This is a genomic window from Treponema sp. Marseille-Q4523, assembly GCF_016901105.1.
Lineage (GTDB): Bacteria > Spirochaetota > Spirochaetia > Treponematales > Treponemataceae > Treponema_D.
On sequence record NZ_JAFEVM010000011.1, the window covers coordinates 1 to 57671 of the forward strand.

48 protein-coding genes and 3 pseudogenes (1 of these 51 running past the window's edge) are annotated in these 57671 nt (G+C 49.3%); 29 read left to right on the top strand and 22 right to left on the bottom strand.

Features of this window, described 5'->3' with window-relative positions:
- Window positions 1–214: 214 nt before the first annotated feature.
- Window positions 215–670, bottom strand: a pseudogene (locus JSQ97_RS04875) (Rpn family recombination-promoting nuclease/putative transposase); the annotation flags it as partial.
- Between the two features lie 348 nt (window positions 671–1018).
- On the opposite strand from JSQ97_RS04875, the gene JSQ97_RS04880 reads away from it, so the two are divergent.
- The 4 genes from JSQ97_RS04880 to JSQ97_RS04895 all read left to right on the top strand — a co-directional run bounded on the left by JSQ97_RS04880 (window position 1019) and on the right by JSQ97_RS04895 (window position 6316).
- Window positions 1019–1870 (top strand): sulfide/dihydroorotate dehydrogenase-like FAD/NAD-binding protein, encoded by an 852-nt coding sequence (locus tag JSQ97_RS04880; protein ID WP_205075025.1) that lies wholly within the window; start codon window positions 1019–1021, stop codon window positions 1868–1870.
- A 50-nt stretch (window positions 1871–1920) separates the two neighbouring features.
- Window positions 1921–3438, top strand: coding sequence for an NADPH-dependent glutamate synthase (gene gltA, locus JSQ97_RS04885; RefSeq protein WP_205075026.1), 1518 nt, complete (start codon window positions 1921–1923; stop codon window positions 3436–3438).
- Window positions 3439–3581: 143 nt separating this feature from the next.
- Window positions 3582–4508 carry a GerMN domain-containing protein gene (locus tag JSQ97_RS04890; protein ID WP_205075027.1) on the top strand — a complete coding sequence of 309 codons (927 nt, stop codon included), beginning with the start codon at window positions 3582–3584 and terminating at the stop codon, window positions 4506–4508.
- 482 nt (window positions 4509–4990) lie between these two features.
- Window positions 4991–6316: an ArsB/NhaD family transporter gene (locus JSQ97_RS04895; RefSeq protein WP_205075028.1), complete on the top strand. Its 1326-nt coding sequence runs from the start codon at window positions 4991–4993 to the stop codon at window positions 6314–6316.
- 198 nt (window positions 6317–6514) lie between these two features.
- Here the strand turns inward: JSQ97_RS04895 and mscL are convergent, their stop codons facing one another.
- A complete protein-coding gene (gene mscL / locus JSQ97_RS04900; protein ID WP_205075029.1) occupies window positions 6515–6952 on the bottom strand; it encodes a large-conductance mechanosensitive channel protein MscL in 438 nt (145 codons plus the stop codon).
- A gap of 206 nt (window positions 6953–7158) precedes the next feature.
- Between mscL and JSQ97_RS04905 the strand changes: the two genes are divergently transcribed.
- The 10 genes from JSQ97_RS04905 to JSQ97_RS04950 all read left to right on the top strand — a co-directional run bounded on the left by JSQ97_RS04905 (window position 7159) and on the right by JSQ97_RS04950 (window position 18912).
- Window positions 7159–7800 (top strand): Crp/Fnr family transcriptional regulator, encoded by a 642-nt coding sequence (locus JSQ97_RS04905; RefSeq protein ID WP_239446944.1) that lies wholly within the window; start codon window positions 7159–7161, stop codon window positions 7798–7800.
- A 232-nt stretch (window positions 7801–8032) separates the two neighbouring features.
- Window positions 8033–8950 carry a dihydrodipicolinate synthase family protein gene (locus tag JSQ97_RS04910; protein ID WP_205075031.1) on the top strand — a complete coding sequence of 306 codons (918 nt, stop codon included), beginning with the start codon at window positions 8033–8035 and terminating at the stop codon, window positions 8948–8950.
- 16 nt (window positions 8951–8966) lie between these two features.
- The gene (locus tag JSQ97_RS13125; protein ID WP_205075032.1) at window positions 8967–10328 is read left to right on the top strand and encodes an FAD-dependent oxidoreductase; all 1362 of its coding nucleotides are present in this window, start codon (window positions 8967–8969) and stop codon (window positions 10326–10328) included.
- 1 nt (window position 10329) lies between these two features.
- A complete protein-coding gene (locus JSQ97_RS04920; RefSeq protein ID WP_205075033.1) occupies window positions 10330–10728 on the top strand; it encodes a PPC domain-containing DNA-binding protein in 399 nt (132 codons plus the stop codon).
- A gap of 30 nt (window positions 10729–10758) precedes the next feature.
- The gene (locus JSQ97_RS04925) at window positions 10759–12186 is read left to right on the top strand and encodes a YfcC family protein (RefSeq protein ID WP_205075034.1); all 1428 of its coding nucleotides are present in this window, start codon (window positions 10759–10761) and stop codon (window positions 12184–12186) included.
- Window positions 12187–12245: 59 nt separating this feature from the next.
- Window positions 12246–13436 (top strand): M20 metallopeptidase family protein, encoded by a 1191-nt coding sequence (locus JSQ97_RS04930; RefSeq protein ID WP_205075035.1) that lies wholly within the window; start codon window positions 12246–12248, stop codon window positions 13434–13436.
- 28 nt (window positions 13437–13464) lie between these two features.
- Window positions 13465–14454, top strand: a complete 990-nt coding sequence (locus tag JSQ97_RS04935; RefSeq protein ID WP_205075036.1) for a TAXI family TRAP transporter solute-binding subunit — start codon at window positions 13465–13467, stop codon at window positions 14452–14454.
- Window positions 14455–14532: 78 nt separating this feature from the next.
- Window positions 14533–16428 (top strand): TRAP transporter permease, encoded by a 1896-nt coding sequence (locus JSQ97_RS04940; RefSeq protein WP_205075037.1) that lies wholly within the window; start codon window positions 14533–14535, stop codon window positions 16426–16428.
- Window positions 16429–16629: 201 nt separating this feature from the next.
- Window positions 16630–18108: a S41 family peptidase gene (locus JSQ97_RS04945; RefSeq protein ID WP_370590038.1), complete on the top strand. Its 1479-nt coding sequence runs from the start codon at window positions 16630–16632 to the stop codon at window positions 18106–18108.
- Between the two features lie 3 nt (window positions 18109–18111).
- On the top strand, window positions 18112–18912 hold the full coding sequence (locus tag JSQ97_RS04950) for an RsmE family RNA methyltransferase (protein ID WP_205075038.1): 801 nt from the start codon (window positions 18112–18114) through the stop codon (window positions 18910–18912).
- A gap of 124 nt (window positions 18913–19036) precedes the next feature.
- Here JSQ97_RS04950 and aat read toward each other — a convergent pair whose 3' ends face one another.
- From aat to JSQ97_RS04965, 3 genes are all read right to left on the bottom strand, one after another.
- Window positions 19037–19822: a leucyl/phenylalanyl-tRNA--protein transferase gene (aat, locus tag JSQ97_RS04955; RefSeq protein WP_205075039.1), complete on the bottom strand. Its 786-nt coding sequence runs from the start codon at window positions 19820–19822 to the stop codon at window positions 19037–19039.
- Window positions 19809–22208 (bottom strand): AAA family ATPase, encoded by a 2400-nt coding sequence (locus JSQ97_RS04960; RefSeq protein WP_205075040.1) that lies wholly within the window; start codon window positions 22206–22208, stop codon window positions 19809–19811. The genes aat and JSQ97_RS04960 overlap by 14 nt, the downstream gene beginning before the upstream one ends.
- 131 nt (window positions 22209–22339) lie before the next feature.
- Window positions 22340–22660 (bottom strand): ATP-dependent Clp protease adaptor ClpS, encoded by a 321-nt coding sequence (locus tag JSQ97_RS04965; protein WP_021330363.1) that lies wholly within the window; start codon window positions 22658–22660, stop codon window positions 22340–22342.
- A gap of 178 nt (window positions 22661–22838) precedes the next feature.
- Between JSQ97_RS04965 and JSQ97_RS04970 the strand changes: the two genes are divergently transcribed.
- On the top strand, window positions 22839–23612 hold the full coding sequence (locus JSQ97_RS04970; RefSeq protein ID WP_205075041.1) for a rhomboid family intramembrane serine protease: 774 nt from the start codon (window positions 22839–22841) through the stop codon (window positions 23610–23612).
- Window positions 23613–23739: 127 nt separating this feature from the next.
- On the opposite strand, the gene JSQ97_RS04975 is transcribed toward JSQ97_RS04970, so the two are convergent.
- From JSQ97_RS04975 to JSQ97_RS04995, 5 genes are all read right to left on the bottom strand, one after another.
- Entirely contained in the window at window positions 23740–24765 is a 1026-nt protein-coding gene (locus JSQ97_RS04975; RefSeq protein ID WP_205075042.1) for a carbohydrate kinase family protein, read from the bottom strand.
- Between the two features lie 11 nt (window positions 24766–24776).
- Window positions 24777–25661, bottom strand: a complete 885-nt coding sequence (locus JSQ97_RS04980) for a class II fructose-bisphosphate aldolase (RefSeq protein WP_205075043.1) — start codon at window positions 25659–25661, stop codon at window positions 24777–24779.
- 28 nt (window positions 25662–25689) lie between these two features.
- Complete coding sequence (locus JSQ97_RS04985; protein WP_205075044.1) at window positions 25690–26676, bottom strand: ABC transporter permease; 987 nt, start codon at window positions 26674–26676, stop codon at window positions 25690–25692.
- A gap of 17 nt (window positions 26677–26693) precedes the next feature.
- Window positions 26694–28154, bottom strand: coding sequence for a sugar ABC transporter ATP-binding protein (locus JSQ97_RS04990; RefSeq protein ID WP_239446945.1), 1461 nt, complete (start codon window positions 28152–28154; stop codon window positions 26694–26696).
- A gap of 322 nt (window positions 28155–28476) precedes the next feature.
- The gene (locus JSQ97_RS04995) at window positions 28477–29430 is read right to left on the bottom strand and encodes a sugar ABC transporter substrate-binding protein (RefSeq protein ID WP_187385344.1); all 954 of its coding nucleotides are present in this window, start codon (window positions 29428–29430) and stop codon (window positions 28477–28479) included.
- A 594-nt stretch (window positions 29431–30024) separates the two neighbouring features.
- Between JSQ97_RS04995 and JSQ97_RS05000 the strand changes: the two genes are divergently transcribed.
- Entirely contained in the window at window positions 30025–30324 is a 300-nt protein-coding gene (locus JSQ97_RS05000) for a hypothetical protein (protein WP_205075045.1), read from the top strand.
- 12 nt (window positions 30325–30336) lie between these two features.
- On the opposite strand, the gene JSQ97_RS05005 is transcribed toward JSQ97_RS05000, so the two are convergent.
- The 6 genes from JSQ97_RS05005 to JSQ97_RS05030 form a co-directional block, all read right to left on the bottom strand.
- Complete coding sequence (locus JSQ97_RS05005) at window positions 30337–31584, bottom strand: MFS transporter (protein WP_205075046.1); 1248 nt, start codon at window positions 31582–31584, stop codon at window positions 30337–30339.
- Between the two features lie 4 nt (window positions 31585–31588).
- The gene (locus tag JSQ97_RS05010; RefSeq protein WP_021495667.1) at window positions 31589–32128 is read right to left on the bottom strand and encodes an NUDIX hydrolase; all 540 of its coding nucleotides are present in this window, start codon (window positions 32126–32128) and stop codon (window positions 31589–31591) included.
- Between the two features lie 70 nt (window positions 32129–32198).
- A complete protein-coding gene (locus JSQ97_RS05015) occupies window positions 32199–32459 on the bottom strand; it encodes a hypothetical protein (RefSeq protein WP_205075047.1) in 261 nt (86 codons plus the stop codon).
- Window positions 32460–32464: 5 nt separating this feature from the next.
- Window positions 32465–33370 carry an ABC transporter substrate-binding protein gene (locus JSQ97_RS05020; protein ID WP_205075048.1) on the bottom strand — a complete coding sequence of 302 codons (906 nt, stop codon included), beginning with the start codon at window positions 33368–33370 and terminating at the stop codon, window positions 32465–32467.
- Between the two features lie 257 nt (window positions 33371–33627).
- Window positions 33628–34752, bottom strand: a complete 1125-nt coding sequence (locus JSQ97_RS05025; RefSeq protein WP_205075049.1) for an ABC transporter ATP-binding protein — start codon at window positions 34750–34752, stop codon at window positions 33628–33630.
- Window positions 34753–34767: 15 nt separating this feature from the next.
- Window positions 34768–36621: an ABC transporter permease gene (locus JSQ97_RS05030; RefSeq protein WP_205075050.1), complete on the bottom strand. Its 1854-nt coding sequence runs from the start codon at window positions 36619–36621 to the stop codon at window positions 34768–34770.
- Between the two features lie 502 nt (window positions 36622–37123).
- Between JSQ97_RS05030 and JSQ97_RS05035 the strand changes: the two are divergent.
- Window positions 37124–38668, top strand: a pseudogene (locus tag JSQ97_RS05035) (methyl-accepting chemotaxis protein); the annotation flags it as partial.
- Between the two features lie 221 nt (window positions 38669–38889).
- On the opposite strand, the gene ppdK reads toward JSQ97_RS05035, so the two are convergent.
- The 3 genes from ppdK to JSQ97_RS05050 form a co-directional block, all read right to left on the bottom strand.
- The gene (ppdK, locus tag JSQ97_RS05040; RefSeq protein WP_205075052.1) at window positions 38890–41760 is read right to left on the bottom strand and encodes a pyruvate, phosphate dikinase; all 2871 of its coding nucleotides are present in this window, start codon (window positions 41758–41760) and stop codon (window positions 38890–38892) included.
- A 205-nt stretch (window positions 41761–41965) separates the two neighbouring features.
- The gene (rlmB, locus tag JSQ97_RS05045) at window positions 41966–42898 is read right to left on the bottom strand and encodes a 23S rRNA (guanosine(2251)-2'-O)-methyltransferase RlmB (protein ID WP_205075053.1); all 933 of its coding nucleotides are present in this window, start codon (window positions 42896–42898) and stop codon (window positions 41966–41968) included.
- A 12-nt stretch (window positions 42899–42910) separates the two neighbouring features.
- A complete protein-coding gene (locus tag JSQ97_RS05050; RefSeq protein WP_205075054.1) occupies window positions 42911–43414 on the bottom strand; it encodes a YchJ family protein in 504 nt (167 codons plus the stop codon).
- Window positions 43415–43847: 433 nt separating this feature from the next.
- Between JSQ97_RS05050 and JSQ97_RS05055 the strand changes: the two genes are divergently transcribed.
- The 12 genes and pseudogenes from JSQ97_RS05055 (at window position 43848) to JSQ97_RS05110 (ending at window position 55755) form a co-directional block, all read left to right on the top strand.
- Window positions 43848–44708 (top strand): flagellin N-terminal helical domain-containing protein, encoded by an 861-nt coding sequence (locus tag JSQ97_RS05055; RefSeq protein ID WP_205075055.1) that lies wholly within the window; start codon window positions 43848–43850, stop codon window positions 44706–44708.
- A gap of 148 nt (window positions 44709–44856) precedes the next feature.
- Window positions 44857–46944: a DNA polymerase III subunit gamma/tau gene (dnaX, locus tag JSQ97_RS05060; RefSeq protein ID WP_205075056.1), complete on the top strand. Its 2088-nt coding sequence runs from the start codon at window positions 44857–44859 to the stop codon at window positions 46942–46944.
- Window positions 46945–47256 (top strand): YbaB/EbfC family nucleoid-associated protein, encoded by a 312-nt coding sequence (locus JSQ97_RS05065; RefSeq protein ID WP_205075057.1) that lies wholly within the window; start codon window positions 46945–46947, stop codon window positions 47254–47256. It abuts the gene before it with no gap.
- A complete protein-coding gene (gene recR / locus JSQ97_RS05070; RefSeq protein ID WP_205075058.1) occupies window positions 47253–47843 on the top strand; it encodes a recombination mediator RecR in 591 nt (196 codons plus the stop codon). The genes JSQ97_RS05065 and recR overlap by 4 nt, the downstream gene beginning before the upstream one ends.
- 434 nt (window positions 47844–48277) lie before the next feature.
- On the top strand, window positions 48278–50071 hold the full coding sequence (locus tag JSQ97_RS05075; protein ID WP_205075086.1) for a leucine-rich repeat domain-containing protein: 1794 nt from the start codon (window positions 48278–48280) through the stop codon (window positions 50069–50071).
- 287 nt (window positions 50072–50358) lie between these two features.
- Window positions 50359–50589 (top strand): hypothetical protein, encoded by a 231-nt coding sequence (locus tag JSQ97_RS05080; protein ID WP_205075059.1) that lies wholly within the window; start codon window positions 50359–50361, stop codon window positions 50587–50589.
- Window positions 50590–50594: 5 nt separating this feature from the next.
- Entirely contained in the window at window positions 50595–50852 is a 258-nt protein-coding gene (locus tag JSQ97_RS05085; RefSeq protein ID WP_205075060.1) for a type II toxin-antitoxin system RelE family toxin, read from the top strand.
- Between the two features lie 204 nt (window positions 50853–51056).
- A pseudogene (locus JSQ97_RS05090) lies at window positions 51057–51278 on the top strand (hypothetical protein); the annotation flags it as partial.
- A 145-nt stretch (window positions 51279–51423) separates the two neighbouring features.
- Complete coding sequence (locus JSQ97_RS05095; RefSeq protein ID WP_205075061.1) at window positions 51424–51618, top strand: hypothetical protein; 195 nt, start codon at window positions 51424–51426, stop codon at window positions 51616–51618.
- A 495-nt stretch (window positions 51619–52113) separates the two neighbouring features.
- Window positions 52114–53643: an ABC transporter ATP-binding protein gene (locus JSQ97_RS05100; protein ID WP_205075062.1), complete on the top strand. Its 1530-nt coding sequence runs from the start codon at window positions 52114–52116 to the stop codon at window positions 53641–53643.
- Window positions 53640–54818 (top strand): ABC transporter permease, encoded by a 1179-nt coding sequence (locus JSQ97_RS05105; protein ID WP_239446946.1) that lies wholly within the window; start codon window positions 53640–53642, stop codon window positions 54816–54818. The genes JSQ97_RS05100 and JSQ97_RS05105 overlap by 4 nt, the downstream gene beginning before the upstream one ends.
- Before the next feature lies 1 nt (window position 54819).
- Complete coding sequence (locus JSQ97_RS05110) at window positions 54820–55755, top strand: ABC transporter permease (protein ID WP_205075063.1); 936 nt, start codon at window positions 54820–54822, stop codon at window positions 55753–55755.
- Window positions 55756–55798: 43 nt separating this feature from the next.
- Here JSQ97_RS05110 and JSQ97_RS05115 read toward each other — a convergent pair whose 3' ends face one another.
- The 3 genes from JSQ97_RS05115 to JSQ97_RS05125 all read right to left on the bottom strand — a co-directional run.
- Window positions 55799–56452: a GntR family transcriptional regulator gene (locus JSQ97_RS05115; RefSeq protein WP_255519628.1), complete on the bottom strand. Its 654-nt coding sequence runs from the start codon at window positions 56450–56452 to the stop codon at window positions 55799–55801.
- A gap of 260 nt (window positions 56453–56712) precedes the next feature.
- Entirely contained in the window at window positions 56713–57330 is a 618-nt protein-coding gene (locus tag JSQ97_RS05120) for a carbohydrate ABC transporter permease (protein ID WP_205075065.1), read from the bottom strand.
- A gap of 265 nt (window positions 57331–57595) precedes the next feature.
- Window positions 57596–57671: the end of a carbohydrate ABC transporter permease gene (locus JSQ97_RS05125; RefSeq protein ID WP_205075066.1), read on the bottom strand. Its footprint extends 806 nt past the window's final position; only the last 76 of its 882 coding nucleotides appear in the window; its start codon lies off the right edge, out of view — the gene reads right to left on this strand; its stop codon occupies window positions 57596–57598.

Consider the following 57671-nt stretch of genomic DNA (forward strand, 5'->3'; position numbering starts at 1 on the left):
GGGAAGAAGGTATCGATAACGGCGATAGCGCGGAAGATGGCAAAATTATTGTATTTAATAATGAAAAATAAGGGGATGGAATATAAACAACTGCCTGCCCGTGTCTTACAAGCGGGCTAGAGCAAACGTGTAAAACAAGGGATTACAGGGACGGGGAGCGGTCAAGTGTGGAAGAAAATCTAAAAAGTTTTACTTTTCCGCTTGACAAAAAACATAGGAGTTCGAGGCTCGGTTTTTCGGGTATCGTCATAAAGGCATCGGAAAGACGGAGAGTCGTGCTTTCAGGATAATCTTCTTCGCCGTTATAGAACACGTAAAACTCAGGTGTAGGGATTTTTTTCAGGTACTTGAGATAACGGTCTCGAGGATTTTGAATGCGCTCGTAGAGGCGAGCGGCGTACTGCAGAAATCGCAACGGCATATTCGCGTTGATTGTAGATTGGTGTTCTACGAGGGCGATGATTTTGCCGTCTATGAGATAAGCGACGTCGTTCCGAAAAGCCATATACATAACCTGTTCAAGGCGGAGCGCCTTGAGCTCCGTAGGCGCGTCAAGGTGAGTATCGTGGAGCGCGTTGTAGAGCGAGAGAAAGTTCGCTTTTGCATTTTTATCTTCGCCGAAAAAGTCGACGAAAACCGAATCTTTGTACCGACGATTGTGTTTTGCCATAAGACCTTCCTTAAAATGCGGCATTGCAGGAAGTATCAACTTCCGAAGATGCCGCATTCGTGCGCGTAAGCGCACATGCCTGCTATATAAATCGCGGAAATGTTACGATTTCGGAGTTTTTTCGGAGAAATTTTTGTGACGGCATACAGCCGTACGGCGGACGGGGCGTTGCGGGGTGTCCCCGCCGGAAGGGGCAGCGCGCAACGGAGTGCGCGCGAGGGGAAGGCTTTCCCCCTTAAATCCCGAAAAGATCTTATTCGATAAATAATTTTTAAAAACTTTAATTCGATTTACTTTTTTTCCCCTTTCCTATACAATAACGGATATCTATTCTATCGAAGGTATGCTATGTTCAAAATTCTTGAAAAGAGAGAAATTTCCGCCGGCGTCTACTACATGAAATTCGAAGCTCCCGAAATTGCGCGCAACCGCAAAGCGGGGCAATTCGTCATCGTGCAGCTCGACACGGATTACGGAGAACGCGTTCCGCTGACGATCGCGGATGCGAATGCGGAAGAAGGCTGGGTCGTGCTCGTCTTTCAGGCGGTCGGAGCGACGACGTATAAACTCGCGCAAAAAAAGACGGGGGATTCCATCGCTGCGGTGCTCGGGCCGCTCGGAAATCCGTCGGTTATCGAAAAGCGCGACGGGCCGGTCGTCGTCGTAGGCGGCGGTTTCGGAGTTGCGCCGTGTTATCCGATCGTGCAAGCACTTAAAGCTGCCGGCAATAAAGTGATTATGATCATCGGCGCGAGAAACAAGGATTTGCTTATCTTCGTCGATGAGATGAAAAAGGTTGCGGACGAAGTTATCGTCATGACCGACGACGGAAGCGCGGGCAGGCAGGGGCTTGTCACGGTACCGCTCGATGAGCTCTGCAAATCCCAGACGCCGCCTGCGGAAGTCATCGCGATCGGACCTCCCATTATGATGAAGTTCGCCGCAAAGACGACGGAAAAATACAATATCCCGACGGTGGTGTCGCTCAACACGATTATGATCGACGGTACCGGTATGTGCGGCGGCTGCCGCGTTACGGTCGGCGACGAAACGAAATTCGTGTGCGTGGACGGGCCTGATTTCGACGCGCATAAAGTCGATTGGGACAATATGATGATGCGCATGGGCACGTTCAAAGCGCAGGAACAGGAAGATTTCCACAAATGCAAATTGGAAAGCGTGATCGAGCAAAAAGCTTAATCGTAAATTTTTAATAATTTCCTGCAGAAGTTTTATAGAGGACGATAATCATGACGGAATATATTTCAGCAAATGAATTGGAAGCGCAGGCGAAAAAGGAATTCGATGAAATCGAACAGAAGATAAAAGCGGCACCTCTTTCTCCGAAAGACCGCATGGCGATCCCGCTTCAGGAAATGCCTGTCGCGGAGCCGAAAAAACGCGCGCGCGAAATGGGCGAAGTAGCGCTCGGCTATACGAAAGAGATGGCGATCAACGAAGCGAACCGCTGTCTCCAGTGTAAAAACGAACCCTGTGTCGCAGGCTGCCCCGTCGGCATCGCGATCCCGCAATTTATCGCGGAAATCCAAAAGGGAGATTTCAAATCCGCAGTCGATACGATTAAATTGACGAACCTTTTGCCGGCTATCTGCGGCCGCGTGTGTCCGCAGGAAAAGCAGTGCCAAAAAGAATGCACGGTCGGAAAGATTCATAAAACGGTCGACAAAGCGGTTTCGATCGGACGGCTCGAACGGTTCGTCGCGGATTGGGAACGCACGCACAATAAGACGACGCTGCCGGCGGTCGCAAAAGCGACGGGCAAAAAAGTCGCTGTCGTCGGATCGGGTCCCGCGGGGCTTACGGTCGCGGCCGACTGCGCGAGAGCGGGTCACGACGTTACCGTATTCGACGCGTTCCACAAAGCCGGCGGCGTCATGCTTTACGGCATTCCCGAATTCCGTCTTCCGAAAGACATCGTCGCAAAGGAAGTCGAAAATCTGAAAAAGATGGGCGTCAAATTCGAAATGAACTTTCTCGTCGGACGCACCGACACGCTCGATCAGCTTTTGACGGAAAAGGGTTTCGACGCCGCCTTTATCGGCACGGGCGCGGGGCTTCCGAAATTTCTCAATATTCCGGGAGAAAATCTCATCGGCGTATTCAGCGCAAACGAATACCTTTCGCGTGCCAATTTGATGAAAGCGTATATGAAGGGTACTGCCGATACGCCGTATTACGAAGCGAAAAACGTCATCGTCGTGGGCGGCGGAAACGTCGCTATGGACGCTGCACGTATGGCGCTCAGGCTCGGCGCGGAACACGTCAGCATCGTGTACCGCAGAACGCGCGATGAAATGCCCGCTCGAAAAGAAGAAGTCGGTCACGCGGAAGAAGAGGGCGTCGAATTCCGCTTCCTCGAAAACCCGATCGAAGTGCTCGGAATCGAAAGCGAAGACAAAGCGCTGAACGGTCGCGTGCGCGGTATCAAAGCGCTGCGATACGAACTCGGCGAACCCGACGCATCGGGCAGACGGAGCCCCGTCGCGATTCCGGGAAGCGAACACGAAATCCCGTGCGATGCGGTCATCGTCGCCCTCGGCAACGGCAGCAATCCCCTGCTCGTTCGCACGACGCCCGGCCTCGATGCGGATAAACACGGTCACATCGTCGTCGACGACAAACAGGCGACGAGCAAAACGAAAGTGTGGGCGGGCGGCGACATCGTGCTCGGAGCGGCAACGGTCATCCTCGCCATGGGCGAAGGCAGAAAAGCGGCTGCGAGCATAAACGAATATTTGGCCGGCTGACGAATCACACGAAACGGCAGGGCTGCTGCCGGGAAGGCTGCCGATTTTTTACGTTATATGTTATTTTTTAGAGAATATAGTTTCGGTGCGGCTGCCCTGCATTCGCTCTAATAGTGCGGGCATCCGCTGCCGATACTATAGATATGGCTGAACGGAATACAAAAAAGAAGAATACGGGATTTGCATTTGCGTGCTGGCTGCTCGTCGCGCTTATTCTGCTCGTATTCTTTTTTGTTAAAAAAGATACCATACTTTCAAATCTGCAAAACACCGATTTTTTCGGCCGCGTGTTCGGAAAGACACCGGAGTTCGTTCAAAACCACGAACAAAAACAAAATCCGAAAAGCGGCGGCGACGCATTTCAAATAGATATTTTACCTGAAGCGAATTCGACCGAACCGTCCGTCATTGAAAATAACCGCTCGAACCTTGCAAAGCAAAACGAAAGCACTGTACAAAAACCGACATCGGCACCCGACGCACAAAAACCTGCCGATCGGTCGAATGCCGAAAAAAGCGGTGAAACAAAGGCGGATGAAAAGCCGAAAACCGAAAAAGGCGATGAAGCGAGGACTGCGGAAAAACCGAAAGCGGATACACGGAACGCCGACAAAACGCAAAGTCCGAAAAACACACCTCAACCTGCAGCAACGATAGACGTGCCGCTCTGCTTCGTCGTCATCGGATCCGACGGGTCGGTAAGCCGTCAAATCGTAACGCGCAAATTGCCGAAGTCGGATTCTCCGCTCACCGATACGCTGAACTCACTTTTAGCCGGCCCCAGCGCGGAAGAAAAATCGCGCAATACGATGACGCTGATCCCTTCGGGCACAAAGCTGCTCGGCGCTTCGGTAAAAAACGGCATCGCAACGCTCAATTTCAGCGAAGCTTTTTCATTCAACAGCGTCGGCGTGCAGGGCTACCTCGCACAGCTCATGCAGATCGTCTACACGGCGACTTCGTTCAGCACCGTCAACAGCGTGCAGTTTATCATCGAAGGGCAGCGCGAAGATTATCTCGGAAGCGAAGGTACGTGGATAGGCTCACCGCTTTCGCGTTCGAGTTTTTAGAAGGTTTAAATTGAACGTCTGAGATAGCGCCGTTCAATTTAACTTCGAGTTTCGGACGAAGCCGAAACATCGCTTATTAACTGTGCGCTCTCGCGCACGAATTGCACGGCTCCTAAATCCGAAGATTTACTCGCCGTATAATTTTAAGGAAGGTTTAAACGAGCCGCTAAAATAGCGCGTCTCGTTTAACTTCGAGTTTGCCTTTCGGCAAACGTCGCTTATTAACTGTGCGCTTTCGCGCACTAATTGTACAGCTCCCAAATCTGAAGATTTACTCGCTGTGCAATTTTAAGGAAGGTTTAAATTGAACGTCTGAAACGGATCGGCCGCCGAAACCCCGCCTTAGGTATAATGAACTAATTATACCTCTACATAGGTTTTCGGCGCTGCCCCCCTGTATTACACCGGTAGCACGCATCAGAGATTGACATATCAGACATCGCATTTACCTGCGGCTTTTTTTTCTGTATACTTTTTTAACTATGGAAATGAAATGGGTCGTGCTCACGCTTGCCGTTATGATGTATGCGCTCGTCATCATCGTGCAGCATAAAAAAATCGTATTTACCTCGGCGTCGGCGCTCGTCATCCTGCTGCTGGGTGCGATATTTCCGGAAAGCATTTTTTCTTCCGGCGGAGTTCCGCTTCGCGCGTATCCTTTCATACACGCGTTCACATCGCTCGTCAACTGGAACGTGCTCATGATCTATGTGGGGAGCATGATAATAGCCGCGCTCTTTATCTATTCGCGGATGCCCGCGTATATTGCGGACATCATAGTGGAAAAAGCGCCGAACACCGGAATCGCAATCGTGCTCATCCTCGCGATGACCGGCGTTATTTCGATCTTCGTCGAAAACGTTGCGACAGTACTCGTCATGGCGCCGATAGCGCTTGCACTGTGCAAAAAGCTTAAAATCGATCCGACGTATTTTATGATAGGGCTTGCCGTCATGTCGAATCTTGAAGGGACAGCGACACTCGTCGGAGATCCGCCGTCGATGATCTTTGCAAGTTACGCGGGCTATACGTTCAACGATTTTTTCGTGCACGCGGCAAAGCCGTCGATTTTTTTCTTTATCCAAACGGGTATGATCACCGGCTGCCTGTATTTTTATCTGTTCTTTGCAAAGCAAAAAGAAAAACCCGATTTGGATAAAAGCGAAGTGATTTCGCCTCTTCCGTTCTTTCTCCTGCTTGCGATGATCTTCGGTCTGGCTGCGATTTCGTTTTTGCATTTCGATTGTGAATTTTTGTCGGGACTGTACGTGCTTACACTCGGCATTGCGGGTGTGCTGTGGTTCCGATTTGTACAGCGTCGACCGCCGCGAGAAACGTGGCTGCTTATCAAAGGACTCGATTGGGAAACGATCGCGTTTTTGATCGGCATATTTATCGTCGTCGGTGCAATTTCGGAAACGGGTCTGCTCTCCGATTTTGCGCATATCCTTGCACGCATTACCGGCGGCAATGTCTTCGTCGGCTTTATGCTGATCCTCGTCGTATCAGTCGTCATTTCCGGCTTTGTCGATAACGTGCCGTATATCATCGTCATGCTGCCGGTCGCCCAGACGCTCGCTTCACGGATGGATCTCGCCGCCGAATTGTATATGTTTGCGCTCCTCATCGGTTCCTGTCTCGGCGGCAATTTGACACCGTTCGGAGCGAGTGCAAATGTCGTTGCGATGGGTATTCTCAAAAGAGAAGGGTATCCGGTCAATTTTGCCGGTTGGCTTAAAACAGGAGCGCCCTTTACGATTTTAACGACTGCCGCCGCCGCTGCTGCGCTGTGGTTTGTGTGGGCGTAACATACGATAGAATATTTGCGGGTTGTGTAAACTTTGCGCCGTCGAAAGCGCAGACGCCGGTCTCCGCTTGTGCGCACCGATAAAAAACCCCGATACGGGGCATCGGAGCGCAGCGAACGGCGTGAGCGCAGTAAACGAAGTCCTCGCCGAAAGTACAGCTTTATCAGCTTATACTTTCGACACTCACCATTCGACCGATTAATTTTTATTTTTTAATATATCGCGGATTTCTTCCAGCAGCACGATATCGGCGGGTTTGGCTGCGGGCGCTTCTTCTTTTTCTTCCTTTTTCTTAAAGCGCTCGAAAATTCTGACGACGGCAAAGATACAGATCGCGACGATTAAAAAATCGACGACGGTTTGAATGAAATTGCCGTATGCGACCGTCGCTTCGCCGATCTTTACGCTTAAACTCGTGAAATCGATGCCTCCGATCAACAGACCGATAAGCGGCATGATCATATCGTTGACGAGGCTCGAAATGATTTTGCCGAACGCACCGCCGATGATGACGCCGACCGCCATATCGACGACATTGCCGCGCGAAATGAATTTTTTAAAAGCCGTCGCTTCTTTTGACGCTGCGGAAAAACCGCCTTTCAAATTGAACTTGTTTTCCGAATTGTTTTCACTCATGAGATACTCCTCTTGCTTGCTTAATACGATAGCATCAGAATATGCTTTGTCGGGTGTTCTGTCAATGAGGGGAATTCATTGCTCGACGTACAAATATGATGTTTTACTGAACTTTAATAGCACGATTTTGAATTTCAGTGTACAATACAGATAATCACAGGAGGAGTGCTGTGCAGGAATTTTTAAATTCGAGTTATACTGCGCCGATGATAAAAAACGATGAGATGGAATCTATAATGAAAGTCTTTTGTAAAACCGTTACGGTACCGGCAAAAAAGCAATTTCTCGAACTTGGAGATATGCTCGACGGCGTCTATTATATAGCGTCGGGAAGGACAAAACACTATATTCTTGAAGAAGGCGGGGCGGAAAAAATATTATATTCTCTGAGCGCCGGCTGGTTTTTCGGTGAAACACCCGTATTTCTCGGCGAACCGACGGGACTTATTTCGGAAGCAATGGAGCCGTCGATATTGTGGAAAATACCGTACAGCGCTTTTAATCGTTTGGTTGATGACAGTAAACCCTTTCGAGCCGCCGTTATAAATTGTATGTCGCGAAAAATGCTTATTTTGCGCCATGAAATTGAGCATCTTGTTTTTACGCCTTGTAAGCAGCGTATTTTACGCTTGCTCTGTTCTACGGCCGACACAAATTCGTGTGAAGATGACGGGTGGTATAATCTTTTGACTCATTACACGCAATATGAAATAAGCACTATCGTAGGAAGTGCCCGTGTAACGACAAGTAAACTTATTAATGAATTGTGTAACGAAGGCTTTATTCGTATCCTCAATCGTCAAATGCAGATTTCAAAACGTGCATATAAAGAATTCTTAAATCAATAAAAAATACTACAGCAATACCGATTATCCCAGATTCGAAGTTACAGTGTCGGCGACGTTCGCATATCTATAACGCAGTGAGCAGCGGCAGAATTCTCTCCAAATATATGATTTTTATATAATATGTAATGTAGCTTACACCTTATAGAAAGGACTTGCATCTGTAAAAATCGGATTTATCATTATTAATGATCAAAGACTATTTTCGCAAGCTTGATCTATGTAGGAGGAAATTATGATAAAACCAAGCGGATCGTTTGTTGCAATGCCGACGCCGTTCACGGAGGACGACCGGATTGACTTTAACGGATTTTCTACGCTCATCGATCGTCAAATTGCATACGGAACTTCAATGCTGTTTATTCTCGGCTCGGCAGGAGAGGTGACACTGCTCACCGTCGAAGAAAAAAAGAAGATCGTTCACGAAGTTATTAAAATGACGCAAGGTCGTATTCCCGTCTTTTTCAGCGCGGCATCCTTTACGACGGCGCAGAGCGTCGAATTTGCAAAGTATTGCGAAAAAGAAGGCGCCGATGGAGTTATCTTTACGGTTCCGCCCTATGTGCTTATTCCGCAAACTGCAGTCTTCGCGCACTTTGACGAATGCATGAGTGCGATCGGCATTCCGTGCGGTATTTACAACAATCCCTCCCGTCTCGGCGTGCTCGTCGAACCGGAGACTATAAAAAGACTTTCCGATTTACATCCGAATTTCGTTATCGATAAAGAGGCGATGCCATCCGTCGAACAGCTGGTACAAGTGCAGCGCTTATGCGAAGGAAAAGTAAAAATCATGTGCTGTGATTTCCCGAAATATTCGATCGTTATTCCGACGCTTGCGGTCGGCGGTACGGGTACTGCGAATATCGGCGGAAATATCATTCCCGAAGAAGCGGCTTTGTATTCGCGTCCTTGGACCGATATGGATATCATCGAATCGTCGCGGAAAGAATATTTCAAATGGTTCCCGTTGCTTCAGCAGCTGTATACGTTTTCGAATCCCATCGTTATCAAAGCGGCGCTGCGTATACTCGGTTTGCCCGGAGGGCATTTACGGAAGCCCTATCAAGAGTATACCGGACATCGTCTCGAAGAGCTTGAAAAGATGATGGACGAGATGGGCGTTATCGCAAAATACGGTGCAAAAAAATAAGCGGGAGTAATCGACAGTGGGTGAGAAAAAACGGCTTGTCGTAATCGGCGGAACAGCTGCGGGATTGAGCGCTGCGTCAAAAGCGAAGCGTTTAAATCCCGACTTGGACTGTACGGTTTTCGAAAAAACGGGATATATCAGTTACGGTGCGTGCGGTTTGCCGTATTTCGTGGGCGATATGATACGTGAGGTCGATGCTCTCATTTCCGTTTCCGCTTCGGATATGAGAGAAAAACGAGGTATCGAAGTGTTGATGCGGCACGACGTCGTATCGATAGACCGTGCGAAAAAGGAAGTTACGGTACACAATCTCGAAACGGGTGAGCGATCTGTATACGGTTACGATTACCTCGTGATCGCTACCGGTGCCGTTCCGATCAGACCCGATTTTGAAGGCGCCGACGCGGACGGCGTGTGTGTACTTCGTACCGTAGAAGACGGGATATTGTTAAAGCGGCGTGCGCAGCAATCCGAATCCGCATGTATCATCGGCGGCGGATTTATAGGACTCGAAATTTCCGAGCAGCTTGCATTGTTGGGATTGCACGTAACGGTATTCGAAACGTTGCCGCGTTTGCTTCCCTTTCTCCCCGAAGCGTTTTCCCGTATTGTGGCGGATGAACTGGCTGCGCACGGTATCGAAGTGCTGCTCGGTACATCGGTATCGCGCGTTGCGACGGAAAACGGAAAGGCGAAAGCGGTATGTACGGCGAACGGTCGCTCCGTTCCTTGCGATACAGCCGTCTTGGCTGTCGGCGTTCGGCCTGCCGTTGTACTTGCAAAAGAAGCAGGGCTTGCACTCGGCGTTAAAGGCAGCATTGTCGTGGATGCACAGCAGCGTACGAACGATCCTGCGATTTTCGCGTGCGGCGACTGTGCGCAGACGAAACATATCGTCACCGGCAAGGCTGCGTACGTTCCGCTCGGTACGGTAGCGAATAAAACGGGACGTACGGCAGGCAGTGTCATCGGCGGAGAAAAAGCATCCTTTCCCGGCGTACTCGGATCCATGGCGACGAAAGTATTTAATTGTTTTATTGCTGCGACAGGGCTTTCATTCGCAGATGCGAAAGCGTTTGGGTTTGACGCTGCGGAAACGGCGATCGAGAAATCGGACAAAGCGTCGTATTATCCGGGCGGAACGCCGTGCCGTATCAATCTCGTGTACGACAGAAAGAGCGGTCGCTTGCTCGGAGCTCAGGGAATCGGCAGCGAGTCGATTGCCGGAAAAATCGATACACTTGCGGCGTGTATAAGCGCGGAAATGACTGTCATGCAAGTGAATGATTTGGACCTCGTGTATACACCGTCGCTCGCGCCGGTGTACGATCCTGTTTTGATCGCAGCGAGTCAGGCGGTAAAACACGTAGGAGCGTGATATGCGAACTGTTGTAGATGTGGAGATCACTGCGGGAAAGGAAATCAAACGGGCGATTATCGATTTTCTGCTTGAAAATAACATAACGAATGCATATATCGTCGGGGCGATCGGTTCGGTTGTCGATGTGCGTATCGCTGCGCCCGTTACTCATGAGCTGCCGCTGCAGACGGTCGAAGTGCCGTACGGCGTTTCGGCGGAAGTCGTCGGTTTTACCGGAGAAGTATTGCCGTGGGATAAGGTCGATTCGCGCCTTGCCGCCGTGTACCCCGATAAATCGGATCCGGTTTTTGTTCACATTCATATAGCCGCTGCGATGGCCGGCGGACAGGTTTTCGGCGGCGGATTGCGCGACGGAAAAGCGTTTCGCGCTTTGCGCGTGTTTTTGCTTCCGCTGTAAATCGGCGGTTTGTATAAGGAGCAGGAAAAGATGAGTGAAAATCTGAAAAGGAAAAAAGGGATCGGAGAATTTCCCGATGTGTATGCATTGTTGTTTATTCTTTGTATAGCGGCGATGGTTTTGACATGGGTAATCCCTGCAGGTGCCTTTGACAGAGTAAAGGAGGGCAATCTCAATAAGGTTGTAGCCGACAGCTTCCGATTCATAGAACCGGCACGGCAAACGCCGTGGGACGTACTGCAGTGTATTTTTCAAGGATTTTTAAATTCTTCCCGTATTATCTTTATGATCTTTTTTTGCGGTGCCGCGGTCAGCATGGTTGAAGAGACAAAATCGCTTTCAACGATTTTCGGCATTATAGCACGGAGACTCCGCGGCAAAGAGATGATCGCTATTGCGCTGATTATGTATGCGCTCGCGCTCGGCAATACGGCGGGCGCATTTGGCAATATAGGCGTCGCGCTTATGCCGATCGGTCTCGTTATGGCGCATGCCATCGGCGGCGATGACTTTCTCGGATTTCTCATAATCTATTTCGGTCTCATGTCCGGATTCTCTATCGGGTTTGCCAATCCCGGTATTCTCGGCGTCGCTCAGACATTTGCGGAAGTTCCGATTTTTTCCGGGATGCCGCCTCGTTTGATTGCTTGTTTGGCGAATATCACATTTTTATATTTCGTGACTCTTTCGTATTACAGAACAATTAAACGAGATCCGACTAAAAGTTTGAAATATGAATATGGTCTTTCGACGGATCAATTTATGGGAAATAAAGAGACAAATGAGAACAGCGCGGCACCGCTTACCCTGACAAAACGACAAATTATTATCATCCTGTTTTTCTTTGCCGCGGTTATTTCGTGTGTAGCGCTTACGATTACATTAAAATGGGCGCCGTTACAGATCGGTTCTTGGTTTTTAGGGATTGCCGTCGCCGTGGGGATCATCTCCGGTTTCAGCATGAATGACATAGCGGCAAAATTTATTAAGGGATGTAAACCGATGGTTTACGCTTCGTTTGTTACAGGAATCGCGACCGCCATTTCGCTTATCCTCTCGCAAGGTCGCGTGATGGATACAATCGTGTATGCGCTCAGTTTACCGCTCAATAAGGCGGGTGCTGTCATCGGTGCGGGGTTGATGGTTGCAGTAAATGCGCTCATTAATATTATGATCCCGTCGGGTTCCGGTCAAGCGGCTGTCGTAATGCCGATCATGGTTCCTATTGCAGATATTGTCGGCATTACACGGCAAGTTGCGGTTCAGGCGTTTCAGTTCGGTGACGGACTTACAAATCTTGCAACGCCGATTAACGGACCGATGATGGGGTGTCTTGCCATCGCGGGGGTAGGATTTCCTCGATATATCAAATGGGCAATAAAATACATCCTTATCGAACTGGTCGTTGCAATAGTTATTACGATGCTTTTACAGGCGGTCGGATACAGGGGATATTAACAATAAAGCACCTCTAAAATCCGAGGAGCATTCCTAAAATGCATTGCCCGGAGGATACTATGATTGACTTTCATAAGGCAGTAGCCGATATAACGCCGGAAATTACTGCGATGCGCAATCACATACATGAAAATCCTGAACTGAGCATGAAAGAATATAAAACGTGCGCTTTACTCAGAGATTATATTGAAAAAAATGTTGCATACGACAGTTTGAAACCGATCGGAGAAACGGGGCTGTATTTTGAATTACGCGGAACAAAGCATGGAGCGGGAAAGACACTTTTATTTCGGGGTGATATAGACGCCCTGCCGATTCAGGAAGATCCGAATATGAAGCCCTGCAGTAAAATTCCCGGTGTCATGCATGCATGCGGTCATGACGTTCACGGAACGATCAATGTCGGAGCGGCAAGCATTTTGAGCAAGCATAAAGATTTGTTTTCCGGTACTGTAAGTTTTTATATTCAGCCGGCGGAAGAAATACTGTGCGGCGCAAAAATGCTTTTAGAAGATGCGGATATCGATTTGGACGGCGTTGATGATTTTGCCGCGCTTCACTGTTCACCGGAAATTCCTGCCGGTACGATCGGAACACGTTACGGTCCGATCCTGGCGAGTGCCGATGAAATAAAAATAACGGTACGCGGCAAGGGAGGACATGCAGCACATTGTCATACTGTTCGGGATCCTGTCGTGGCGGCGAGCGCTATCATTACTGCGCTGCAAACGCTTGTATCGCGAGAGACCAATCCTGCAAATTCCGTTGTCGTATCTATTTGCATACTCAAAGCGGGCGATGCTACGAATATCATCCCCGATTTTGTCGAACTGGGAGGCACGTTCCGTACACTCGATCCCGAAGACCGCGAACGTACGGCACAGGGTATAAAGCGCGTTGCAGAGTCTGTCGCTGAAGCATATCGTACGGAAGCCGAAGTGGAAATCAAATCCGGTGTACCTCCGTTTGTCAATACCGACGAATGGGTGGATAAAGTTTTTCGTGCGGGAGAAAAAATGCTCGGTAAAGGAAACACCCTAATGATGCCGTACGCGGCGATGGGGGGAGACGATGCTGCTATAATTAAGGGGAACCGGCCCGGAGTGTTTATTCGGCTCGGTTCTCGTACTCCCGGCGGTCTGTACGGTTCGTTGCACTCATCATCATTTTACAGCGATCCGAAATCGATTCCGACGGGGATGCTTACGATAATCGGTTTGGTCTCGGAATATTTCGGTTTTGAAGCATAGATAATTATATACACAGGAGGTTGTCTTTATGAAAAAGATCTTGGTCGGATTAAGCGTATTCTGTCTTGCCGTATCGTTTATCGCCGGTGCAGGAAACAATGACGGATCGTCGGGCGGATTTCCGAAACGGTATTCGCTCGGAACCAGTTCAAGCGGCGGTAATTTTTATCTGGTCGGCGGGGGATTGGCGACGATTATTAATAATGCATTGCCCTCTAAATTCGTTATCACGGCAGAAGAGACCGGCGGCTCGACTGCAAACCTCGCAATGATCGAAAGCGGTCAGGCGGAAATCGGGATTGCTATGACTTCCGCCCTTTATGAAGGCGCAAAGGGAACTGCAAAATGGACGAACGGAAAGCCGATGATGAAAGTACGCGGACTGGTTCCGTTGTATCCTTCATATATGACGATGTATACGCTTTCGACGAACAGTATTCGAAAGCTTACCGATTACAGCGGTAAAATCGTCGGGCTCGGATCGAAGGGAGCTGCGATGGACAGCGTGTTGCGTGCTGCGTTTGAATTGCTTAATATCAAACCCGCGGCGATTTTTAACGACGGACACGGTGCGACGGCAACCGCCGTTTCGCAAGGGCAAGTTGACGTTGCCGTTTTATTTTCATATCCGCCGTTTGCCGCAATCAGTGAACTTGAAGCGACAAAGAGTCTTCGCTTTATCGGATTAACTCCGGATGAACAGAAATTTTTTACAACTACGTATCCGTTTTACAGATCTGCAACGATGCCGAAAGGTTCCTACGCCGGCGTCACAGCAGACATTCCGACTGTTTCCGAGTGGAACATGCTTGTGTGCTCGGCGGACATCCCCGACGAAGAAGCTTATCTTTTGGCGAAAACGCTTTTTGAAAAAAATGCCGCATTGCTTACCGTTCATAAAAGCTTACAGTATTGCACGCCGCAAAATGTGCTCAATTTTAATATTCCTCTGCATCCGGGCGTCGTTGCGTATTTGCAGGAAAAAGGTATTTCCGTTCCTGTCGACTTGAAAAAATAAACCGGAAATAATGCGTCGCTGCGCCGGCCGATAACAGTGCAGCGACATTTATAGCAAGCCGATAACGAGGTCTTTTTTATGGAGCAAAAACGTTCTATCTATCACCGTGTGACGACGATTGGTATTCTTTGCGTTTCTTTGTTTGCCGTATTGCTTCATGTCGGCAATTTTACCGTCTTTACGCTTCCGAGTATTAAATTTTATGCATTTCATGTGATGCTCGGATTGGTGCTCGTCTTTTTGTATTATCCGCTTGAGCGTTCATTTCCCCGATCTCGTGCCGCAGTGTGCCGGCTTTGCAGAATCGTTGACCGGCTCATTATCGGTTTTATTATCACTATCAGTTTATATGTGATTATTAATTTTGAATCCTATTCTCAGGATATGCAAAATAATATCATCAGCGGAAAGATTTTTGTCTTCGGCCTTTTCTTAACAATTTTTGTAATGGAAGCCGCTCGCCGCGTTCTGGGATGGGTGCTTCCGTTGATCGGTATCGCCGCAATTATTTATGCGCTCATAGGTAATCGTATCCCCGGTTTGTTCGGAAATCGCGGGTATTCATTGCATCGCATTGTATTGGCATTGTTCAGCGACCGAGGTATATACGGTGTTCCGACGGGGACAAGCGCTTCAAACGTATATTTGTTTTTGATGTTTGCGGCGTATTTGAATGTGTCGGGAGCCGATGTCATTTTCCAAAATATTGCGATATCGCTCGCCGGAAAAAAACGCGGCGGACCGGCAAAGATTTCGATTATTGCAAGCGCATTTTTCGGGACGATTTCCGGAAGCTGCGTCGCAAATGTCGTTAGTACCGGCGCGTTTACGATTCCGCTCATGAAACGAAGCGGTTATTCGAACGCGACGGCCGGTGCCGTTGAAGCGGTTGCTTCTACCGGCGGGCAGATTATGCCTCCTGTTATGGGAGCGGCGGCTTTCATCCTTGCAGATATCGCAGGCGTTTCCTATGCTTCGGTTTGCATCGCGGCGATCATTCCGGCGCTCATGTACTATCTCTGTCTTTTTAAAATGGTTGATCTTGAAGCTGTCCGTTATCGGATACGCGGCATTGAGAATGAAAACGTGCCCGCATTAAAACATATCCTTGCACAGAGCGTAAAGTTGGCCGTTCCTGTTGCCGTATTATTGATTTTACTGCTCGGATTCCAAACGACGCCCATGAAAGCGGCAATCTATTCGACATCGGCTATAATTGTATGCGGATTGCTTGACCGTGCGGACAGGCTCACGTTTAATAAAATTATTCAAGGTGCCGTTTTTGCAGGTAAATCGCTTTGTTCCGTACTGAGTGCGTGTGCCGCATCCGGTATTATCGTTGGCATATTTTCGCTTACCGGACTCGGTTTGAAATTTTCCAATTTTATCGTACAGCTCGGAACAAACTCGCTCGTCTTGTCGCTCGTGCTTTCCATGGTTGTTTGTGCTATCCTTGGGATGGGACTTCCGACTACCGCTGCATACATAGTCTGTGCGACCGCGATCGCTCCGGCGCTGATCAATCTCGGCATCCCCATTTTGGCTGCTCATCTGTTTTTGCTGTACTTCGCATGTATTTCCGCTATTACACCTCCCGTTGCCGTAGCATCATATGCAGCGGCGGGAATAGCCGAAGAAAATCCGATGAGGGTGGGATTTACGGCGGTTAAGATCGGTATAACCGGCTTTATTTTGCCGTTTGCGTTTGTATTCAATACCGATTATCTCGTATGGCAGTTCAATATTACAATGCTCGTAATGATTATCTCCGCAATTGTCGTATGCTATTCGATTGCAATTTTTTTGCAGGGATATGTCGAGCAAAAGATTACGATTTTAGAACGCATCGCATACGGTATTATCGCCGCCGTAGCGATTACGCCGAATATCGTATTCTCACTTATCGCAGCTGCAATGTTTATGTGTCTGTATTGGTTTAGAAAATTACAGGTGAAAAGCGAGCATCGGATCTAAAGTTCGGGAATGGCGTGTCAGAGCGGTATTTACGTTATATTCCAATAAAAGCACATGATATCGTGGACGTTTCAATTGCCGATTCGGATAATAAAATTTCTTTCCGTATTTGTTTGCCGAAACTAAAAAATGCGTAATTGAAAAACAGTTATGCAATTCGGTATGTTGCAATTTTCAGCTTCCCGTCATACAATGATACTCATGGCTGTCATTAAAATACGCAATAAAGCAATCCGTTACGCCGTTTCCGTTATATGCGCCTTTATCGTTTCCGCTGCGGCATCCCAGTGTTTTGCCGAGTCGCCCGCTGCCGGCGAATCCGTTTCGAATTTTCAATACATGAAAAAAATCTCTGCGGTATTCGATTTTGTGCAGCAGAATTATGTCGACGAGATCGATCCGAAAGTGCTCTACGAAGGAGCGCTCAAAGGCATGCTCGACTCGTTGAAAGATCCGTATACGCAGTACCTCGATCAAAATACGATGCGCCCGCTCTCCGATACGACGGCCGGCAATTTCGGCGGTGTCGGACTTTCCATCAGCAAGCCTATCGAATCGTCTTCCGAAAAGCCCGCTTACGTTGAAGTCGCTTCTCCGATCGAAGATACGCCGGGCGCCAAAGCGGGCATCCTGTCGGGCGATTATATCACGGCGATCGACGGGGAAGCTACGGCTCCTATGACGATGGAAGAAGTGCTCAATCATTTGCGCGGTAAAGCGGGCACACCGGTCACCGTTTCGATTTTGCGGGGCAAAGACATCAGATTCGACGTAACGCTCGTCAGAGCGCTCATCGAAGTGCCGACGGTAAAGTACGGCATGATAGGCGCTGCGGGCTATCTCCGCATAATCGAATTTACGCCCGATACGCCCAAGCGCGTGCAGGAAGCGCTCGATTCGTTCGCAAAAGCGAATTATAAAAATTTAATAATCGATCTGCGCGACAACCCCGGAGGGCTTATCACGAGTGTCGCAGACGTTGCGGATAAATTCATCGATTCGGGAACGCTCGTTTCGACGAAGAGCCGCCTTTCGTTTGAAAATAAAGTCTTTACCGCGAACGCAAAAAAAACGACTGTTTCGGCAGGTCTTCCGATTGTCGTGCTCATAAATCGCGGTTCGGCGTCCGCATCGGAGATTTTGGCGGGAGCGCTCAAAGACAATCACCTCGCATACCTCGTCGGTCAGCGTACTTACGGTAAGGGTTCCGTTCAGCAGGTGATCCCGCTCAGCGCTTCCGACGGTTTTAAAATTACAATGGCGCGCTACTATACGCCGAGCGATACGAATATCGACAAAGTCGGTATTCCTCCCGACAGAGAAGTGCTCTATCCCGAATTGAGCGAGGCGGAAGAAAAAACGTATGCGGAATTGATCAAATCGAATGCGATCGCATCCTACGTCGATTCTCACAGCGGTATGACCGAACGCGATATCGCCTCTTACGCGCTCGTATTGCAAAAAAAATATCCGCTTGGCGCGGCTTTGCTTCGGCGTCTTATTCGTGTCCGCGTAAACCGTTTAAAGCCCGCGATGCTCTACGATTCGGATTATGACATTCAGCTGAACGCTGCGATCGAAATTTTAAAATCGAGCGATTTTAAAAATCTTGTCAAATCCGCGAAAACGCTCAAAGAGCTGCAGGATGAAGCCGAAGCGAAAAAAAAGTCGGGAACTTAAAGCGTGCGGCAGTTTCTCTCCGCTGTAGCTCCCGATGAAAAGGGGCTGCTCTCCGTTTCGGGAAAAGATTTTACACATCTGTGCCGCGTCCTCCGCGCAAAGCAGGGCGATATGTTCGACGTGCGGATCCCCGGAGGCTCTCTTTTTTCCATGACCGTCGCACGCATCGACGACGTTCGGGGTATTGCCGTATTGCAAAAGTGCGGACAGGGAGAGGCCTCTGTCTCGCGCGGTGTCGGCGCCGCCGATATCGATAAGGATCGCCGTGCCGTCGAATATACGCTTTTTCAATTTATCGCGAAGCCGCAAAAGATGGAACTCATTGTCCGACAGGCTTGCGAGTGCGGAGTGAAAACGATAGTTCCCGTCGCAGGTGAGTATTCGCAAAAGGGCAGCATCGCTTCTCTGGCAGGGAAAGCCGAACGCTTTGCGCGGATCATCAAAGAAGCGCGAGAGCAGAGCGGCTCACCGGTGGAAACCGCCGTCATCGAAACCGCGGATGTTCGAGGAGCATGCGAAGTGTGGAGACGGATGAGCGAAAAAGCGCGAAACACGTCGGCAGCCGTCGTTCTCTCGGAGCGGAATGATTTTTGCGTGCCGTTTTCGGATGCCCTTTTTGCAGGCGTTACGCACGCGGCGATCGCCGTCGGATGCGAAGGCGGTATAAGCCCTGATGAAATGGCGGCGCTTCGAAATGCGGGATTTGCATCCGTTCACTTTGCGGGAAATATTTTGCGATGCGAAACCGCCGCTCTCTACGGCATCGCAGCCCTTCAAACCGCACTTGTGGAATTAAAGAGATAGGCGGCATAGCGAAAAAATGCGTTTACAGCTGCCCGACTTCTTTCTCGGTGAGACCGGTTATTTTGCAATTTGTGCACAGGAGCGCACGCGTACATTAAGCGTGAAGTTTTCAGCGCGGTCTCACTCAGCGATTCGAAGCGCTTTCCGCATGAAGCCGGGATGTACGTACGGTTTCCGCGGCTATTTCGCCGAAAACCGTGTGCAAGTCGTCTGAAAGTTTTTGCGGCAAGAGTTCGCTTTCCATGCGCAAAAACGCCGCTCGGCTTATGTTGCGGCCGCCGTATCGCGCGATGTTTTCCGTATATACTTGCGAATCGATCAAAACGCCGCCGCATCTTTCAAACGCTTTTGCAAATAGCATAAACGCGCTTTTGCCCGCGTTCGATTCAAGCGTAAACATCGACTCGCCGCAAAATACTTTTCCGATGAGCACTCCGTAAAGTCCGCCCGCAAGTTCGTTTCCGTGCCACGCTTCGACCGAATGTGCAATGCCGCGTTCGTGCAGCGCGCAGTAGATATCGATCATGCGATTTCCTATCCACGTGCCGTCCTGACCGGCGCGATGTACGTGCGCACAATTTTCGATCACGCGGGAAAAGGCGGCATCGATGGTATACGTATACGGGCTGTGTTTTAAAAATTTTACGGCGCTGCGGGGAAAGCGGATTTCGTTTACGAAAAGCACGAAGCGCGGATCGGGACTCCACCACAAAACGGGATCGCCCGAATCTTCGTCGTACCACGGGAAAATCCCCTGCAGATATGCCGAAAACACAAGCTCGGGTGTCAGGGTTTCCGTATAGCCGAGCAAACCGTTGCGTCCTGCGTCGCGTACGAAAAAATGCGTGTATTCAAAATCGCTTCCGAAACGTTCGGCACCGAGCTTTTTCTGCCAATCAATGCTTTCCATAATCGAAGGTCAATGTTTCCGTGCCGTCGCTTCCGGACGATACGTCGACGTGCACTTCGCCGCCTGCGGAAAGTTTTCCGAAGAGCACTTCATCGGTAAGCGGTGATGCGATTTCTTCTTCGACGGTGCGCGCCATATTTCTCGCTCCGAATTCGCGCGAATAGCCTTTTTCCGAAAGGTAGGCGATCGCGTGCGCGGTCGTTTCCAGCTTGACTTTTTTTTGCGTGAGGCGGGCGGCGAGTTTTGCGACTTCTTTTTTCGCGATGTCGTCGACGATCTCCTTTCCCAAATGAGAAAATGCGATAACCCCGTCGAGCCTGTTGCGGAATTCCGGCGAAAAAGTTTTTTCGACCGCTTCGCTGAGAGCGTCTCCCTCGTCCGAAGCGTTTTCGGCGCCGAATCCGACTTTGCTTTTTTCCATTTCGCGCGCGCCGGCATTGCTCGTCATGATGATGATGCAGTTTCGGAAATCGGCTTTGCGTCCCTGATTGTCGGTGAGAAATCCGTAGTCCATAACTTGAAGCAGCACATTGTAAATTTTCGGATGCGCCTTTTCGATTTCATCGAAGAGCACGATCGAATGCGGATTTTTGCGCACGTCTTCGGTAAGCTGACCGCCCTCTTCATAGCCGACGTAACCGGGTGCCGAACCGATGAGACGACTCACCGTATACTCTTCCTGATATTCGCTCATATCGTAACGCAAGAGCGTTTCGCCGAGCGTACGGGAAAGCGATCGGGCGAGTTCCGTTTTACCGACGCCCGTCGGTCCGACGAACAAAAAACTCGCTTCCGGCCGTTCGGGATCGTTGAATCCCGCGCGCGCCCTTTTTACCGCCTTCGTTACCGCAGCGACCGCTTCATCCTGTCCGAAGATTTCCGAGCGCATCGTGTCGGCGAGGTCGCGGAGCTTTTCTTTTTCTCCGCTCGTCACCGATTCAAGCGGTACGCGCGCCATCTTCGCCGTCACCGCTTTAATAACGGAAGTCGATACGACTGGCTTTTTCGAAAGCGCGTTCGTATGCGAAACTTCCTGCGTATATGCAGCATCGCTTTCGGGCGCGGGTGCTTTGCGCATGCGGGCGGATCCGCCCTTCGCTTTGATCTTCAGGTATGAACCCGCTTCGTCGATGATGTCGATGGCTTTATCGGGAAGCCGTCTGTCCGGCAAATACTGCACCGACAAGTCGACCGCAAGTTTCAGTGCCGTATCGCTGTACGTAACTCCGTGGTAAGTTTCGTATTTATCGCGAAGCCCTTTTAAAATCGCCAGCGTGTCTTCCGGCGACGGTTCTTTGATATCGATCTTTTGGAAGCGGCGCGCGAGCGCCCTGTCTTTTTCGAAATTTTTCGCATACTCTTCGTGTGTCGTCGAACCGATGCAGCGGATCTTTCCCGACGACAGCACCGGTTTTAACAAATTCGCCGCATCCATCGTACTGTTGCCGCTCGTACCGGCGCCCATGATCATGTGGATCTCATCGATAAATAAAATCGCGTGCTTTTTTTTCATCAGTTCGTCGGTGATCTTTCTGAGACGGTCTTCAAAATCGCCGCGGAATTTCGTACCGGCAAGCAGCAAGCCCATATCGAGGCTGTAGATGGAAAAATCGTTGATCGCATCCGGCACGTCGTTTTGCGCGATCCTGAGCGCGAGCCCGTTTGCGATCGCCGTCTTTCCGACGCCCGCGTCTCCGACGTAAAGCGGATTGTTTTTCGTGCGGCGGCACAAGATCTGGATCGTGCGGTCGATTTCATCCGTCCGCCCGATGAGCGCATCGATTTTACCCTGTTTTGCCTCAGCCGTCAAATCGACGCAAAATTTTTCGAGCGCCGTCGGTTTTGTTCCGCGTGGATTTTCATGGCGCGCATCGTCTCCCGTCTGCATGCCGGGCATGAATTTTTGCTGCCCATCGCCGCCGTCCAAAAAAAATTGATTTTCATCCGTCAACTTTTGGGCGCCGATCGCTTCGATGAGACGGAGCTTGTCGACGCCGCCCATACGCAACGAATACGCACAATAATTGCGTTTTTCTTCCGTCATGCTGACGAGCACGTCGGTGATGTCGAGTATCTGCCTGTCGCTCGACGCACAGTGGAACACGGCGCGATTCATCACTTCCTGAAAGCCCTGCGTTTCAACGGGTTCGGCGATCTGCCCGTTTCCCTGCACTGCGGACACGGGTACGTTTTTTTTTATGTATTCGTTTACATAATCGCGAATAGTCGCCACATCCGCGCCGCACGATTCGAGCAGATCGCGTACCGAATCGAACGCGAGCGCAGAACTGAGCAGATGCTCCGGCGTAAAAAATTCGTGTCGTGCGTATTTCGCATCGGAAAACGAAACCGATAATATCTTTCGCAGCTGCGGACTTATTTCCATATTTTATTACTCCTGCTCACCGCAGTAGGCGGTACAATTCGGAGCCGAACAAAAATCGCACGCGAGTGCAATTCCCATCGATTATTATAAGGCAGCTATCGATTAATTTTTATTTCGATCAATCGATACGCCTACACTTCCTGCACTTCAACTTTCAGCGGAAAGCCCTCTTCTCGCGCACGGTGCACCGTTATCGAAGCCCGCGTCGCCGCTATATCGAAGGCGTACACGCCGACAATACCGGAACCCGTTTTGTGTACGGATTCCATGATGATGCACGCGTCGTGTTCCGATTTATGAAAAACGGACATAAGCACGTCGACGACAAAATCCTTCGTCGTATAGTCGTCGTTAAAAAAAACGACGCGACCGTTCGGCGGAATATCGTAATCGACGGCATCGACCGCTTCGATCGAAAACTCGCCGTTTCCGAACGTATCGCTGTCAGCCATGCTTATAATATACAGAATTTTTGCCGTTATTCCAATAGCTTTTGTCCAATATCTTTAGAAACTTTAAAAAATCAATACTGTGGAAACGGATATGTGCAAATCCGAAAATTTTCGCTTAATGGCCGCAAATACGCAAAAATCGCTTGAGGCGCGGCGTCCGTTTTATTATACTGTCGCCATGCAGGAACATATCGAAGTGAGTCGAAAAATCCGCGTAACCTACAACGCGCCCGTTACGCTCACCTTTGTCGTCATCTGTACGGTAATTATGCTGCTCGACAGTTACGTGTTCGACCGGCACCTTGCGCCGGCGCTTTTTATCATACCGGGCGGAAAGCACAGCAGCCATCCGTTCGATTGGAAAGCGCCGCTCGACTATTTCCGCCTCTTTTCGCACGTGTTCGGGCATGCCGATTGGCAGCACCTCATTTCGAATATGTCGCTCGTTATATTGCTCGGCCCGATCATCGAAAGCCGCTACGGTTCCCGCGTCCTCGCGCTCGTCATAACGATAACCGCGTTCGTCACCGGTGTCATCAACGCGTGCTTGATCACACATCCGGAAATGGGTGCAAGCGACGTCGTATTTATGATGATCATGCTCGCGTCATTTACGTCGTTTGCAAAAAACGAAATACCGCTGTCGTTTATCCTCGTGTTTATTTTATACATCGGCGGACAGTTTTTTAATTTCGACACGCTGCAACATAACGGTATTTCGGTCGCCGCTCACATAGCCGGTGGATTGTGCGGAAGCCTCTTCGCGTTTTTGCTCACGCCGCGAAAATTTCCCGCTCCCGCAGAAGGCGTAAAAGAGGTAAAGCAAAACGATACGGCGGCAAAGCAAAAGAGCGGCGACAACACGCAGACGAACGGTAAAAGCGATAGGCGGACCGAAACAAAAAAAGCGAAAAAAAACACGAAGAGCGCGAAAACCGCAAAGAACCGGTAAGCGAATTCGGCGTGCCGCACGGGGCGTTGCGGGGTGTCCCCGCAGAGGGGGCAGCGCGCAACGAAGTGCGCGCGAGGGGGAGACTTCCCCCTCTTAATAATTTTTTTTGCAAAAAGCCGGCAACGGCTTACAGTTTTTCAAATTCGACGGGGCCTTTGTACGCATCGTATAAGGCAAGCGCTTCGCCGTATGCGCGCATGCCGTCGGTACCGTTTATTTCGGAAAGCGAACACGTCGCGCAGGCGGTACCGAGCTTCATCGCATCGATGATCGATTGCCCGCGGTACGCCGCATATAAAACGCCGGAGCAATAGGCGTCACCGGCGCCCGTTTTGCCTTTGATCTTTTCGTGCGGAAACCGAAGGCTCGGCACTTCAAAGCATTCGCCCGTCGTTCGATCCATACCGAAGCTGCACGAAGCGGCATGGATGATGATCCATCGGGACACACCGTATTCGGCAATCTTTTCCAAAACGGGACGCATGGCATCTTTAATGATTTTTCCGTCCGATTCAAGCGGGATACCCGTCACTTCCTGCGCTTCAAGCTCGTTGATCGTGCAGTAGTCGGTATATTTGAGCGATGGACAAACGATATCTTTGACGTACGCGCCTTTTTTGGAAACGATATCGATGGAAGTTTTCATGCCGCACCGGCGCGCTTGCGCGAGGATCCGCGCCGCATGCGTGCCGTATTCGTCGTCGGGCGCATCAATACCCTTTGTAAGCAAAAGATATTCGAGCTGAAAGATATCGCCTTCAAGCGAATCCCAGTCGATATGCCGTTCGCCGTAAGTGTCGGATACGCCCGCATAATAGAAGAACGTGCGCTGATGCGTATCGTCCGCATCGATGACGATCGTCAGCGGCGTATGCCCTTCATCGCTTTTTACGATGCCGCTTTTGTCGATGTTCGGATATGCGTCGAGCGCTTTAATAATGCTGCGTCCCGCGCTGCCGCGGCCGAGAACCGTGCTCACCCGTACCGGAAGCGCCGCGTCGATTTTTGCCAAATCGATTATTAAATTGCCCGTACCGCCGACGTCCTCATGGATGTCGTGTACGCTTACGAGCCGGCCTTCATCGGGAAACATATCGACCGCATAATGCCGATCGAGGATGAGCGGCCCCGCAACGATGATACCCTTTTGCATAGTGCACCCGTTTATAAGGTATTGTTGAAAATACGTATCGCCTGCTTTACGTCTTCTTTCATCGCTTGTGTCGCAATACCGGGGATGTCATGAAAAAAGACGTGATCATCGGCTTTGATCCTATCCGTTTGCGCTTTGACCGCTTTTCCGCCGCTCATCGTCATATACGTATAATAATTGATCTTTCTGATGCCGTTGCGTATTGCAGTTTGGAATTCTTCTTTGCTCAAACCGGATCCGCCGTGCATGACAAAGGGCATATCGACCGCTTTTTTTATTGCGGTGATTCTGTCAAGATCGAGCACCGGCTTTGCAACATAAATACCGTGTGAAGTGCCGAACGCTATCGCGAGTGCATCGACGTTCGTTTTTTCTTTAAAATCTTTTGCGGTTTCGGGACGCGTATATACATCGTCTACGTCGGCAAACGAATCTTTCGTTTCGATTTTTGCAGGCCCCTCGACGCTCCCCGTAACGGATGTGAAAATATGACCGACTTCCGCTTCTACGGAAACGCCGACTGCATGAGATGCCCGTACGACTTCTGCAGTCGTTGCGACGTTTTCTTCGTAGGGACGGGCCGACGCGTCTATCATAACCGATGTAAAGCCGAGCCGGATCGCCTGCATGCAGCGTTCAAAACTGTCGCCGTGATCGAGATGTACGCATACGGGAACTTTTGTTTTTTTCGCAAAGTACAGCATGATCTCCGCAGCGTCTTCCATACTCAAAAACTGCGCATGAACGGGCGCATATTGCAAAACGACCGGCATATCCGTCTCTTCCGCCGCTCCGATAATCGCGGCAGCGGATTCCCAGTTCGGAACGTTGAAGGCGCCGATCGCAATTTTATCGCGTTCGGCGATTTTCATAACATCATGCAGCGATACAAGCATACAACCCCCATCATCTTAAAATTAATAATTAGCGTTTGTTTCTGTTGCGGATAAAGTCGAGGAACACGGCGAGCAAAATGACCAAACCCTTTACGACATACTGCCAAAACGAATTGACATTCATCAAATTCAAACCGTTGTTCAAAAATCCGATAATCAGCGCACCGATTATCGTACCGCCGATTTTACCGGAACCGCCGGCCATGGAAGTTCCGCCGACAACAACGGCCGCGATCGCATCCATTTCCGCCCCGTCGCCGGCCGTCGGCTGTCCGGAATACATACGGGATGCGAGCACAATACCCGCAATACCCGCCATTAAACCGGAATATGCGTACACCCAAAATTTTACGCGGGTTACGGAAATGCCGGAAAAAACGGCGGCTTGTACGTTTCCGCCTACCGCATAGATGTGCCGGCCGAGCTTTGCATTATTCATAAGCAATCCGGTTATGATAAGCACGACGATCATTATGATAACGGGAACGGGAAATATGCCGATATATCCCGCGCCGATAAACTGCCACGCCTTTGTCACAACGCGCACGGGCGAACCGCCGGTATACACATAAGCAAAACCGCGCGCGATATTCATCGTGGCGAGCGTGACGATAAACGGCGGGATCGTCGTATTTGAAATGACAAAACCGTTAAACATTCCGAATACGACACCGATAACGGTTCCGATGATAAGTGCAACGGGGATCGCCAATCCGTAGCGCGCGACACATGCAGCCGCGACGCAGCCCGAAAGCGCGATGATCGATCCGACGGACAGATCGATGCCGCCGAGGATGATGACCATCGTCATGCCGCACGCCAAATACATATTCGTTGAAATTTGACGAAGCACATTGAACATATTCTGCCGCGTCACAAAGGCGCGGGATGTGCTCGGATTCAGCGACAAAAACAAAAATAAAACGATGAATGCCGCGATAATCCCCATGTTCTCTTTGAAATATCGTACGAATCCCTGCTTCATCACCAGTTGCTTTGCCGTATCGTTATTCATTGTAATCCCCCAATCCCTTATTCTGCAGCAAACCGCATAATCGATTCCTGCGATACTTCAGCATGCGGCAAACACGCTTTTACTCTGCCGTTCGCCATGACATATACGCGGTCGCTCATATTGATGATTTCCGGCAGTTCCGAAGAAATCATGATGATCGATATGCCCTCTTTGACGAGCTCGTTCATTATGGCATAAATTTCCGCTTTCGCTCCGACATCGACGCCTCTCGTCGGCTCGTCGAGTATGAGGATCGACGGATTTACCGCAAGCCAGCGTCCGATCATTACCTTTTGCTGATTTCCGCCGGAAAGATTTCCGATCCGCTGTTCGAGCGACGGCGTCTTTGTTTTCATCATCGCCGTATATTTATCCGCAATGTCGATCTCCTTTTTTTTATTAAAAACAAATCCTTTAATAAATTCTTTTAATACTTCGATCGTCGCATTGTATTTTACACTTTGCACGTGATACAAGCCTTCGAGCTTTCTGTCTTCGGGAACAAAGGCCATACCGCTGTCAAGCGCGTCTACTGCAGAAGTAAAATGGACGTCTTTTCCGAACAGCGTTATTTTGCCGCCGTATTTTTTCTTCAAGCCGAATATAGCCTGCATCGCTTCGCTTCGCCCCGCACCGATAAGCCCTGCAAAACCGAGGATTTCGCCCTTTCGAAGCTCGAACGAAACGTCCTGTACCATATCGTTATCGCACAGATGTTCGACGCGCAAAACCGTTTCACCGGCGGCTTGAAAATCGCGCGTATAATACTGTTCCAGCGTCCGTCCAACCATCATCGCGATGAGTTCGTCGCGCGTTATTTTGTCAACGTCCGAAATTCCGGCGAAACAGCCGTCGCGGAGTACCGTGACCCTGTCGCAGATTTCCCACAACTCACTCATCTTATGAGAAATATAGATGATCCCGACACCGCGCTTTACGAGCGTCCGCATGATATCGAACAAAAATTCGACTTCTCTGTCGGATATGGAAGAAGTCGGTTCGTCCATAACGAGAATTTTAGAGTTATATGAAATCGCTTTTATTATTTCCACCATCTGCTGCTGCGCGATCGTTAAATTGACGATGAGCGTCTGCGCGGAAAAATTGGCATTGTATTGGCGCAGCAGTTTATCGGTTTCCGAATTCATCGCCGCTTTGTCGATGAATTTACCTTTCATCGGTTCTCTGCCGAGATAGATGTTTTCCGCGACGGTCATGTGCGGTACAAGCACGAGCTCTTGGTGGATAATCGCTACGCCGTTTTTTTGAGAATCGAACACGCTGCCGATATCGACTTTCTTACCGTCGATGTAAATCTCGCCTTCATCCGCTTTGATGATTCCTCCCAAAACTTTTATAAGCGTAGATTTACCGGCGCCGTTTTCGCCGATCAGCGCGTGCACTTCTCCCGCGCGTAATTCGAAATTGACATCATTCAACGCATAAACGCCAGGAAAGCGTTTATGGATGTTTTTCATTTGAAGCAATAAATTTTCATCCATAAGAAACGGGACCCGTTTGATCAGAGAGAACCTCTAAAAACCGAGCTTTTTGAAGCACTCTGACGTATAACTTTGAAAGCGACTGTCCGAAACAGTATCATACCGCACGCGATACGGCTGCTATAACCGTACCGCCGCCGCATTACCACGCAGTAACAAATGATTTTCAGACAGCTTCCTTGATTTTAGATGCACTGTTTAAAATTAAGTCAGTACAATACAAAGACTTGATTTTAAACTCGACGGGCTGTCGAAAAAGTAACCGACTTTTGAGGCAGCCCCCTTTGCGTTTATCCGATCACTGCCAGCCTGTCGTACCGTATTTCGCTACGTTGTCGCTTGTAATCAAGAATGTCGGAACGGGATAACGCGCGTCGACTTTTTCGCCGGCCATGATTTTATACATAAGTTCGACCGATTTTTTTGCGATGTTGACGGGAGACTGAGCACCCGATCCCTCGATCAGCGAACCTTTCGTCGCTATCTCTTTTTTTATGTCGGGAGAACCGTCGACACCGTAAATCAACGCTTTTTTAATGCCTGCTGCGTTTGCCGCCGCGAGAGCACCGAGCGCGGTAGGATCATTACCGCCGAAGATGGCGACGACTTCCGGATGCGCTTGCAGCAAATCTTCCGCAATACCCATTGAAACCTGCAAATTGCCCTTTGCATCCTGTTGACCGACGATTTTAAATCCGTGCCCTTTGATCGCGTCGAGGAAACCGTTTGTACGATCGACGACGGAATTCATCGTCGGAGAATCCAAAATGATGATATTACCGCCATTCGGACATTTTTTTACGAGATCGTCGCCGCACACTTTACCGGCATTGTAATTATCGGAACCGGTATATGTCGCAACATAGCTCATATCCGCAACTTCCGTATCGAAATTGACGATCGGAATACCGGCCGCTTTGAGCTGATCGAGCGCAGGGATGATCCCTTCGGCTTCTGCGGGATTTAAAAATATGCCGTCGATTTTTTGCGCGATGACATCTTCCACCTGCTGGATCTGACGGGTAACGTTATTCGCAGGGTCGACGGAGATAAGCTGATCGCCGCGAGCTTCGACCTCCTGCCGGATCGTCTTTTCAATGAGCACAAAAAACGGATTTGACTGATCCATACAGGTAAAGCCGAATTTGTAATGCTTCTTTCCGTCTGCAGAGCTTGAATCACCTGAACCCATCGCAAAAATACCTGCTGCCGCAAAAAATAAAATCATTATTGCACTTAGTGTTTTTTTCATGTGCGCCTCCTTTACCGCATTATACATCGGTTTTTTCAAAAGTCAAGAAATTTTCTTGCCGTCGAGCGTACGGGGCATTGCGGGGTGTCCCCGCAGAGGGGGAAGCGAACGGCCGTATGAACGGAGCAAGGGGAAAACGACAGTTTTACACTTGTGGAGCGAAAAGGACGGGAGCGAGGGGGAGACTTCCCCCCTTGAATCGTTTTCGATAAAACAGCACACATTTTTATGGAAACAAAGCTGTTATTCCGTTAAAAACTCTTCTATCGTATCTACAAGTTCGTTGAAATTGTTACGAAGACGATTCATCAACGCTTTTGTCCGTTTACCGTTGTAGGCTTGTACAGTGCCTGATTTCAGGAAAAGTTCATAAGGTTCAACTTCAAGTGCCGCCGCAAGCGAAGCAATCGTTTCGAATTTACCGACTTTTTTTTGATTTTCAATTTCACTTACATATGCGCTCGGTTATGTCGGCACGTTCGGCAAACCGCTACGGAAAAGAGCATATCGTTACGGAACGCAAATGTGTCCGGATGCAAGCGGTGCAAATGCATCCCTGTGGTACTGCCGCCGAAAATACGGTATAGTCGAACTATGATCATAACGCACACAAAACTGCTCCTGCTCTTCGTGCTCTTTATCGGAGCGGGCTCGGCGTTTACCGTAACCGGAGCCTATATGCTTTCGAAAAAATACCTCGCGTCCCTCGGCGACAAAAAGCGGCTCGGAAAAGCTGCCGGGAGCGCATCGTTCGCACTCGGCGTTCTCACGCTTACAACGGGCATCATGTTTTTTGTCGCACCCGATGCGGCGGCATACATCGTCGTCATCTATCTTGCGCTTTTATTCGTACTCGCATGCGGTGCGATGATCGCCGCAAAAGTAAAGAAATAAAATTATTAAATTTTATTTTACACGCTTTGTCAGCCGTACGAGCCGCTCGTGAGACGCGATCATGAGAACACAAAAGAGCAGCACGTATGCGGGCAAAAGCGAGATGCCGAATCTGTCGGCGATAAAACCGAAGAGCGGCGGCAGAGCGCAAGTGCCTATATACGCGCTTGCCATCTGTACACCGATAACCGCCTGCGATTTATTTGCCCCGAAATGATGCGGCGTTGCATGGATGAGGCTCGGAAAAACGGGCGCACAGCCGAGCCCTATAAGCGCGAAACCCGAAAGTGTAAACGTATTTCCGAACGGCACAAAGAGCAATATCACTCCGGCAAGGATAACGATTTCACCGAACCGCACCATCTGCGTATCGTTCAAATACATCGAAATAAAACCGCCGAGCGCGCGGCCGGCGGTGATACCGAGGTAGACGAGGCTCGCATAGCGCGCCGCGACATCCGCCGAAACGCCGTTATGCAAAACCGCATAGCTTGCAGCCCAAAGTCCGCTCGTCTGTTCCACCGCGGAATAACAGAAAAAAGAAAGCATCACCGTTTTTGCGCCGGGCAAATTAATAATTTCTTTAAGCGAAAGCGGACGGGTATCCTCCGAGTCGAATGCGGAAGGCTCCGTCGTCTTCGGCACGGATGGGCGTATATCGGATGCGGGAACTTGCACTGCTCCGGATATCCGTTCGGCTGCATCGTTTTTATCGTTTCGTTTCCAAAGCGGCAAACTGAAAACGAGAAGCGCCGTCAACACGATCTGCAGCACTGCGATCACGCGATAGCCCATATTCCACGTGTGCCCGTGCACAAGCGCAAAACCCATAACATAGGGACCGAGTGCGGCACCCACTCCCCACATACAGTGCAGCCAGCTCATGTGGCGGCTTTTGTAATGCAGCGCGACGTAATTGTTCAGCGACGCATCTACGCTGCCCGCACCGAGTCCGTACGGGAGCGCTAAAAAGACGAGCGCATAAAACGAGTGTGCGAGCGAAAAACCGAAAAGCGCAAACGCAGTCAGTGCAACGCTCGCGGCGGTCACCCATCCGGTTCCGAATCTTTTCGTCAATCGATCGCTCTGCAAACTCGAAACGACGGTTCCAAAAGCGATGATCATAGAAATGATGCCGGCGCAAGAAACATTTACTCCGAATTCGCGGTACATAACCGGCCATGCGGATCCGAGCAGCGCATCCGGCAAACCGAGACTGATAAAGGCGGTATAAATGATGGCGAGCAATAATTGAAACATAGTTTTACAATAGGCCTTTGAGGTGCGCAAACATGCAAGCGCAAATCGCTTTGCAATCGTTTATCTCTCCGTCGCCGATTTGTTTGAGCAGCGTATCGACCGGAAGCCATTCGACGTTGAGAAATTCGTCGTCATCCAACTCCTGCCGCGTTTTTTGAAGTCCCTGTGCATAAAAGATATAAAGCGTTTCCGTAATAATTCCCGGCGAAGGATACATCATGCCCAGATATTCCATAGAATCCGCAATACAGCCCGTTTCTTCCCGTAATTCGCGGCGCGCCGCATCGACAGGCTTTTCTCCGGGAATTTTATCGAGTTTACCGGCGGGAATTTCCGTCGTAAGGCGATCGATAGCGTATCGGTATTGCCGGACAAGTGCGACTTTACCGTCGTCGATCGCTAAAACCGCAACACCCCCCGGATGTTTCACCACTTCGCGCGTTCCCGTTTTCCCGTTAGGTAAACGAACCGAATCGACGCGAAAGGAATACGATGCGCTTTTGTACAACTCTTCAGAAGAAAGCTCTTTTTCGATAAGTTCCATAATTGAGTGCCTTTGTCATTTATAACCGGGAAAACAATTCTCCCGGTTATTCGGTAAAAATTATTATATATTACGGCTGAACGGAAATCCAGTAGTCGCTGACATCTTGAAAATGATCATAATAAAAATCGAAATCGAGCGGAAACTTCGGAATACTGTCGTAGCTCGGCATTTTTGCCGTGATTTTAGCATCCGGAAAGACGGGATATGAGCCGGCAGTGAGAAACGGCTGCAGTCCTTTTCCGTCATGATTTTTTTCACCGCAGATATAACGGATAAATAATTTCGCTGCATTCGGATGCTGCGCTTTATCGGCAACTTGAGCGATCATAAAACTTATGGCCGTCGTAGGAGTTTTAAATTTGTTCGGATTGCGCCAAGTCTAAAACCCTGGATATCGCGTTCGCGAAGTTTGGACGAAACGCCGTAACCGAGCGGTGCTTCTTTCATATTCGGAGCACCGCCGACATCTTTTACGATATTGCTGTTTGAAGTTTCAAGGATCGGATTATTTTTCGCAATCCGTTTAATCCAAGCATAACCCGCATTCGGTTCGTCGGACGCGAGAACAATTTTCTTTCCGAATACGCGCTGGTAATCGGCCGCCATCTCGTCTGCATGTTGTACCATGCATGCGAACAGTACCGGCAGATCGGGTTCTCCGCTCGGATCAAGTAAGACGAATTTTCCTTTCCATTCCGGCTTTGTTAAATCCCACCAAGAAGAGATCGGAAGATCCTTATAAATATCCGTATTATAACTCCACCAATCGAGTTCGATGACAAAAGGTGTTACGACCAAATATTCCTGTCTGACGCCTGAAAAAATATCGGTCGGTTGATAATTATGCAAAAGACCGGTATCGATATAATCCCGTTTAATGCTTCCCGTCTGTTCTTTCAGCTGGAGAACATCAGCCGTATAGATCCCTGCTTTATATTCGCGGGAAAATTTCTCGAGCATTTCGTTTATACCCAAATCGTAAAAGTTTACTTTTACGCCGGGATACTCGGCTTCAAATGCTTTTTTCACATTCTCAATGCGGCCGGTACACCCGTATACGTTGACTTCACCCTCTTTTTTCGCTTTTTCGTATAATTCAGCAACGGTTTCCGTTTTATCGAGTCCGACTTCCCGAGCCCAATTCGATGAAGCGCTTACCTGCTCTTTGCTTCCGAGAGCGAAAAATGCCGTCGACGAACAAAGCGCTACGGCAGCAAACATACCGATACATCTTTTCATATTAACCTCCCATAAAAACTTTTGCAGGATGTTTCAACATCCGAAAAAGTTTTTAGCCGTGCGCGAAAGCGCACACGTCAGATAGTCGAGTTTGCAAAATAACGTGTATCGTATCCATCGATTTTTATAGGAACGGTACGTATATCAGTTTTCTGCAAACGTCCGCGCAAACTCGAGATAAAAAGTGACGGCGATATTTTAGACGTCGCTTTTTATCATACCTCCATAAGTATTTAAACGGCTTGTCGGATACCTTTTCAATCTCCGACAACCCTCTTTATCAACCGGCCGCTGTCTTTTGCAAAGACGTTTACTTTTGCAGTATCAAAAGTAATCTGCACATCTTGATCCGTTTTATAATTTTTTATATCCAAATCTTTTACTAAAATATTCGTATCGTTTATTTTCAGATTTACGATGGTTTCCGAACCTGCCGGCTGAACGCTGTATACCGACGCGGTAATGCTGCCGGCTGCCGGTGCTGCAAGGATCTTGATTTTTTCCGGACGAATTCCTAAAAAACAATCGAACGTATCGGCATCCGGCACATCGTCAGTCAATAAATCGGGCGAGGCGACAAAAGTTCCGAGATCGGACGAAATGCGCAATGCATTATTTTCTTTTGTCACGTGTGCATGAATGATATTGATTTTAGGATTGCCGATAAAATCCGCAACCCTGAGAGAAATCGGGTTTTGATACAATTCCATAGGAGTCGCCACCTGTTCAAGTTCCCCGGAAAAGAAGATGGCGATACGGGTCGACATCGTAAGCGCTTCCACCTGATCGTGTGTAACGTATAAAATCGTTGTTCCTAAATCATGATGCAGCCGCTTTATTTCCGAACGCATATCGACCCGAAGCTTCGCATCGAGATTGGAAAGCGGTTCATCCAGAAGAAGCACTTTCGAATCGGATACGATTGCACGGGCAATCGCAACGCGTTGCTGCTGCCCGCCGGAAAGCTCGGATGGATACCGTTTCGCATATTCTTCGATTCGCATCCGTTTTAATGCGGCTTTAACCTTTTCGGCGATTTCCGGCGATGGCAGTTTTTTTACCGACAGACCGAATGCAACATTATTAAAAACATTCATGTGCGGCCACAATGCATACGATTGGAAAACCAAATCCATACCGCGTTTTCCCGGTTCTTCGTAAAACCGCTCCTGCGCATTTACGATCTGCTTTTCGTCAAGATAAATCGTCCCCGTTTCCGGCTTTTCCAAACCGGCGACAACACGAAGCGTTGTCGTTTTTCCGCAGCCGGACGGACCGAGAAGCGTCAAAAAATCACCGTCTTCGGCAACAAGATTAATATTTTTTAAGATATGCTGTTTTCCGTAATACTTATTGATATTCTTTAATTCTATTCTGCTCATACGATAACTCCGCAATCAAAAACTCGACGTTATATCCGCACCGAAAATTTTATTTGCCGCCCAATACGACAAAAATACGATTAAAAACATAAGTACCGCCGACGCATTCGCATGCTGCTCCATTCCTCCCGACATATAGTAATACGTAAGGTACGGCAGGGTTTGCGTTTTCGGCGAAACGAGCAAAACGATTAGATCAAGCTCTTTCATAACCGCTACGAATATTAAAAAAAAGCCGCTTATAAATCCGTTTTTGGAAAGCGGAAAAACGATTCTCATCATACGAGCGGCAAAGCCGGCTCCTTTTATTTTTCCGGCCTCTTCAAGCTCCGTCCTGATCTGCATCATATTTGCGGATCCCGCCCGACTCGAAAACGGTAAATTTTTAATAATCGTTACGATGACGAGCAGCGTAAACGTCCCGTACAGCGCGGGAAATACCGTCACTTTGTGCCCGAACAACATAACAGAGCGTTCGACCGAAAACACGGAGAGATACATTGCGCCGAACGCGATAGACGGAATAAGGTAGGGAATAAACGCCAGCTGCTCCGTAAGGCGTCCGCTCCGCGTATGCCGTCCGCGTGAAATCACATATCCGACAAGCTGTCCTAAAAACGTTGCAAGGATCGACGCAACGATAACCAATTTGAGAGAATTCCAAAGCACTGAATAAAATACGGGATTACGGAGAATTCCCGGCGTACCGTAATAAATATTCGGATCGGCCTTTCCAAACCAATAATGCAGCGTCAAATTCGAAAAACCGAAATTACCGAGCTTCAGCATAACGCTTTGAAACAACAAAATCATAATCGGAAGGATAACGCCGGCAATTAAAAACAACATAACGATAACGGTAACGGGTATTTTAGAGCGGTTTAGCGGAATCACGTTGCTTCGATTTCCCTTTCCTCCGATCGTCGCATAAGACTTGCGTTTGCCGATAATAACTTGATTGATATAAATGATGACTGCCGCAATCCCTATCAAAATCAATGAAATGCCGTACGCCGTTGCAGTTTGCTGCTGTTTAATCGCGGAATACAGCATCGTTGAAATCGTATAATAGCTGACTTTTAAACCGAGGTATGCCGGAACGGCAAAGGTTCCCATCGCCTTTGAAAAGATGAGGATAAACGACGACAAAAGAGACGGCATAACTAAAGGAAACGTAATTTTCTTTAGAATAAGGATTTTAGATGCGCCGAGCATTTGTCCCATTTCTTCGAGTTCGGAATTGATCGATTTTAACGAGGCGGCGATAAGCAAATACGCATATGCATAGTAGTGTACTGTCAAAACAAAGATAATCGGAACCGGCCCGTATGCAAGCCAATCCGGAGGAACGATGCCTAAGAAAGAAAAGAATCCGGGACTGCCTCCCAGATTTGGCGTTTTGAAAACGGAAATCCAGGCCATCGATTCGCACCATGAAGGGATCATATACGGAACGATAACGGCGAGCGAAAAAAAACGTTTAAAAGGCAAATCGCTTCTGACAAGAAGCCATGCAAGGATACCTCCGATGACGATACTAAAAAAAGAAACAAAACACGCGATTAAGAGCGAATGGCAGAGCGGCCGGTACAGCATATTTTTTGAAATAACGCTGTTTAACAGCCGTTTCCAATAGTATAAGGTCCAATCCCCTGCAGCGGATTTTTTTATACGGGATACGTCTTTCACATCGACTTGAAAAGACGTAAACACCATCTCCAAAAGCGGGACGACGACGAAAAACAGTAACACGATGATCGATGCGATGACAAGCAAATTATACGGATTCATAAACCAATCGCGAAAAATATTTTTTGCTCGTCGAAGGCGCGAATACGGTTCGTTTTTAAAACTTGCGGTATTTCTCATATACATTCCATATTCAGCATAAATCTCATTTACCGAAAAAAACAGATGTAAATGTTGCAAAAATATGTAATTTTGTTGCCTGAAATATTGCGAAAAAACGGAAACGCGACAGGAACCGACAACAACATTCAGCTATGTGTTGGACACATATATTTTTTATGTTATAATTATTTAATATAGGAGCATTGAAATGGACGATACGTCTTTTATCCCGCAGAAAAAAAATACTGACGTCAAAACGACGGCACGTCGAAAAACTTTGGGCTTTCAAATCGGCGGCATATTTTTTTGCGCAACACTGTTATTCGTCGGGATCATGCTTCCGATCACCGTCCGCATTATTAAGACAACATCGCAAAATGCCGTAAACATAACGGCAGGCAAACACATAGACAGCGCTTTGAATACGCTGCAAAGCTATCTTGAAACTTTATACGGACATCTTCGCGTTCAGGGCGATACATTTCGAGGAACGGAAAAAGTCGTTACGCAGGATGTCATCGACAATATTTCCCGCCAGCTCGGAACGGCAGTCACTCTGTTTTCACTCGAAAACGGTGAATTTAAAAGCATCCTTTCTACGGTAAAACTGAAAGACGGTAAGAGAGCGGTAGGAACTTATTTGGCAAGAGGCGAAGCATACGATACCGTAATGCAAAATAAAGCGTATAAGGGAAGCGCCGATATACTGGGCGAGCTGTTCCTCACCGAATACCGACCGGTGGTAGAAAACGGTGCCATACAGTATCTTTTATTTTGCGGCATAACGATAACCGAAGCGAAGGAAAGCGTTCGGACGAGTCTGAATAAAATCCTTATCACGATCATTACGCTGTCGGTTATCGGTTTGTTCATCATAACGGCAGCGAGTGCCGCCGTCGTAAAACGAGCGGTCGTTCGTCCTATTTCGGGAATGATCGGTATTTTACACGATGTAGGCGAAGGGGATTTAACCGCCCGCTTACCGTTGAGCGGAAACAGCGAAATCACCGATTTTTCAAAATACTTCAATCAGACGCTCGATAAAATGCACAGCGCATTGCAAGCGGTTCATACCAACGGCAATATAATGAACGATGTCGGCAACGAACTCGTTTCCAATATGACGGCAACCGCAAGCGCCGTACACCAAATCAGCGCGAATATCGACGGCGTAAAACAGCAGGCGCTCACGCAGGCTGCAAGCGTTACCCAAACCGCAGCTGCTATTGAAGAAATCGTACGTACGATAAAACAGCTCAACGCCAGTATCGAAACGCAAGCTGCAAGCGTCGCCGAATCCTCTTCCGCAGTGGAACAGATGGTTGCAAATATCGATTCGATCGGACAGACGCTCGGAAAAACGGATGACGTTATTAAAACACTTGCAAGTGCTACCGCAGACGGGAAAGATACGCTTGCAATGTCGAATACCGTTACGCAAAAAATTGCCGAAGAATCGGGAAGTCTTTTGGAAGCTTCGAGCGTTATCGAGCACATAGCAAGCCAGACAAACCTGCTCGCAATGAACGCTGCGATCGAAGCTGCGCACGCGGGAGAAGCAGGCAAGGGGTTCGCGGTTGTCGCGGACGAGATACGAAAACTTGCAGAAGATTCTGCAGCTCAAGGCAAAACCATAACGTCAACGCTTAAAACTCTGTCGGGTGAAATCGAAACGCTTTCCGCAGCTTCAAAAACGGTCGAAGAAAAATTCAATACGATTTTTACTCTGGCCGAACAGGTAAAAGCGATGAGCGATCGGCTCACGGATTCCATGCGGGAACAGGAAAACGGCAGTAAAGAAGTTTTAAACGCGATAAAAAGCATCAATACGGTGACAACGGAAGTGCAAGCGGGATCGGAAGAAATGCTGAAAGGCGGCGAAGGAGCCGCTTCGGAAATGCAAAAGCTCGGCAATCTTACCCGCATCATAACCGACAGCATGAACGAGATGGCCGCCGGTGCCGTACAGATCAATAATGCTGTACAGGATGTAAACACGATTACGCAAAAAAACAAATACAGTATTCAAAACTTAACGGAAGAAGTCGGAAAATTTAAAATTTAATAATTCGCGTATCTCTGCACGGTGAAGATACCATGCCCTGCAGCGCGGCATTGTAAAACGCCGCAGGCGATACTCCCGACGCAGACTGTCGATGCAGTCGGCTTTAATACCCTTTGTTACGACGCGGCATGTGGATAACCCTCCGCAGGAATAAAAAAAACCGTCCGGCATTTCGCTCTCGCGTTTGTCGGACGGTTTCGCCGGCACATCAGCCTGTTACATTATTTTTTTGCCTTCTTAGCGGTTTTTTTTGCAACCGGTTTTTTAACAGCGGCTTTTTTTGCCGGAGCTTTCTTTGTCGCTTTTGCCGCAACTTTTTTCTGCACGACTTTTTTTACCGTTTTTGCGGCGCTCTTTTTTGCCGGAGCTTTTTTTGCAACCGGTTTTTTAGCAGCCGCCTTTTTCGCTTTTGCCGCGCGGATGACCGCTTGTGCCGCCGAAAGGCGTGCGATCGGTACGCGGTAGGGCGAGCACGAAACGTAATCGAGGCCGACGCGGTAGCAGAAGTCGATCGTCGCAGGATCGCCTCCGTGTTCGCCGCAGATGCCGAGATGCATTTCAGGTTTTACTTCGCGCGCGTCCGTAACCGCCATAGCCATGAGCTTACCGACACCCTTTTCATCGAGCGTCTTGAACGGATCGTCGTCGAGGATGTTGCGATGGTAGTACGCATCGAGGAATTTGCCCGCATCGTCGCGGCTGAAGCCGAAAGTCAGCTGAGTCAAATCGTTCGAACCGAAGCTGTAGAAATCCGCAACCTTCGCGATCTCTCCGGAAAGGAGCGCGGCGCGCGGAACTTCGATCATCGTACCGATTTCGATTGCGACTTTCATGCCGCTCTCTTTTTCGATTTTCGTGATGACTGCTTCGCATTCGCTACGGATCGTCGCAAGCTCTGTCGGTTCGCACACGATCGGGATCATGATCATCGGACGAACGGGGACGCCGCGTTTTTTGCATTCGATCGCTGCAAGCGTAACCGCTTCCGTCTGCATTTTGTAGATTTCGGGATAGGTGATCGTGAGGCGGCAGCCGCGGTGTCCGAGCATCGGGTTAAACTCTTTCAAGGAGTTGAAGCGTGCGGTGAGCGTTTCAACCGACACGTCGATGCCTTCTTCTTTCAGCACTTGCTGCACTTTACGCGTACCCTCTTCGTCCTTCGGAATAAATTCGTGAAGCGGCGGATCGAGGAAGCGGATGATGACGGGCTTGCCTTTCATCGCGTCGAAGATGCCGGAAAAATCTTTTTTCTGCAGCGGCATGATTTTCGCAAGCGCTTTTTCGCGCGCAGCAGTCGTATCGGATGCGATCATCGCCTGGAAGTAGACGAGTTTCGCAGGATCGAAGAACATGTGTTCCGTGCGGCACAGACCGACGCCTTCCGCACCGAAGTTGAACGCGGCCTGCGCCTGATCGGGCTGGTCGGCATTTGCGCGGACACCGAAACCTTTGATCGTCGATTTACCGACTTTGCGGACGGAGCCGTTGCGGACTTCGTCGCACCACTTCATAAAGGTACCGAAGTCTCCGGTGATCTGCGGTTCTTTTGTCGGGATCTGTCCCGCGTATACGTTGCCCGTCGAACCGTCGATCGTAAGCCAATCGCCCTGCCGGTACGATTTACCGTTGACGGTTATGCCGCCGTTGGTAAACTGAATCGCTTCGACACCCGAAACGCAGGGCTTGCCCATCTGACGCGCGACGACTGCCGCGTGGGACGTGCGTCCGCCCGTCGCGGTGAGGATGCCCTGAGCGGCCGCCATACCGGCGATATCGTCCGGACTCGTCTCTTTGCGGACGAGCAGGACTTTTTCTCCCGCTTTAGCAAGCTTTTCAGCTTCATCGGCGGTGAACACGATTTTGCCGCAGCCCGCACCCGGAGAAGCATTCAAACCGCTCGCGATGACACCGGCCTGCTTCGCCGCGTCTTTGTCGATCATCGGGTGAAGCAGCTGGTCGATCTGATCCGCTTCGACGCGGAGGATCGCTTCTTCTTTCGTGATAAGCTTTTCGCCGACCATATCGACGGCCATTTTGACCGCGGCCGGACCGGTGCGTTTGCCGTTGCGGCACTGGAGCATGTAGAGCTTGCCCTGCTGAACGGTGAATTCCATGTCCTGCATATCGTGGTAGTGCTTTTCGAGATTGTTGCGGATTTTGATGAGCTCGTCGTATACTTTCGGATTGTCTTTTTTCAGTTGGCTGATTTCCTGCGGCGTGCGGATGCCGGCGACGACGTCTTCGCCCTGCGCGTTCATCAAATATTCGCCGAAGAATTTATTTTCGCCGGTCGATGGACTGCGGCTGAAGCATACGCCCGTGCCGGAATCGTTGCCCATATTGCCGAACACCATCGCCATAACGGTGACGGCCGTTCCCTTCAATCCTTTGATATTGTTGAGCTCGCGGTATTTGATCGCGCGCGCGTTCATCCACGAACCGAAAACCGCGTTGATCGCGTGCCACATCTGCTTTTCCGGATCCTGCGGGAATTCCGTTCCTGTCGTCTTTTGATACAGCGCTTTGTATTTTGCGACGATTTCCTGAAGCTCGGACGTATCGAGTTCGTTGTCGAGTTTTTTACCTGCACGAGCTTTCGCTTCCGAAAGGATTTTTTCGAATTCCTCATGCGGAACGCCCATCGCGACGTCGCCGAACATCTGAATAAAGCGGCGGTACGCATCCCACGCAAAGCGCGGGTTGTTCGTCTTTTTCGCAAGACCGAGCACCGATTTGTCGTTGAGGCCGAGGTTGAGGATCGTGTCCATCATACCGGGCATGGAACTCGCAGCGCCCGAGCGGACGGAAACGAGCAGCGGATCGTCCTCTGCGCCGAGTTTTTTGCCGAACGCACGTTCGAGCTTTGCAAGATTCGTCGCGACATCGGAATACAGTTCTTTCGGATACTTTCTGTCATTATCGTAGTACATCTTGCACACATCGGTTGAAATGGTGAATCCCGGCGGAACCGGAACACCAATGTTCGTCATTTCGGCAAGGTTCGCACCTTTGCCTCCAAGTTCCGCGCGCATATCGGCGTTGCCCTCGGCTTTTTTGTTACCGAAAAAATAAACGAGTTTTGTCTTTGCCATGTAATAACTCCATATAAGGATCGAGAGATAAGATAATAAAATAATACAAGGAATTAACTGCCCTGTCAATGCGGTTACCGTGCGATAATTATTAACAAAAAAAATCGACAGCGACGGTCACACGGAATTGAATGCTCCGCAAAAAACAAAGGAGCCGAACGGACGTCCCCGACAAAGAAGTACGCGTTTTTTTTACACTATATTTTTATTTTCCGAAACGCCGATACCGCTCATACAGCAAAATGCCGGCAGCGACGGACACGTTCAAACTGTCGATCTTTCCGCACGTCGGAACAGATACGATCGCATCGCACTGCTTTGCAAGGAGCGGTGAAATCCCCTTCCCTTCGCTCCCCATGACGATGACCGTTTTCGGTGCAAAGTCGACGGAATCGAGCGCCTCTCCGCCTGCATCTGCGCCGTACACCCAAAAGCCCGCGTCTTTTAAACGCTGAACCGCGCGTACCGCATTCGGTACGATGCTCACGGGAACCCACGCTGCAGCTCCCGCGCTGGAACGGGCGATCACTTCGCTGTGGGCAATGTCGTTTGCGCTCCTAGCCTGCGGCAGGATGACGAGGGAGACGCCGAACTGATCACAGCTTCGGATGATCGCTCCGACGTTATGCGGATCGGTCACGGAATCGAGTACGAGCACCGTCATATACGGCGCGTCGTTTCGCACGGAAGCATTTTGTAATAAGCCGATATCTACTGCCGACTGCGACGCGGCATTTTCTACGAAAGCGTTTTGCGTATCGGCTCGGGCGACAGCGTTTTTCACTGCGCCGTTTTGCAATGATGCGGCTTGCGTCGATAAAACTTCTGGATGAGGCGGAAGAGAAGCGATCCATTCGTCAAAATCGACGATGTTGTGCGCGCTCTCCGATCCACCCGAAACGCAGAGTACGATGCCGCGGTGGTCGCGCGCCGTTTCGGAAAGCGGTGCAACAAGCGAATCGAGGGCATCGTCGTCGGTCTGTTCGCAAGGGATGCCTTCCTGCTTTGCAAGCGCGATGATTTTTTTTGCGCGCGGACCCGCTTTGCTCCACAGGATGTGCATGCGGCTTCCGCTATGCGAAGCGCTTCGTATGCGCTCTTCGATCGCGTGAAAGCCCGTAACGATCCGTTCAGCCATATCGCACCGCGTTTACCGTCCGCAGCATTGTTTGTATTTTTTCCCGCTGCCGCAGGGGCAGGGATCGTTCCGTCCGATTTTTTTGCCTTCCCGCCGGATCGTCGTCGTTTTGAGATTACCCGTCGTATACAGCCATTCGCCGTCGGATTTTTCGAACGCTGCGGTTTCATGATGTTTATCGCGAAGCCCGTGACGCGTATAATCGGCTTCGAATTCGACGATGCCTTCGGTATCGCCTGTCGTGCCTTTTTCGGTACGCAGGATTTTCAAGCCGTGCCACACGGACTGCTTGCTCCAATCCTCAGTCGCTTTGCGGTCTATGTCGCCTCGGTCTTCGCCCGCTTTGCATGTGTTTACGATAAAGTCGATTTCATGTACGACGTAGGCCGTGTACCGCGCACGCATGAGCGCTTCCGCGGTAGCGGCCTTTGTTTTGCCGGTCACGACGGGTCCGCAGCAGGCCGCATATTTTTTGCCGGAACCGCACGGGCACATATCAATGTTTTCGTTAGCCATAGCGCGAGTATAGCACTAACATTCTTTAGAATTCAATAGTCGAACAAAATATCAATTTTGGAGAATGTTGAATTCGTGCGCGGAAGCGCACAGTTAATAAGCGATGTTTCGGCTTCGTCCGAAACTCGAAGTTAAATTGAACGGCGCTATCTCAGACGTTCAATTTAAACCTTCCTTAAAATTCAAGGATTTCATACACAGTTGTTTGCGCGCTTTCGATCCACTTGAAAGTTTGTGCTCATCCATATAAACGCATCTTGTATGCACAGCATTGCTCCGTCTTTTATCAACGTATAACCTTGCAGCCTTCCTAAAAAAAATAAAAAAAACACTAATGTCTTTTTGCCGAATTCCGATGATTAGTATGTAAGGTGATAAAACCAAAACAAGCCGAGTACGGTTTGTCTGATACCAAAGCTGAAGGAGATTACTTATGGTTATCAATCACAATATGAGCGCTATGTTTGCAACTCGCGCTGAGGGACTCACGGAGGTTTCCCAACAGAAAGACATGGAAAAGCTGTCCTCTGGTATGAGAATAAACCGTGCAGGAGACGATGCTTCCGGCCTCGCCGTTTCGGAAAAAATGCGCAGCCAGATCCGCGGCTTGAATCAGGCCTCGACGAACGCGCAGAACGGCATTTCGTTCATTCAGACGACGGAAGGTTATCTGCAGGAAACGACCGACATTATCCAGCGCATCCGTGAACTGGCCGTTCAGTCTTCCAACGGTATTTACAGTGCTGAAGACCGTATGCAGATCCAAGTCGAAGTTTCTTCGCTCATCGCGGAAGTCGACCGCGTTGCGAGCGCGGCACAGTTCAACGGTATGAACATGCTCACCGGCCGCTTTGCCCGCCCGACGGGAGAAAACACCGTTACCGGTTCGATGTGGTTCCACATCGGTGCGAACATGGATCAGCGCACGCAAGTTTTCATCGGCACGATGTCGGCCATGGCTCTCGGTCTCCGCAATGTCGGCGACGAATCGATCATGACTCTCGAAACGCCGGATGAAGCGAACCGTGCGATCGGTACGCTCGACGAAGCGATCAAAAAAATCAACAAGCAGCGCGCCGACCTCGGTGCATATCAAAACCGTCTCGAAAAGACGATCGTCGGTCTCGATATCGGTGCGGAAAACCTCCAAGCATCCGAGAGCCGCATCCGCGACGCCAACATGGCAAAAGAAACGGTTAACTTCACGAGAGACAGCGTTCTCTCACAGGCAGGCACGGCTATGATCGCACAGGCGAATCAATCAAGCCAAAATGTGCTGAGCTTACTTCGGTGAAATCGTCGTAAACGCGAGAAGCCGATAAATACAGCTGCTCCGAACGTTCCGAAAGCGAACGCGTCGGAGCGGCTTTTTTGTTTTTAATAAGGTACATACCCCGCTTTTTCCCGTTGCCGATTTCAGCGTTTTATATTACACTCATTTTATGGCTTACGAAGTTACGGCGACGCGGCGGCGGCCCAAGCAATTTTCCGATTTGGTCGGACAGGAATTTGTTGCGGAAACTTTAAAGAATTCGATCTCGTCGCATCAGATCGCTCATGCGTATTTGTTTTCCGGTCCGCGCGGCTGCGGCAAAACGTCTACGGCACGCATCCTCGCAAAAGCGCTCAACTGCGAAAACGGGCCGACGCCTTCTCCGTGCGGCACCTGCGCGCATTGTACGGAAATCACGAAAGGCGCGAGCCTCGACGTTATCGAAATAGACGGCGCGTCGAATACGAGCGTGAACGACGTACGCCAAATCAAAGACGAAGTGATGTTTCCGCCGAATTCGTCTCGCTATAAAATCTATATCATCGACGAAGTGCACATGCTTTCGACGAGTGCGTTCAACGCGCTTTTAAAAACGATCGAAGAGCCGCCGCCCTACGTCGTCTTTATCTTTGCGACGACGGAGTTGCAAAAAGTTCCGGCTACGATCAAAAGCCGTTGTCAGCAATTCAATTTCCGTCTCGTTTCCGCAGAAAAGATAAAAGATTTGCTTGCCGATGCGGTACGTGAATTGTCGATTCAAGCGGACGATGAAGCGCTTTATTGGATTGCGCGAGAGGCGACCGGCTCGATCCGCGACGCGTATACGCTTTTCGATCAGGTTGCGGCGTTCAGCGACGGCGTCATCACCTATGACAAAATCCGCGACAAGCTCGGTCTCGTCGGCGTGGACAGACTCAACGAATTATTTGAAAAGTGTGCGGCGGGCAAAGCCGACGACGCGATCGGCGTACTCGACGCGTATCTCGAATCGGGTATTTCGATCGAACAATTAATCGCAAACAGTACGAATTATATCCGAAGTCTTTTATTGATTAAAAACGGCATTACAAAAGAATCGCTGCTCGGCAGTTCGGCCGAACGTTACAGTTCCGCCGTCATCGAAGCGTGGAATACGGTGCAAGTCGAGCGCGCGCTTTCGATTTTTTTGCAGCTCTACCGCGACATCCGTTATTCGCTTTCGCCGCGCTACGAAATCGAACTTGCGTTTTCGCGTTTGTGCTGGCTTTCCGAGTACGTGTCGCCCGCCGAAGTCAAATCCGCGATCGACTCCGCCCGTGCATTGTTGACGGCGGGATCTCCCGTGCATTCGGTGCAAGATGCGGGACGCGCTGCACAAAACGATGCGGCGAATGCACAATCTGCCGGACAATCGTCCGGAACCGATGCGGCGGCAGGACGGGCTGCGCGTCAATCGATCGGGAGCAATGCGGCGTATGCGCAAGCGGCACCGACTGCGCAAACATCGGTGCAGAAGGATGAAAATGCCGAACGATCGAAAAGCATTCCTCAAAATGCTTTTGCGTCTTCGGCGCAAAGCCGTGTAAGTGCAGAACTGCCTAAAGCCATGCCGCGTTTTTCAGCCCTCGCGGAACAGGCGCCGGAGAACGAAAGCCCTTTTTATAACGGCGGGGCCGTGCCGCCTGAACAAGCGGCGGTGAAAAACGACGGGCTGCCGGAAATGCAGCCGCCCTTTCAAAGCGCTCCTTCATGGGGAGATGACTTTTCCTCCGACGATTTCAATGACATCGACGAAAGCGATGAGACTTCAATCGACGAGGGAAATGGAAACGACGACGCGGATGAAAGCGGCGATTTGGTCGTAGCGGCGCATATTCCTCCGCTGCACGTTGAGCGCCCGGGCGAAGCGGAGGCTGAAACGCAAGCCTATGTAACGGGCGGCGGCCGCACGATTACCATTGCACAGCTTCGCGGGAGCGTTATCGCCGAACTCGGCATACACGATGCGCCGACGGCTGCAGCGCTTATGACGACGACCCCGTGGCAAATTTCAGGCGATGCGATTTCGACGCAGGCCGCGACGGCGTATCAAAAGGCGCAGCTTGAACGGCAGCGCGACGCGATTTTGCGGACGCTTGAAAAGGTGTGCGAGCGGCGCATGGATTTTTCGGTCGGTTTAAAAGAAATCGAAGAGGCGGCGGGGCCGGCGGAAGTGCCGCAGCAGATAAAAATCCTGTGCAGTGTTTTTAAGGGAAGCATAGTAGGGGGAAAGATATAGATGAATCCGTTTGAATTGTTGCAAAATACGGCAAAGCTCAAAGAAGAAGCGCAAAAGATGCAGGACGAGCTCGCCGCGTTATCCGCCGAGGGTTCGTCCGGCGGCAAAATGGTTACCGTTACCGTAAACGGAAAAATGGAGATGACTGCGATTCACATCGATCCCATTTGCGTCGACAAGCGCGATGTCGCGATGCTCGAAGATTTGATCGTCGCCGCTCACCACGATGCGATCGCCAATATACAGGAACAAATCAAAGCGAAAACCGGTTCGCTTTTGCAGGGGCTCAATATCCCCGGATTGAATGTATGAACACGCTCGAAGAACTTGTCGATTCGTTTTCGCATCTTCCCGGCATCGGAAAAAAGAGCGCGTCGCGCATCGTGCATTATTTATTAAAATCCGATCGCGCCTATGTGAACCGTTTTTCAGAACAGCTTTCGGTGTTGCAGGACAGAATCAAACAGTGTTCGATCTGCGGTTCGTGGACGGAAGACGATCCCTGTCCTATCTGCTCGAACCCGCTCCGCGACAAAACCCTCATCTGTGTCGTCGAACAGCCGCAGGACGTGCAGACGATAGAAAGCGCACACGAATACACCGGTTTGTATCACGTGCTCGGCGGTGTGATTTCTCCGATCGACGGCATCGGCCCCGATCAGCTGCGCATCGCCTCCCTCATTTCCCGCGTAAAAGACGAACACATCGAAGAGATAATCATCGCGACGAACCCGACGGTAGAAGGCGATACGACGGCATTGTACGTGCAGCAGCTCCTTGCAAAAATCGGCGGCGTAAAAGTGACGCGCCTTGCATCCGGCATTCCCGTCGGCGGCGATTTGGAATATACCGATAAGCTGACTTTAATGCGGAGCTTCCGCGGAAGGATCGCGCTGTAGTAAAAGATCGGGAACGGACGGCGCGCTCCGCTCTTTTCGAACACTTTTCGAACACTGCTTGTCAATTCTTATTATATGCCCTATACTGAAAGTATGAGAGAGCGCATAATACAGTATTCCTCCGCTTTCCGCGTAGGTGCGGCCGCCTGCCTGCAATTCTGCAGCGGGACACTTGACACGCCTCTGCGGCTGCGACAAAATTCTCTGCTTCTCTGCTTCTCTGCTTCTCTGCTTCTCTGCTGAGGGCTGATTCCGCTCATCCGCCGCATACCGGTCAGTACATAAGGGACATACAATATAAACTTCGCACAATACGCACGAAGGACTCACCGTCCCCGTGCGTTTTTTTTATATCCGCACGCAAATTTATAATCGCAATGGATAATTGGTAATTACAAATCACACATTAACAATTAAAACGAGGAGGAGTGTATATGAACTCACACAACAAAAAGGGAGGAGCGGCGCTCGCCATAGCCGCATTGGCGCTTGCCGCATCGTTAATATTTACCGCCTGCCCGAATGCGGCGGGCGGGAACAACGAAAGCGGCAATTCCGGCGGAGGCGGCAACACAGGCGGAGGCAGTTCGCCTATCGAAGGCGTATGGAAAGCGGTTTCCGCAACAACTGTTACAGGCGGCGTAACGCAAACGGACAATTTTCCCGTTCAGTGCGAGGATCCGGATAATTCCGGTAACACCGGCGCCAAACGGCAGTCTTATATGTGTTTTCAGAGGGGATGGATGTATAACGCGGATGAGTTTAGCGGTATGTCGGTTCCCGAAAAAAACGGACTTGTCGGTGAAGAGAGCAGCCAATCCTACACCCTTTCGGGAAACACGCTTACTATGGAGGGCACGGAATATACCGTCAGTTATCCTTCAGCCGGCCGTATGGAGCTGAAAACGGTTGAAGCAGGCGGCGACAGCCAGATTATGCTGCTTGAAAAAACAACCGACTATACTGCAGAACAAATAGCAGCCGCCCCCGTAACGGGATGTGCCGTGCTTGTCCTGAGCAGCGATAAGCCCGCCATTAAAGTTCAGGCATATACCTCCGACCACAACCCCGTAACGGTAGCAGGCTGCACTCAAACCTCTCTTGCACACGGGACGGAAACGGAACTGAATGCAACAGGCACACGGGTAGTCCTAAAAGGCAAAATCACCATACTGGAGTGCCCCGACAATCGGCTTGCCGCCCTTAATGTACAAGGTCTAAGTGCTTTGACAAGTTTGAAGTGCACCGGCAATCAGCTTACCGAACTTAACATACGGAACTTAAGCGCTTTGACAGCTCTGGAGTGCGGCCGCAATCGGCTTACTTCTCTTGACGCACAGGGCTTAAGCACTTTGTACTATCTGTCCTGCGCTGAAAATCAGCTTACCACGCTTACTATACAAGGCTGCACCTCTTTGCAAACACTGCTCTGCGGCACGAATCAGCTTACTTCTCTTGATGCACAGGGCTTAACCGCTTTGAAAGAGCTGTACTGCCCCAAAAATCAGCTTGCCACGCTTAACGTACAAGGCTGCACCTCTTTGCAAACGCTGCACTGCTACACCAATCAGCTTACTTCTCTTGACATACATGGCTTAACCGCTTTGGAATGGCTGTCCGGCGGCAGCAATCGGCTTACCTCTCTTAATGTGCAAGGCTGTACCGCTTTGCAAAAGTTGACCTGCGGCACAAATCAGCTTACGGCGCTTAATGTACAAGGTTTAACCTTGTTGCAAAAGCTGGGGTGTAACGATAATCAGCTTAGTACGCTTAACGTACAGGGCTTAACCGCTTTGCAAACGCTGCGCTGCAACGGCAATAAGCTTGCCTCTCTTAACGTAAAAAACTTAAGTGCTTTGAAAGAGCTGTACTGCAACGATAATCAGCTTACCACGCTTACTGTACAAGGCTGCACCGCTTTGAAAGCTCTGGAGTGCAACGGCAACGGGCTTACCTCCCTTAACGTGCAAAACTGCACCGCTTTGCACCGTCTGTACTGCGACAGAAATCGGCTTGATGCCCAAGCGTTTACAAAAATCTTTGACGATTTACCGTCGGTTACAATTGGATTCTGTGTTCTTTACACCGAAAAAGCAGGCGTTAGCGAAGGCAACCATACCGATTTTACCGCACCGCCGGCACTGCAGAGCGCCTTTCAAAACGCAAAAACGGTAAAGAAATGGAAGATGTATAAATACGATACGGCCGGAGAATCTGTTGAGATGTAGGTTCATCCGTGTCGGTATGGGAATTGCACTTCCGTGTGCAATTCCCAACTCGAGTTTGTTCCGCAAACTCGGTTACGTATGGCTTTTGCGGCATCCATGCCGGGAATTAAACAGTCTGACTGCTCTCAAGCCGGAGAAAACTTCGGCTTTTTTTAAAGGAGTGAAAGTGGGCAGGACGCCCATACGGGGAAAAGTTTTTTGTGCGCGGGCGTTCTCTTTTTAATAATTGCATCGCTCCCTTTTAAAGTCGTTTAATCTGTGGTATAATGAAAAACAGGAGGTATGCTATGCCTACAATGACCATGACAAATAAACTGTATCAAGAATTGGAACAGGCAGCCCGAATGACCGGTGCGGCAAAAGATACCGTCTTAGAAAATGCCCTCAGCCGCTACCTTGCCGAATTGAAGGAAGATGCCGAAGATGCCATGTGTGCCGAAAAAGCGTGGAATGACTTTGAAAAAAGCGGGGAAGCTGCAATACCTGCCGATGTTCTGTATAAAGAGCTTGGACTGTAACTAAAATGAAAGTTGAATATGCTCCGGCGGCGAGCAAACAGTTTTCACGGCTCGATAAGCTGATACAAAGCCGAATCAAAAAATATATGAGCGAAATCGCTTCACTTAATAATCCGCGTTCCCGCGGGAAAGCGCTTACTTCAAATCTTTCAGGACTATGGCGGTACCGCGTCGGCGATTACCGCATTTTATGCCGCATCTGTGACGATAAATTGATTATTACCGTCATCGAAATAGGACACCGCTCAACGGTGTATCGATGAAAAGAGTGTATTCAGAATGATATTTTGCGGGATTACTTGGAACGAAAATCACGGGAAGTGCAATAAAAAGCATCGGCTGAAATAGTGCCTCCGCTTTTTATCTCGAGTTTGCGTCGCAAACTCGACTATAGTACGGGTGCGCTCGTGCGCACAGAAAAAACTTTTTCGGAAGTTGATACTTCCTGCAAAAGTTTTTTGAGAGGAATCAATATGTTAGTAGCCGAATACGATTATGATACGGATATAGCCGTACAGAGAGACGAAAGTTTAAGGATTGGTATACAGCAAGGAATACAACAAGGCTTCGCCGACGGGTCATACCAAAAAGCACTTGAAACAGCAAAGGCTTTTAAACGGCTTGGCTTTGATATTGCTAAAATAGCCGAAGGAACAGGGCTTTCCGTTGAAGAGATAAAAGCTCTATAAGAATCAGCACTTTTGCAAATAGGCGGAGCAGATACAAGGAGTTAGGCAAAAAAGTACCACAGGCGTATCGACTATACGTTGAGCGTTTATTTTTGGCGTGCGACACAGCAGATGCCTGCATATTTGCAAAAGAGAGATAATAAACATGCTAGTAGCCGAATATGATTATGATACGGACATTGCAGTACAGAGAGCTGAAGAAAGACAAATAGCTTTTTCCGACGGTTCGCGCCAAAGAGCACTTGAAACGGCTCGGATTTTAAAACAGCTTGGGGATCCCGTAAAAAAGATAATGCAAGCTACCGGTCTAACCCAAGAAGAAGTGGAATCGATTAATTAATGGATAATGTGTAATGGATAATTGATAATTTAATTACAAATTACACATTACCAATTAACAATTGAATTACACATTACCAATTACAAATTATAAAACCGTCTTGAGTGCGGGGAAAACTCCGGCTCGGGGCGGTTTTTTTGTGAGTAAGTTTCCCGCACACCGTTACACTACCGGCAAAAAATCCTATACCGCAATTTCGCAATCTGTGCTATACTGTGCAGGTCAAATGTCGAGTTTGGAAAATATCAGCTAATAAAGCTGTGCTTACAGCGAGAACCCGTCCGCTTAGCCGGGGTCGAGCTTTTTAAGACAGGCTTTCGCAAGCCTAACGCTCGAAACGGCACGCAGCCGGAACCTCGCCGTAAGCATAATTTTATTTAGTTTTCCAAACTCGCCATTCAGTTAGTACGCGAAACGGATGGAAAATTTCGAGTTTTAGAAAACTCGAAATTGAACCTACTCAATATAATCTCAAGTGTATAACCGGAGGCGTGAATGGGCGGCGATAATTACGTAATCGAAATGCTTCACATCAGAAAGGAATTTCCCGGCATCGTTGCAAACGACGACATCACGCTGCAGGTAAAAGACGGCGAAATCCACGCGATACTCGGAGAAAACGGAGCGGGCAAATCGACGCTCATGAGTATTTTGTTCGGGCTCTATCATGCCGACGGCGGTACGATAAAAGTACACGGCAAAGAAGAGGCGATCAAAAATCCGAACGATGCGACGAAACTCGGCATCAGCATGGTGCATCAACATTTTCAGCTTGTGCGCAATTTTACCGTCACCGAAAATATCATCCTCGGAAACGAAGGCGCTTTCGTTTTGCGCCGGAGGGAAGCGTCGAAAAAAATTAAAGCGCTCAGCGAGAAGTACGGACTCAACATCGATCCCGATATGAAGATCGAAGATATTTCCGTCGGTATGCAGCAGCGCGTCGAAATACTCAAAATGCTGTACCGCGACGCGAAGATATTGATCTTCGACGAACCGACGGCAGTGCTTACGCCGCAGGAGATCGACGATCTCATGGGTATCATGAAAAATCTTGCCAAAGAAGGCAAATCGATCATCCTCATCACGCATAAGCTCAACGAAATAAAGACGGTCGCCGACCGCTGTACGATCATCCGGCGCGGAAAAATGATCGGCGTCGTCGATGTCGCTTCTACGAGTATGCAGGATATGGCGGCGAAGATGGTCGGACACCCCGTAAGTTTTAAAGTCGATAAAGCGCCCTCGCGTCCGGGGCGGGCGATCCTCGAAATCAAAAACCTCTCCGTCATGAATGCGAAAAACGTCGCAGGCGTCAAAAACTTTTCGCTTTCGGTGCATGAAGGTGAAATCGTCGGACTTGCCGGCGTCGATGGGAACGGGCAGAGCGAACTCGTCGAAGCGATCACGGGTTTGACGCCGATCGCAGACGGTTCGATTTTTATCGACGGGGAAGATGCGACGTCCTTTACGATCCGCGAACGCAACGAAAGCGGCATCGCGCATATTCCGGAAGATCGGCAAAAGCGCGGCATCATCCCGACCGAATCGATTGCGGAAAATATCGCCGTAAAGGATTTTTACCGCTGGCCGTTCAGCAAGCGGGGCATCCTTGACGATAAATGCATCAACTCCTACGCCGAAGACGTCGTTAATAATTTCGACGTTCGCTCGGGCGAAGGGATAAAATCGCCTGCGGGAAAACTTTCCGGCGGAAACCAGCAAAAGCTCATCATCGGACGAGAGCTTTCCGTTAAACCGAAACTGCTCATCGCCGTTCAGCCGACGCGCGGGCTTGATGTCGGCGCGATCGAATACATCCATAAACAGATCGTCGCTCAGCGCGACAAGGGAAACGCCGTGCTGCTCGTTTCGCTCGAACTCGACGAAGTGTTCAATCTGTCGGATAAAATCGCCGTCATAAGCGGCGGCGAACTTATCGATATCGTAAAAACACAAGAGACGAACGAACACGCGGTCGGCCTTATGATGGCGGGCGTCAAACACGGAGGAACGCAGCGATGAAGCACGGGGCAACGCATATCGAAAAACACGCCGAAGCGAAAAAGCGTCGGGGAGAAAAGCACGAAGAGCGGAAAAGCGGGACGTTTTTAATTGCGTTGAGCGCCGTCGTGCTCGGTCTTGTCGCGGGCGGCATCCTCATGGCGGCCATCGGAGAAAATCCGCTTGAAGCTTATCTCTATATGTTCCGCGGCAGCCTTATGAATTCGGAGCGCGTCGGAAACACGATCGCAACATCGACGACGCTGTTTTTTACCGGACTCGCGTTTGCGTTCGCGTATAAAACGGGCTTGTTCAATATCGGCTGTTCCGGGCAAATGCTCGCGGGAGGACTGGTCGCGACGATAGCCGCGCATTATCTCTTTTTGCCGCGTCCGCTCTATCTCATTGCATTGATCCTGTGCGCAGTGCTCGGCGGCGCGCTGTGGGCTGCGATCCCCGGTTTTTTTAAAGCGAAATTCAACGTGCATGAAGTCGTATCGACGATTATGATGAATTGGATCGCTTATTGGAGCGTGTATTATTATATTCCCGCGTATCTCAAAGGGCCGTCGCTCGAAACGGAAAGTTCCGCAATCGCCGTAACGCAATCGCTCCGTACTCCGTGGCTTACTAATCTCTTTGCCGGTTCTACTTATATCAATTTAAGCGTTTTTATCGCGATCGTCGCCCTCGTCGCCGTGCAGTTTTGCTTGAGCAAAACGACGCTCGGTTTCAGTTTAAAAGCCGTCGGCGCAAATAAAAGCTGCGCGGAATATGCAGGTATCAACGTAAATTCGAGCATCGTTTTGTCCATGATGATTTCAGGTGCGCTTGCAGGACTGGCCGGTCTTTCTTACTACACGGGCTATTCGCTCAATATGCAAATCGGCGTCATGCCGTCACAAGGCTTCGACGGCATAGCGGTCGCCTTACTCGGCGCTTCGACGCCCGTCGGTGTTTTGCTCGCGTCGATATTTTTCGGCATACTGCAGTCGGGCAAGGGATTTATGAACGCGATGACGTCCGTTCCGCCTGAAATCGCCGACACGATCATATCCGTCATCATCTACTTTACCGCGACGAGTATTTTGTTCGAACGGTTGTGGAACGGCGTTTTCCGCAACATACGCGGAAAGCGAAAAGCAAATAGTAACAATGCCGATAACGCGCAGCGTGCGGCGCAGGGAGGCCGCTGATATGTGGGAACTTTTTTCGCAGATTTTTCCGTACGTCATCGCATATACGATTCCCATGCTCGTCACGAGTTTGGGCGGTCTCTACAGTGAACGTTCCGGCGTTACGAACTTGGGGCTTGAAGGGCTCATGCTTTCAGGCTATTTCGGAAGCGCATTCGTCATCAAACTCACCGAAAATGCAATGCCGCACACCGCGTATATCGCACTCGGCTTGGCGGCGGGAGTGCTGTGCGGTATGCTCGTCGCGTCGCTTCACGCGTTCGCATCGATCAATCTGAAAGCCGATCAGACGATTTCCGGAACGGCGATCAATATGCTCGCTGCCGCTCTCACCGTATACGTCGCGCGCCTCGTCACCGGAAGCGGCAATATTCCTATCGTCATGGGCATCGTGCGCGACGACATTCCCTTCCTTTCAAAGATCCCCGTACTCGGCGCGCTGTTTTTTTCGCGCTCGTACTGGTCGACGTGGCTCGTGCTTGCCCTTTGGGGATTTTCGTTTTGGCTTTTATACAGCACGTCCTTCGGTTTGCGTCTGCGCGCCTGCGGCGAACACCCGTCGGCGGTAGAAAGCGCGGGCATCAATGTGCGCAGGATGCGCTGGTTCGGAGTGCTCGCAAGCGGCGCGCTTTCGGGGCTCGGCGGCGGCGTTATGCTCGTCACGTACAGCGGAGAGTTCAACGGTAGCGTCGCAGGTCTCGGCTTTTTGTCGATCGCGGCGCTCATCTTCGGGCAGTGGAAGCCGCTCGGTATTTTAGGCGCGACGTTCTTTTTCGGATTTTTTACGACGCTTGCAAACGTGTCGCAGGCGATCCCCGCGCTCAACGTCGTGCCGACGGTCATCTTCAAAGTGTTCCCGTACATCGTTACGCTCGTAGCTCTCGTCTTTTCATCGAAGCACATGTCCGCGCCTGCAGCCGACGGAATTCCGTATTGAAAGAAGAGGCGGAAAGGGCGGCGCTTTTTCGGTAAAGCCGAAATCAGGAGAGGGAATTAATGCTGTCTTCATATACGTTACGCATATGGGCGTTCATACAATTGAGTACGAGATTTAAATCTTTTTTTTCAAAAGCGACTACGATATTGTTATGATCGTGCAATGCTTTTTCTTTATTAACAAAGAAAAACGTTTTTGTTCGATATAATTCGCTTTGTGCCCGTACGGTACTATACATTTCAAATAACCGAACGTTATCCGCATTTTTAAAAATAATTTCATGAAATTTTCTGTCGTAACTGAGAAAAATATTAAAATCATCAAAATTCCGGAATGCGTTTTGATTGTCACGCAACTGATATCCCGTTTCATCACAGTGTTTTTCAAACGCAAGTCGACAGGCGGTGATTTCCATCATTGTCCGGATTTCATGTACCGCGTTGATGTCTTTTGCAGTCGGAGTAATAACGAAACTGCCCTTATTCGGAATAATAATTACAAGCTGTTCTATGGCAAGTTTTTCTATGGCTTTAATAATCGGTGCACGGCTCACATCGTATGCCTGTGCTATTTTAATAACTTCAAGCCGTTCACCCCATTTTAATGTCCCGTTGAGGATATGCTCTTTCAATTTGACATAGGCCTGGTCGCTTAAAGAATTTACGATCAATTTCTCGGGATTTTTTAGGTCGCTCATTTTTGTGCCTCTATGACATATTCGCAGAGTTTATATAAATCGACAAAGTAATTAATCCGTATGTGTCATAAACATTAGATACACTGTGTTGTTACTCTATAGACAGATACGGAATTTATCGATCGGTAGCCGAAAAGTATAGGATAAAAATCGATTATTGTCAAAAGCCGTAATATTATGAAAATACCATACGGAAATTTTCATCTAATCAATTTCTTTTATTAAATATATCTCCTGCCAATTATATCGTTTTATCGGCATCACCCTTTTTCGGATCCGCTTGTCAAGCCGGCTATAATATATTTTTGAGCGAAGATACCGATTAAGAACATCGGAATAACGGCAATAACGGACAATGCCGAAATATTACCCCAACTTACGCCGAACTCGCTGTATGCCAATTCCGAAATGGCAATAGAAAAAGTTTTTGCTTGAACCGTTTTCGATAAAGAAAGCGGAATTAAAAAAGAATTCCAAATTGTCAAAAACGTAATAATAAGCGTACTCGAAATCGATGGTCCCGAAATAGGCAGTACTATTTTACGAAGAGTTTGTAATGAATTACACCCGTCTATTTTTGCGGCATCGAATAACGACATCGGGATGTCGTCAAAAAAAGTCTTTAAAAGCCATGCCGCAAGCGGATATGCCATTGCACTGATGACAAGTCCGATACCGAGTTTTGTATCGTATAATCCGATTTTTTGAAGAAAAAAATACATCGGAATAATAATTGCAATTTCCGGTATCATTCGTGCAACAATGATAAAAATCATACATGCGTTTTTTCCCTTAAAATTGAATGTCGACGAAAAACTATACCCTGAAAATATCGCACAAATCATAACGAGCGCCGTCGAAAAAAGCGTAATAATCATACTGTTAATAAAATATCTACCGTAAGCCGTTTTATTTAGGATCGCTTTATAGTTATCAATATATAAAAATGAATCGGGAAGAATTTTCTGATGCGCCGCAAAGATTTCCGATTCCGTTTTAAATGATGTAAACACTATCCACAAGATTGGAAGAATCGTATACAGCAAAATCAATATAGCAAAAAAATAATATAAAATTGTTCTTATGCAATCTTTATTTTTCATCGTTGTCATAGCTTACCTCTTTACCGGGATTGATTGTTTTTCATGTCTTTTTCAGAACGACACCGATAAAGCGAATACTTACCAAAAGACATAATATAAAAATTATACTTGTCGCT

What these genes read in the sequence shown, in the direction of transcription:
- JSQ97_RS04975 (WP_205075042.1), bottom strand. Translation starts at nt 24,765, where the DNA reads ATGCAAAAGGGTATCATCGTTGCGGGGCCGCTCATCCTCGATCGGCAT.
- JSQ97_RS05020 (WP_205075048.1), bottom strand. Translation starts at nt 33,370, where the DNA reads ATGAAAAGATGTATCGGTATGTTTGCTGCCGTAGCGCTTTGTTCGTCG.
- JSQ97_RS05055 (WP_205075055.1), top strand. Translation starts at nt 43,848, where the DNA reads ATGGTTATCAATCACAATATGAGCGCTATGTTTGCAACTCGCGCTGAG.
- JSQ97_RS04965 (WP_021330363.1), bottom strand. Translation starts at nt 22,660, where the DNA reads ATGGCTGACAGCGATACGTTCGGAAACGGCGAGTTTTCGATCGAAGCG.
- JSQ97_RS04990 (WP_239446945.1), bottom strand. Translation starts at nt 28,154, where the DNA reads ATGAAAAACATCCATAAACGCTTTCCTGGCGTTTATGCGTTGAATGAT.
- JSQ97_RS05085 (WP_205075060.1), top strand. Translation starts at nt 50,595, where the DNA reads ATGAAAGTTGAATATGCTCCGGCGGCGAGCAAACAGTTTTCACGGCTC.
- recR (WP_205075058.1), top strand. Translation starts at nt 47,253, where the DNA reads ATGAACACGCTCGAAGAACTTGTCGATTCGTTTTCGCATCTTCCCGGC.
- JSQ97_RS05110 (WP_205075063.1), top strand. Translation starts at nt 54,820, where the DNA reads ATGTGGGAACTTTTTTCGCAGATTTTTCCGTACGTCATCGCATATACG.
- rlmB (WP_205075053.1), bottom strand. Translation starts at nt 42,898, where the DNA reads ATGGCTGAACGGATCGTTACGGGCTTTCACGCGATCGAAGAGCGCATA.
- JSQ97_RS05095 (WP_205075061.1), top strand. Translation starts at nt 51,424, where the DNA reads ATGCTAGTAGCCGAATATGATTATGATACGGACATTGCAGTACAGAGA.
- JSQ97_RS04940 (WP_205075037.1), top strand. Translation starts at nt 14,533, where the DNA reads ATGGAGCAAAAACGTTCTATCTATCACCGTGTGACGACGATTGGTATT.
- JSQ97_RS04960 (WP_205075040.1), bottom strand. Translation starts at nt 22,208, where the DNA reads ATGGAAATAAGTCCGCAGCTGCGAAAGATATTATCGGTTTCGTTTTCC.
- JSQ97_RS04905 (WP_239446944.1), top strand. Translation starts at nt 7,159, where the DNA reads ATGATAAAAAACGATGAGATGGAATCTATAATGAAAGTCTTTTGTAAA.
- JSQ97_RS05120 (WP_205075065.1), bottom strand. Translation starts at nt 57,330, where the DNA reads ATGATTATTACGCTTTTTTCGACGGCGCTCGTTATGATTTGTGCGATA.
- JSQ97_RS05080 (WP_205075059.1), top strand. Translation starts at nt 50,359, where the DNA reads ATGCCTACAATGACCATGACAAATAAACTGTATCAAGAATTGGAACAG.
- JSQ97_RS04890 (WP_205075027.1), top strand. Translation starts at nt 3,582, where the DNA reads ATGGCTGAACGGAATACAAAAAAGAAGAATACGGGATTTGCATTTGCG.
- JSQ97_RS04985 (WP_205075044.1), bottom strand. Translation starts at nt 26,676, where the DNA reads ATGAATAACGATACGGCAAAGCAACTGGTGATGAAGCAGGGATTCGTA.
- mscL (WP_205075029.1), bottom strand. Translation starts at nt 6,952, where the DNA reads ATGAGTGAAAACAATTCGGAAAACAAGTTCAATTTGAAAGGCGGTTTT.
- JSQ97_RS05005 (WP_205075046.1), bottom strand. Translation starts at nt 31,584, where the DNA reads ATGTTTCAATTATTGCTCGCCATCATTTATACCGCCTTTATCAGTCTC.
- JSQ97_RS05050 (WP_205075054.1), bottom strand. Translation starts at nt 43,414, where the DNA reads ATGGCTAACGAAAACATTGATATGTGCCCGTGCGGTTCCGGCAAAAAA.
- JSQ97_RS04895 (WP_205075028.1), top strand. Translation starts at nt 4,991, where the DNA reads ATGGAAATGAAATGGGTCGTGCTCACGCTTGCCGTTATGATGTATGCG.
- JSQ97_RS05030 (WP_205075050.1), bottom strand. Translation starts at nt 36,621, where the DNA reads ATGAGAAATACCGCAAGTTTTAAAAACGAACCGTATTCGCGCCTTCGA.
- aat (WP_205075039.1), bottom strand. Translation starts at nt 19,822, where the DNA reads ATGGAAAGCATTGATTGGCAGAAAAAGCTCGGTGCCGAACGTTTCGGA.
- JSQ97_RS05065 (WP_205075057.1), top strand. Translation starts at nt 46,945, where the DNA reads ATGAATCCGTTTGAATTGTTGCAAAATACGGCAAAGCTCAAAGAAGAA.
- JSQ97_RS04930 (WP_205075035.1), top strand. Translation starts at nt 12,246, where the DNA reads ATGATTGACTTTCATAAGGCAGTAGCCGATATAACGCCGGAAATTACT.
- JSQ97_RS05075 (WP_205075086.1), top strand. Translation starts at nt 48,278, where the DNA reads ATGAACTCACACAACAAAAAGGGAGGAGCGGCGCTCGCCATAGCCGCA.
- JSQ97_RS05100 (WP_205075062.1), top strand. Translation starts at nt 52,114, where the DNA reads ATGGGCGGCGATAATTACGTAATCGAAATGCTTCACATCAGAAAGGAA.
- JSQ97_RS04945 (WP_370590038.1), top strand. Translation starts at nt 16,630, where the DNA reads ATGGCTGTCATTAAAATACGCAATAAAGCAATCCGTTACGCCGTTTCC.
- JSQ97_RS04980 (WP_205075043.1), bottom strand. Translation starts at nt 25,661, where the DNA reads ATGCTTGTATCGCTGCATGATGTTATGAAAATCGCCGAACGCGATAAA.
- JSQ97_RS05115 (WP_255519628.1), bottom strand. Translation starts at nt 56,452, where the DNA reads ATGAGCGACCTAAAAAATCCCGAGAAATTGATCGTAAATTCTTTAAGC.
- ppdK (WP_205075052.1), bottom strand. Translation starts at nt 41,760, where the DNA reads ATGGCAAAGACAAAACTCGTTTATTTTTTCGGTAACAAAAAAGCCGAG.
- JSQ97_RS04925 (WP_205075034.1), top strand. Translation starts at nt 10,759, where the DNA reads ATGAGTGAAAATCTGAAAAGGAAAAAAGGGATCGGAGAATTTCCCGAT.
- JSQ97_RS05015 (WP_205075047.1), bottom strand. Translation starts at nt 32,459, where the DNA reads ATGATCGCTCAAGTTGCCGATAAAGCGCAGCATCCGAATGCAGCGAAA.
- gltA (WP_205075026.1), top strand. Translation starts at nt 1,921, where the DNA reads ATGACGGAATATATTTCAGCAAATGAATTGGAAGCGCAGGCGAAAAAG.
- JSQ97_RS04920 (WP_205075033.1), top strand. Translation starts at nt 10,330, where the DNA reads ATGCGAACTGTTGTAGATGTGGAGATCACTGCGGGAAAGGAAATCAAA.
- JSQ97_RS04935 (WP_205075036.1), top strand. Translation starts at nt 13,465, where the DNA reads ATGAAAAAGATCTTGGTCGGATTAAGCGTATTCTGTCTTGCCGTATCG.
- JSQ97_RS04970 (WP_205075041.1), top strand. Translation starts at nt 22,839, where the DNA reads ATGCAGGAACATATCGAAGTGAGTCGAAAAATCCGCGTAACCTACAAC.
- JSQ97_RS04995 (WP_187385344.1), bottom strand. Translation starts at nt 29,430, where the DNA reads ATGAAAAAAACACTAAGTGCAATAATGATTTTATTTTTTGCGGCAGCA.
- JSQ97_RS04910 (WP_205075031.1), top strand. Translation starts at nt 8,033, where the DNA reads ATGATAAAACCAAGCGGATCGTTTGTTGCAATGCCGACGCCGTTCACG.
- dnaX (WP_205075056.1), top strand. Translation starts at nt 44,857, where the DNA reads ATGGCTTACGAAGTTACGGCGACGCGGCGGCGGCCCAAGCAATTTTCC.
- JSQ97_RS05105 (WP_239446946.1), top strand. Translation starts at nt 53,640, where the DNA reads ATGAAGCACGGGGCAACGCATATCGAAAAACACGCCGAAGCGAAAAAG.
- JSQ97_RS05000 (WP_205075045.1), top strand. Translation starts at nt 30,025, where the DNA reads ATGATCATAACGCACACAAAACTGCTCCTGCTCTTCGTGCTCTTTATC.
- JSQ97_RS05025 (WP_205075049.1), bottom strand. Translation starts at nt 34,752, where the DNA reads ATGAGCAGAATAGAATTAAAGAATATCAATAAGTATTACGGAAAACAG.
- JSQ97_RS05010 (WP_021495667.1), bottom strand. Translation starts at nt 32,128, where the DNA reads ATGGAACTTATCGAAAAAGAGCTTTCTTCTGAAGAGTTGTACAAAAGC.
- JSQ97_RS04880 (WP_205075025.1), top strand. Translation starts at nt 1,019, where the DNA reads ATGTTCAAAATTCTTGAAAAGAGAGAAATTTCCGCCGGCGTCTACTAC.